This is a genomic window from Streptomyces yunnanensis (assembly GCF_029011865.1).
GTDB classification, from domain to species: Bacteria; Actinomycetota; Actinomycetes; order Streptomycetales; family Streptomycetaceae; genus Streptomyces; species Streptomyces yunnanensis.
Genome location: NZ_CP095749.1, coordinates 1,535,895 through 1,592,305, shown reverse-complemented (window position 1 = coordinate 1,592,305; position 56,411 = coordinate 1,535,895). Strand labels below are relative to the sequence as shown.

The window sequence follows — 56,411 nt, the reverse complement described above, 5'->3', positions numbered from 1 at the left end:
TGGAGTTCGGTGACGGTCATGGGTGTGTCGTCGTCGTATTCGGTGCTCTCGTCTTCGATGGTGTAGAGGGAGACGACCTTGGAGTCCGGGGATGCGCCGACTCCGAACAATCCCTGGTCGGTCCGAGTGAAACCGGCGCGGATCGTGCCGAAGCCGGGCACGTTGAGATCGCCGTTGCCGACTACGGTCACCGTGTCGGGCAAGGTGACCTGGGCCAGTCGGTTGACCTCCGGGTAGGTGGTGCCGGGGAACGGGATACCGGCCCAGTCACGGACCCGGCTGCGGGCACCGTCGCACCCCACCAGGTAGCGGGCGGTGACCCGGTACGGTCCGTCCGGTCCGCGCACGTCCACGATCACCGCGGCATCATCCTGGCTGACACCGGTCACCTCGTGTCCGCGGCGAACGTCGACACCGAGTTCACCGGCACGTTCGTCGAGCAGCCGCTCAAGGCGCGGCTGTGGCAGGGGCAGGGCGTGCATCGGCGGATCTGCCAGCTGGGTGAAGTCCAGATGCACACCGCCGAACGGGAACCGAGGAGCCGGGACGGGGTCGGTGCAGGCCGCTTCGAAGCGGTCCAGCAAGCCCCGGTAGCCCAGCAGTTGGAGGATCTGCCCGCCAAGGCCACCGGCCTTCGGGGTGTCCCGGCGCTGCGGCTGCCGCTCCAGCACCAGCGGTCGCACACCGGCCAAACGCAGTTCACCGGCCAGCATCAGTCCGGTCGGGCCGGCACCCACAACGATCACATCGACGTCCATCAGTGGCCTACTTCTCTCGCGGTCTTCCGGTGACTGACCGATCTAACGGAACGGCACGGGCCGTGCCGTTCTGTGGGGTGAGTGTGATCAGTGAGATCACATCTGTCAATACGGCACGTGCCGTGCCGATAGGGTGGCGGCATGACCGATCGCCGCTCCAGCCGCGCCGACAACCGAACCGAAACGATCATGAGGGCCGCGCTCGACCTGGCCCTGGAGGTCGGCTATGCCAAGCTCAGCATCGAGGCGGTCGCGGCCAGGGCCGGCGTCGGCAAACACACCGTCTACCGCCGCTGGTCCTCCCGGGGCCTGCTCTTCCTCGACGCGGTCCTCAGCCTGAGCACCGAGCGCCTGAAGCATCCCGACACCGGCGACGTCGTGGCCGACCTGCGCGAGACGATGAACAAGGCCGTCGACCTGCTGGGCCGGCCTCCATGGGGCCCGCTGTACCAGGCCCTCATCGGTGAAGCGCAGCATGATCCCGAAGTCGCCGCCACGCTCAACCGGCGTTTCATCGAGCCGCAGACCGCCGACACCCTTGCTCGCCTCAAAGTGGCCAAGGACCAGGGCGAACTCGCGCCGGACTTCGACCTCGACCTGGCCTTCGACATCCTGTCCGGCCCGCTGTACTACCGACTCCTCATCACGCAGCAGCCGATCACGCCCGACTACATCGACCACGTCCTGCAAGCGGTCTTCGCCGGGATGAGCCCCAGGCCGCGAACGCCATAGAGGGTGTCCGCCGGTGACGAGCTGAACTGTCCGCCTAAGGGGAAGAGTTGCACTCTCCCGTCAGCGTCGCATGCATGACGCCCTACCTCTCTGCCGGGTCGGGGCGACACCGCACTTGCCGACAAGCGACTTGGCCAGTGAACACGGAAGCAGGTTGGTTCGCCGCCGACCACGATCACGTCCGCCACGCAATTCCCATTCCATGAAATCGCATCCTGTTGGCGAAGTGCGACGTGGCCGCGACGTCCGGTCCTGCACAACATCACGGCCCCTTCCCCTCGCTTCCCCTGGTCAGGGGGTTGGGGATCATCTTGCTGGGCGGAAGCCGGGTGCGGCAACGAGGAGTCCGACAACGCAGCGTTAAGCGATAGGTTCATGTTCGAGGGAGGGGTGATGGAGCTCAGGGACATCGAAATCTTCTTGGCGCTCGCCAAGGAACTGCACTTCGGCCGGACGGCCGAGCGGCTTCACATCACCACGGCCCGGGTCAGCCAGTCGATCCGCAAGGCCGAGCGCCGCGTCGGCGGGCGGCTGTTCGAGCGCAACAGCCGCAACGTGTGGCTCACGGCGCTGGGCGAGCAGCTCCGGCAGGACCTGTCAGTCGGCTATCGGCAGATCACGGAGGGCATCGCGAAGGCGCGCGCCGCTGCAGGCACCGTGTCAGGGGCGCTGACGCTGGGAACCATGGGTCCGATGGCACACACCATCAAGCCCATCCTCGGCCTCTTCGCGTCCAGTCACCCGAACGTGAAGCTACGTCACCGGGAAGTCCAACCACCCGCACCGCTGGAGCTGTTGCGCTCGGGCGACATCGACGTGGCACTGCTGTGGCTTCCCGTCCACGAGCCGGATCTGACCGTCGGCCCCGTCGTGCACGCCTCCGACGTCCTCCTGATGGTGTCGGCCGGCCATCCCTATGCCCAACGTGAGTCCATCTGCGTGGAGGACCTCGGCGACCACTGCGCGTTCCTGCCTGGACGGCTCCCGACTTCCATGCAAGCCGCGTTCCAACCGTTCCACACCCCCTCCGGCCGCCCGATCCCCCGCGGCCCGCAACCCTCCACCTGGCATGAGATTCTCGGTCTTGTCACCGCCGGACAAGGCGTTGTGGGCGTGGCACAGGACGCCGCTCTCTTCTATCCCTGGCCTGGCCTCGCCTTCATCCCCATCCGAGACATGCCACCGGTACGTTGGGCTCTCGTATGGCGGACCGCCGATGAGAGCCCGCTCATCCGTGCCCTCAGCTACGCGGCCACGACGGCGCATCGGAGTACCGGGTCATAGCGGGCGCGTGACGGCATCAGCGACGCGACCGCGCTCAGCGTCGGCCTCCTTGCCGGTAAATGCGGCGTTCGCAGCGCGGCTGATGCCTTCGCTGCCCGACACCGCGGTGTGTCCTAGAGTCGCCACATGCGACGAAGGACAGGAGTGGCGATAGCTGGGACTGCAGCCCTGGCCTGGGGCGAATGGTTGAACTGGCGCTGGTCTCGAGCTCTCGTAGGGAACAGTGGGGGCGCTGCCGAGGCTGTGGTCGTGCTGGGATACCGGAACCCCCAAGCGACGGCGAACTTCATCAACCGCTGGCGAGTCCGTGCTGGAATTCGCTCCGTCGCCGCTGACAGTGCGCGTGTCACTCGCGTGATCTTCAGCGGCGGTGCGACCAGCAGTGGCGCCGCGGAGGCCCAGTTGATGGCTGACTACGCGAAGTCGGTGCTCGCGTTCGACGGCACAGTGCTTCTCGAAGATCAAAGCGGGACGACATGGGAGAACATCACGAACGTGATCCCGCTGATCGAAGACGTCGACCGTATCAAGATCGTCTCCCAACCAGCTCACGCGCTCAAGGCCCGCGCGTACTTGCGGCGGCAGCGCCCTGATCTTGCCGAGAGGCTCGTGCGTGCGGATGACTACCGCCCTGGCGAGTGGATGATCGCCAAACCGCTGCTGGCTCTACACGGACTTTGGACACTCCGCGGTCTCAAAGGCGACGAACGGAAGACCTCGCTGTAGACAGCCGCTGTGACGTCGGGTGAGTACCGATGGTTCTTGAGCCGACGTCAGCAGATGATGCTGCAGCCGAGGGTGAGGATGAGGAAGGCTTGGTGGGTGTCGTCATGGATCTCCCAGCGGATCCGTGGGCGGCGGAAGCAGTGCAGATGGACCAACGCCCGCTCCACGAAGCAGCGTTGGGTTCCTTGGCCGGATCCGTGCTGGGTGCCGCGGTGGGCGATCATCGGTTGCACGCCGAGATACCAGATCAGACAGCGGTACTTGTCGTGGTCGTAGCCACGGTCGCCCAGCGACACGTCCGGGCGGTGCCTGCGGATCTGCTCGGAGATACGCGACGACATCCACGAAGCCTCATTCCTCACCCTCGGATGCGCACTCATCCGCTGGCGCCGCCTGAGCTCAGCTGTCTTCCGCTACAGAATGTGAACTCGTGATGTCGGTCAGATGCCCGTGATCAGGCCGTGGCTCGTGCGAGGGCAAGACGACCGTGATCGTTGCGCAGGTCAACGTGGATGGTGGTTCCAGCTTCTTCCTGCCCGTGGCGAGTCCGACGCGGGTGAAGGTGGCTTCCACCGGAAGGTCGGCCTGTTCCAGGAGTACCCGTGCCGTACGGTTCCGCCGGCGCGGATTACAGGGCGGGGCGTTGCCGTCTCGGGGAGATTTCGGGGTTGTCCCGGATAGCGCACCCCAGCCGATCACAGAATCCTGATCACCATGCGATCAAGCAAGCCGACCACCCCGTGTTCGTCTGTGTCACCTGCGTCTTTTGCGTCACCTGAAACGTCGAGTCGGCCGCTGTGGCCGTTCTTCGCCCTGGTGGCGGCCGTGTCTCTGCCGTTCTGGGCGTTAGGCGCGTTGGTCGACAGTACGGGTAGCACGCCGATGAGGCTGCCCGCCAGTGCGCTGATGTTCCTGTGCCCAGCAATCGCGGCTGTCGTTCTGGTACACCGGCGGGAGGGACGGGCCGGTGTCGTCCAACTCCTCAAGCGGGTGGGAGACTTCGCCCGGGTCCCGCGCAAGAGGTGGTATGCGATCGCGGTCGCCACCCCTGCCGCCGTCGCCCTCGCGACGTACGGGGGCATGCGGGCGGCGGGCGCCGACAGCACGTTGCCCATGCCTCTGATGACGGCACCCGTGCTCTTCGCGACATTCCTCGTGGCCGCAGCCTTCGAGGAGGTGGGCTGGACCGGCTATGCCACGGCGCCGATGCTGCGCCGCTGGGGTGCGCTCAGCGCGAGCCTGCTGCTCGGGGGGTTCTGGGGCGTGTGGCATCTGGTGCCGCTGCTCCAGGCGCACCACGGGGCACTATGGATAGCGGGCTGGTTCGTGGGCACGGTCGCCGCGCGGCTGGTGATGGTCTGGCTCTACCTGCACACCGGCGGCAGCGTGCCAGCCGCAATGTGCCTGCACGCGATGCTCAACGTCTATGCCGCGCTGATACCGCACTACGACCTCGACCGCACCCCGGTGATCACCGGTGGACTCACGGCGCTCCTTGCCGCTGGCGTGGTGGTGGCTGCGCGGCGAGGGCAGGGACGGAAGGTGTGGCGGGTGGGGCGGGGAAAACCGTCGACGCCTGGGGAGGTCCCGTGCTGACCATGGGCGATGGATCTACCCGCACGGCCCGCGCGAGGCGCCGGCTGCGAGACCACGGAAACACCAAGCAAGGCCCCACCAGGAGAACCTCCGTCCAACAGGTCGACCACGAACTACTGAACCTGAATTCGTGATGTCGGTAGGCCCTCCGCGGTGAGGCCGGTCCCAGCGGGGCAGCCGTCAACCAGGTCCGGGCGGTGCTGGATCTGCTGGAACCTGCGCTTCACAGCCCTGGTGATCTCGCTGCGGTCAGCTGCAGCGAGGTGCCGATGGCGCGCTTGACCAGGGACCAGATGCCCTCCTGCGGATTCAGGTCCGGTGCGTAGGCGGATAGCTGGAAGACGGTGAGCCAGTCGGCGTTCGCGGCGATGAACTCCCGCAGCCCGGCTGTCAGGTGAAGGCGTACGTTGTCCCAGATCAGGACGATCGGGCCGCCGAGCTGGATGCGAGCGCGGATGAGCAGGTCGCGGAAGTGAGGGTGTTCAAGTCTCTTGTCGCGAAAGGATCTTGACCACCCTCACCTCATGCCCGCAGGCATGTGGAAAGACTCGTCCAGGCCCGGCTCACCGCCGGGTTCGAGGTCGAGGTCACCACCCGCCTACCGGTACATCGGCGAGGTCATCGACCTTCTCGCGGCCCTGGCACCGACCTCAAGTACCCTCGTACGCCGTTCATTTACGAGGGCCGGGTCAGTCAGTCGTTTCGGTAGTTCGGCTCCTTGACCAGCAGATGTTGACGTCCGGCGATCTCAGGTCTGTATACGGTCTCGTGCCAGTCGTGCGCGGCCACCGGCTCCAGAGCGATCGAGACCGCGCCGTCGTAGGTGCGGAAGTGCTCCGTGACGGCCTCGGTGATCGCCTGGGCCAGCTGCTGCTTCTGCTCGTCGGTGAAGTCTTTGGGGAAATGCTTGATGTTGACGTGTGGCACGGGGCTCCTTTGGTGCGCGAGAGGTTGCCGCGAGGGGTTGTGCAGAGGGGCACAGGGGTTCAGCTTCCGAGACGGGCGTGGATTGCCGAGACGAGTTCGGCGATGCCCTGCTCCTTGAGCACGCTGTAGTGGTCGCCGCCCAGGTCGACCACCGTGGGGGGAGTGGCGGAGTAGCCGGAGCTGCCCTCGATGAACGAGTAGTCGTCCCCGGCGGCTTTGAAGAGGGTCACGGGTGCGTTCACGCGTCGCTCGGCCAGTTCGCGGAAGCTGTACTCGAACTCATACGTTTCCCCGACGATCCGCGTGATCCTCCGGATCAGCTGCTCGTCCAGGGTGGGGAGCATGCCGTGGACGAACGACACGAAGCTGCCCTCGTCCCGCGCTGCCTTGAGGCACTGATCCAGGCCGGGCCCGCTGATCGAGCCGGTGAAGACGGAGAAGAGGATGGTCACATACGCCGGATTGCGGTACGAGGCAGCACGCCCGTATCGCTCTCCGTCGGCCTGGCGGACCTTCGGATTGCCGGGGCAGATCAGCAGCAGGTTTTCCACCTGCTGGCCGGACCGTTCCAGCTGCCAGGCCGCTTCGAAGGCGACTCGGGCGCCGAAGGAGTAGCCCCAGAGGGTGTACGGCCCCTCGGGCTGTACGCGCCGAATCTCCGCGACGTCGGCGGCGGCCATCTCCCGGATGGTCGGGTAGGGGCGCTCTCCGTCGTTGATCCCGCATGCCTGTACCCCGTAGAACGGCCGGCCGAGCCCGGTCCGCCGCCCCAGGAGGCGGAGGTTCATCGGATAGCCGCCCAGTCCCGGCCAGCAGAACACCGGGCTGCCCGCGTCCTTGTGCAGCGGCACCAGCCGTGAGGCCGGATGGGCCGTGTCGCTTTCGATCCGGGCCGCCAGTTCGGCCAGTTTCGGGCATGCGAAGACGACCTGGAGCGGGAGCTGCGTGCCGAACTCTCGGTTGATCTTGTTGACGAGCGCGACAGCGGTCAGCGAGTTCCCTCCGGCGGCGAAGAAGTCGTCCTCCACCGAGACGTTCTCGTATTTCAGTGCCTTCCCCCAGGCTTCTGCCAGCCACTGCTCGTGCCGCGTGGCAGGTGCCACGTACGGGGTCGCGCTGTCCGCGGACCGCACGTCCTGGGAGGCGGCGAGGGCCTTTGCGTCGACCTTTCCGTTCGCGGTCAGCGGCATCCGGTCCAGCACCAGGACCCGATGGGGGATCATGTAGTCGGGCAGGACCTGGACCAGCTCGTCCTTGACGATCTCCGCCGGGCCCTTCATGTGGACGGTGTCCTCGTACATGCCCTCGCTGCGGATCTGCTCCTGACTCACCTTGCCGCCGAGGAAGAAGTACGAGGCGCCTGACCGGATGCCGCAGGCGGCGAGGATGTCGTCGATGCGGCGGGCGGCCGGAAGCGGGTGACCGGTCTTGGAGCTGTAGCCCGACGACATGAAACCCAGTCCGAGGCCGTTGCGCTGCAGGTGGTGCAGCTTCCTGCCCAGGCTGATGTACTCCAGCCACCCCTGGTCGGCCCGGCTGACGGCGGTGATGCCGAAGCTCGCGCGCTCGTACACCTGCTGGTTGATGGCGATCACGTGCTTGGGCAGCAGCAGGTCGTCCGAGACGCGCTCCAACTGCCCGGCGGTGTAGCGGTACTGGCCGGCCGGCAGGCCGGCCACCCGCCCGGGACGAGTCTGCACATAGACCTCGGTCGGGTCCTGTCGTGGCGTGCCGTCATGGGAACGGATCTCGAACGTGCCCAGGTAGTGGTCCTCGGAGGCGACGTCCAGGATGTCCTTCGCGGACGGCCGGTGGCCCAGGGGCCGGATGCCGAGTCCGTACGCCGGCAGCACTTCGTCGAACACACCCACCATGTGCCCGGTCTCGAACTCCAGCACTTCCTGGATGTTGTTCTTGTACACCGGCTCGATCGCGCGCGTCTTGCCGGCGAAGTGCACCGAGAGATACGGGCCGGATCGCTTCTCGGACTCGCCGGTCCGTACCAGCGTGTGGTCGACGGGGTGGTAGTAGTACACGCCCGCGTCCAGGCCGGACACGCCGCCGGTCTCCAGGTACAGCTGTGTCGCGTACAGCGCCCCGGGGGAGGCGTAGGCGTACTTCGGCAGCAGCCGCTCCGCACTGCGGAACGCGCCGAACCAGCGCAGCATCTCGCCGAGTTCGGCGAACGTCAGCTCATCGAGGCCACGGGACAGGCCGTCGGCCTCGACCGTCGGCTCGGCGAGGAGTTCCAGCAGATCCGCCCGGGTGACCTCGCCGCCGTCGTAGAAGCGGTAGGTCTTGCGGGCGAAGACCTCCCGGCGCTGGCGCTGCGTCTCCTGCCTGCCGGGCAGCTCCACGACCGTGCGGCCGGCACATTCCTCGTGGTCTCGCACACCGGGGTCGGACAGCTGCGCCTTCACCTGGAGCCTGCTGGCCTTGGACTGGTGGTGCGCGCCGTGGTTCCCCTGGTCCATCAGAGCCGCTTCCTTGGGGTTCAGCTCGATGCAGGCCACCAGGTTCTGGAAGCCGGTCCGCTCGTCGTCGGTGACGAGCGCGGCCGCGTGCCGCACCCAGGGGTGCTCCTCGATCGCCAGGGCGATCTCGTCCAGCTCGACGCGGTAGCCGCGGAGCTTGACCTGGTTGTCGGCCCGGCCGGTGAACTGGATGGTGCCGTCGGGGTTCCAGTACGCCAGGTCGCCGGTTCGGTAGAGCCGCTGGGTCGGGACGAACGGCGAGGGGATGAACCGCTCCCGCGTCTGCTCGGGTCGGTGCAGGTAGCCGCGGGCCAGTTGGATGCCGCCGATGTACAGCTCGCCGGTCTCCCCGATGTCCACCGGCGCCAGGTTGTGATCGAGGATGAAGCACTGGGTGTTGTCGACCGGCACCCCGATGGGGACCGAGCCCGGGCCGTCGCCGGCCGCGTGCGGGTCGACCAGGCACGCGGTGGCGTTGATGGTGCACTCGGTCGGCCCGTACAGGTTGACCAGTGACGCCCACGGGAGAGCGGCGGCGAAGGACCGCGCGAGCCGCCAGGAGAGGGCCTCACCACCGGAGAACACCCGTCGCAGCGTGCTGCACCGGTGGAACTCCTCGGTGTCCAGGAGCGCTTGCAGCAGGGTGGGCACGCACTGCAGCGCGGTCACCTCGTGCTTGACGACGGCCTCGATCACGGCCGCGGGGTCCCGATAGATGCCCGGAGCGCCCATGACGACCCGGCCGCCCACCGCGGGGGCGAGGATCTCCCACTGCGCCGCGTCGAAGCTCATCGGCGTCTTCTGCAGCACCGTGGTGCCCTTGCCCAGGTGACCGTAGGCGTGCATCCAGCGCATCTGGGACAGGATGCTGCGGTGCTCGATCATCACGCCCTTCGGTCGGCCGGTACTGCCGGAGGTGTAGATGACGTAGGCCAGGGCGTCCGGCCGCACCGTCGCCGGGCTCATCTCGGCGCAGTCCGCCGCGTCGGCCAGGGTGACGACCCGCGTTCCCGGCGGGGCAAGCTCCGCGACGCGCGCGGCCAGGTGGCCCTGGGCGACGATCACTCGGGTGCGGCTGTCCTCGATCATGTAGCGCAGCCGGTCCTCCGGGTACTCCGGGGAAAGCGGCAGGTAGGCGGCCCCGGCGAACAGGATGCCCCACGCGCCGGTCATCAGCTCCAGGGATGGCTCGACGTACAGGCCCACACAGTCATCCGCGCTCACACCCAGGTCCCGCAGACAGGCGGCCAGCCGACTGCCTGTCTGCTCCAGCTCCCGGTAGGTCAGGGGCTGGTCGCCGCACACCACCGCGACGGCCTCGGGCTGTGCCGCGGCCTGTTCCCTGAGCAGGCCGGTCAGGCAACCGCCCAGATGAGTGTCGGATATGGGTGCGTTGAACGGTGCGGTCTCCATCACAGCTTTCCTCCGCCGGCCGGTATGTGGTTGTCGGACTCCGGGACAGGCCCGTCAGCCTGCGCCTGGGCACTGCGCCGCTGCCTGGGCTGCGCCAAGGCCACAGCGGCGACGACAGCCGCGGTGCCAGTCATCTGCAGGGGCGTCAATGCCTGGCCCAGGACGACGTATCCCAGGCCCGTCGCGGCCAGCGGGCTGGCGAACCCCAGGATCGAGACCGCCAGTGCGGGCAACCGCCCAATGCCCCGGAACCAGATCGCGTAGGCGAACAGCGCCCCGATCACGCTCAGGTACGCGAACCCGGCGATGTTCGTGCCGGTGATACGACTGGGCAGACCTTCGACGACCAGCGTGACCGGCGCCAGAGCCAGACCTCCGACGGTCAACTGCCAACCGGTGAACGTCAGAACGCCCACACCGTCCGGGCGGCCCCACCGCTTGGTGAGCACGATGCCGGACGCCATGCAGACCGCGCCCCCCAGCCCGGCCAGAACGCCGACGGCATCCACACCCGCCTGCGGCTGCAGGACCAGCAACGCCACGCCCAACACACCGAGCACGCACGCTGCCAGCTGCATCGGCCGGATCCTGTCCTTCAACAGGAACGCCGCCAGCAGCAGCACCAACATCGGCTGAAGCGCAACGACCAGCGCGGCCACACCGCCGGGCAGGTGGTAGGCGGCAACGAACAGCAGGTAGAAGAAGGCCCCGATGTTCAGCACGCCCAGCACCAGAGCACGCCACCACCACACCCCGCGCGGCAGTACGCGACCGACCGTGAGCAGCACCAGCCCCGCAGGCAGCGCCCGCACCGTGGAAGCCAGCAGTGGCCTGCCAGGCGGCAGCAGCTCCGTCGTCACCAGGTAGGTGCTGCCCCATACCGCCGGAGCCAGCGCCGTCAGGACCGCGTCGAGCGCCAGCCGGTTGCCCTTCACCTGGCCCCCGCAACCATGGCCAAACCGGCAGCAGCCACGACGGATTGCACGAATATGGACACGATGATTCCTCCGATTCGGGCGGTGCTTACGTAGCGCCCTGCGTCTTCCGGTCCACGTGACGTGAGCCAGCACGGGAGAATAGGTGAGGCAAGGCTTACCTAACAAGCCTGTGGGTCGGTTTTCCTCTCGGTGGCCTGAAAGTTGGTCGACTTGTGCCTTTTTGCCTGGCCTGCCTGCCGAACGGCGCCGCAGCCTCGGCTGAAGCTCACTCCTGCCGGAAAGGCAAGTCTTCGCCCGTGCCTGGCCCGTGGAGGTGATCAACGTGCCGCCCGGCCGGCGGCGTCTATGGTGGGCTGCGGTCCTGGCGTCTCGCATGGACTGCTCGCGCATGCGCCGGGCCAGGTCTTGCAGCTTCTGTCGCTCCTGTGGATCGCCTGTGCGCTCGGCGTGCTCGTCTAGTTCCCGGACCTTGTCCCGCATGTGCTGCGCGCGGCTACCCGTCTCATCTGCACACGAGTGGCCGGCCGGGATGCCCGACAAGTCCTGCTGCCCGCCGAGGCACCCGAGGTCGACCTCGCCGACATCGCCCCACCAAGTCCAACTACGTGCCCATGCGCGGTGCTTGCGTGCATGAGGTGGCCGTCGCGGAGGGGTTTTAAGGGCACCCGGACCGACTGGCTCGCTTCCCTCGCCGGCCTCAGCGGTCCAGAGGGCCGACGGGGGCCGGCCGGGCCCCAGGGCGAGCCGGGCCCCAGGATGAGCGCGGCGTGCAGGGCGCTCCGGGGGCTGCGGCCGGGTGCAATCCGGTATCGGCTATTCGGTCGCCAGGGTCACGCTCACGGTGCGGACGTTGGAGCGGTCCCCATGGCCGTGGCCGGCGCCACCGGCCGCGTATCCCGTACTACGAGCTGACACCGCCGTTGCCTGCAGCCTCAGCCGTCAGCCGCGCTCTGACAACTCCACGACGACCGTGCCGAATTGCTGTCCCTCGATCAAGTCGTGAAACGCCTGCGGGGCGCGATCGATGCCCGCGATCCGGGTGAGGGGAAAGTGGATCGTGCCTGAGCGAAGCCAGTCGGCGAACCGTCCGGTCCACTCCGCTTCCACGCCGGGATGGGCAGTGCCGATGTAGCCACCCAGCGAGACGGCCTTGATGATGAGCCGGAAGGCGTCGACTTCCACCGGTGCGGTGGCCCCGGCGCTTTCCGCCGCCAGTTGGCCAGAGAGCGCCCCGACCAGTGCGAATCGTGCGTCCTGCCGGGCTGCGTTCACCACTGCGGTCAGTTGGATGCCGCCCACGGTGTCCAGCAGAACGTCGACTCCCTCGGGCGCGGCCTCGGAGAGCTGCCTGGTGAACGCCTGCTATGCGGCTTGGGAGTCGCGGGTGTTCCGTACCTCGCGCCACGACCCTGCAGTCAGTGCCGCGTCAGATCCCAACTCGGATACGAGACGCTCGGCTTTCCGCGGTGAACCGGTGGTTCCGATCACTCGCGCGGCGCCCAGCAGCCGGGCGACCTGCCCGGCCAGAGATCCCACTCCGCCAGCGGCACCAGTGATCAGGACTACGTCGCCCTTGCGGACTGCGGCAACCCGGGTCGGCGCCCCGTACGCGGCGGAGCCGGAGGAAAGCTGGGCAACTGGGTCGGGCAGAGCCGGATCGATGACGGTGCACTCCGCCACGGGCACGAGGGCATACTCCCGCCAGCCGAATAGGTGTGTCGCCAGATCGCCGGGGCGCAGCGGACTGTCGTGCGGCGCGACAACCACCTCGCCGACTGCCGGCCCGTACAACGTGTCCCCGGGACGCATCCCTGGCACTGGAGTACCCTTCGCGGCCCCACCGATAAGGGTGCGCAGACCACCGAAGACCAGGAACTGCCGGTTGCGGACGAGAACGTGGTGCTGTGTGGGGGCTGGCACGGAAGCCTCGACAATGGCGAAGGCTGCGCCGACCTCAACATGGCCGCCCACGTGCCGCAGCCACCCGCGCGCGGCCGGCACCAGCCACGCCTTCTCCGGCAGCTTGCCGATCGCGGCCTCGTCGTTCTCGGTGATCGTCCAGCCGACCAGGTAGCGCACGGTGCGACGGGCGGTGTTCAACGCTTCCAGGTGTGCGAGCAGGTCATGAGTGGTTCCCGCGCCGTCGACACGGACCAGGATCTTCGCCCCACTGGAACCGGGGATCTGCCGCAGCGCGTCGCTCAGCACGGCGATGCGGTCGGCGACCGTGTTGGACCCGGCGTTCCCAGGCCGAAGAAGCATCGATAGCGACTCCTGCGTGTTCGCGCACCAGCACGCCAGCGGGTCGAAGCCCCACGTCTTCTTGAACGAGACCGCCGTCCCCGCCTTGTTCGAGGCGGAGGTGGTGATCGTCGTGTGAAGCAGCCCGGCCGCAGGGTGAATCAGCTGCCACACATGGCGGCCGCGAACGTGCACAGCGCGCCGTACGCCAGGGTGGCCGCTCGGGCCGCGGCCCGAGCGGCCATGCCGGACCGGTCAGGCTCCTGTGACACGACGCCGACGGTGGTAGTCGATGGTGACCGCAGCGAGGAGTGGTCCCCAGGCGACGAGGGGCAAGTAGAGGAATCCGGCGATGGTGTTGCCGAGAGGGGTCATGTTCGGGTGGGGGAAGGCCCACCAGAGGGCGAATTGGGTGAGGCCCAGGGTCAGCGCCCCGGCGCCGAGGCCCGCCGCCACGGTGACCGCGCGTGGGTTCGGCCGGCGCCCGCCGACGAGGGGGATCCACCGCGGCAGCACCTCGCCCCACGGCCGGACCAGCCCGAGCGTGAGCAGCGCCAGCAACTCCCCGGCCATACTGAGCCCGACCACGTACAGCGCACCCCGGCCGGTGAAGCCCATCGCCTCGTACCCGGCCTCGGTGTACCCGGCGGTGAAACCGGTTGCCAGCAGGAGACGCCAAATCCCGGATGGCAGGGTGACCAGCGCGGCGGCGTGGGCGGCCCGAACGGCCCAGCGGGGCGGGGACGGAAGGGCGGGGACGAGTCGGGTGGCAGTCATGTGCACGGCTCCTGGTAGGCGAGTGCCGGGTCGTCATCGCGCAACCGCATCCGGCACAGCTCCCGGTAACCGGCGAACTTCGATGCGGGGCGGGAATGTCAGTACGGCCGGTAGTAGACGTCGATGGGGGCGCGCGCCTCATCGAACAGGGCGGGGCCGTCCTGCGCCACCGTCGGCCATTCACCCGACTGCGGGTTGAGTTCGACGAGTTGCTCGGTGGAGAGCGCGTATACGACCCGCCCGAGCCCGGAGCGGACGATGCCGCCGGCGCACATGGTGCAGGGCTCGCAGCTGGTGTACAGGGTCGTGCGTGTGGCCGCCTCCGGGTCGAGTTCGCGGGCCGCCCAGCGGGCGAGTTTCAGTTCCGGGTGGGCGGTGATGTCGTTGTCGCGCCGCACCGTGTTGTGGGCTTCGGCGAGAATCGCGCCGTCCGGGCCGGCCAGTAGGGAGCCGTACGGTGCGTCGCCCAGGGTGACCGCGCGGGCTGCGATGCCGATGGCGTGCCGCAGGAGGGTCTCGTCGGCGGTGGTGATCACGATGGGGTCCTCCGGTGTGTGGCGACGGCGGTGAGCGCCCGCCAGGCCGCTTCGGGCCGACGGGTCTCCTCCGGATCTCCGTGGTAGGGGTCGAGTACGACAGTGTCCGCGCCGAGCAGCCGGAGCTGGCCGAGATCGTCGAGGATCTGCTCGACGCTGCCGACACCGGCGGGCCGCTCGGGGGCGTCGACCGGAGTATCGGTCATCCGCAGCGCGATCCGGGGCGCGAACGCCGGCAGTGAGTGGTTCGTCAGGACCGAGCGCATCTGAGGGAGGGAGAGCCGCAGCGGGTGCCAGGCGTCGCCGAACCTGACCGTGCGTCGGATCGCCGCCTCGCTGTGGCCGCCGACCCAGACGGGTATCGGGCAGGCACCGTCCCCGATCTCCGTGTGCCAGGCCTCCCGCAGGGCACCCAGGTACTCGTCGGTCAGTCTGCCGCGCGCGGTGAACGGCACGCCGAGCGCGTCGAACTCCTCACGCGCCCAGCCGACGCCCACCCCGAGGACGAACCGGCCGCCGCTGAGTTGGTTGAGGTTGGCAGCCATCCGGGCCACCAGCAGCGGATGCCGGTAGGGCAGTACGAGCACCGTCGTGCCCAGCCGCAGCCTCGTGGTGAGGCCGGCCAGCCAGGACAGCGTGGTGAACGGCTCGTAGAACGTCTCCGGGTACCGCTTGGCCACGTCCGGGGTGACGGCCACGTGGTCCGACACCATGAGGAGGTCGAAGCCGAGCCCCTCCGTGATCCGCGCCCACTCGCGCAGGATGCCGGGATCGGTTCCGGGCCCGAAGTTCGGTACGTTGACGCCAAGTTGCATGAGTCGAGGCTATCCCGGTGATCACGGCGGGCGGAACCGAATCCTCCCGGCAACAGCGGCATCCTGCCGTGGATCTGCCGGTAGAGTCGCGACATGGCCGTGAATCTTGACGACGTTGACTGGGCGATCATCGGGCAGCTGCAACGGGAGGCTCGCCTCTCCCTCAGCGAGTTGGGGCGGCGTGTGAAGCTCAGCTCGTCGGCCACCACGGAACGGGTGCGGAATCTGGAGTCGCTGGGTGTCATCACCGGCTACCACGCTGTGGTGGACCTGGCCAAGGTTGGCTACCCCGTGCTGGCCGTCGTCCGGTTGAAGTACCCGGGCAACCGGCACCAGCCGTTGCGCCGGCTGCTCGCCGACCGGCGGGAGATCCTGGAGTGCCTGCGCACCACCGGCGACGACTGCTACACCCTGAAGGTGGCCGCGACCTCCATGGAGCATCTGGAGACACTCGTGGACGAGCTGGCTGGCTTCGGCAGCACGACCACCAACGTCGTGTACAGCCAGACGCTGCCCTATCGCGGACCCGACCGCCCCTGACACAACAGCTGCCCGACCGCCGCGTTCCCGCCCCGACCGCCTCGGCGGCCAACGCCCAGGTGCCGGCGGAACCCGGCGTGCTGGAGGCCCGGATCGACCCGTTGCAGGTCGCGCCGCGCACCCGGCTTCCGTGCGCTGGTGACGTCCCGTCGTCCGATCCCGCATCTCGCGGGGATACAGGTTGCATGCATGGTGGCGCGGGGCGGCCGGGCTGTTGCACTCAGGCACCGCCGAATCCCACGAAGACTCCCGGCGCGACGCGAGTCCTTCGAGCAAATCACCGAAGTGTGCGCGAGATCCTGGAGAGGCCAAGACGGGAGCAGGCCGCACGGGCCCAGGCAAGCGTCACAACTTGCCCAGCCTGCACGGCCGCTATCACGGAACGGGCAGGACATGGTCGGCGTCGCCCTCTGCTCCATCCGCCGCCACGACCGCACCGTGGGCGAGGTGGAAGAGCTGAGTGTCCGGACGGACCAGCGGCGCCTCGGAATCGGCCGGGTCCTGCTGCTGGACGGGCTTCGGAGCCTTCGCGACCAGGGTGCAACGACCGCCCGGCTGTTCACGGGCACGGCAAATCCGCACCGGTCCTACGACCTTTACGAGAGTGTGGGGTTCCGGCGGCAGAACGAGTACGTCCGCTACCGCAAGCCGCTTGCTTGATCGACCGGCCATTGGGCTGTCTGGCCAGTCCACAGGATTTGACAATGCCTCGGCTGAGCATCAGCGCGACCAGAACCCCTCACGGCCTGGCTGGCTATGAGGGCCCGGCGGTTGGGGTAGCGGTCGGCGAGCACGCCCCACAGGCCGAAGACCAGCAGCGGTGGAAGCTGCAGCGCGGTCGTGGCAACACGTAGAGCCCGCCTCGGTGCTCGCGTCACCGTCACGCTTGCGAGCAACATCGCGGGATCTCGGAGAAAATTCGTTCCCGGCAGCCCGGGGGCGCTAGCTCAGCGTGGTGTGATGGCGACGCCTTCGGGCTCGTGTCCGGTCGGCAGGGTGGCACGGACCCGCCGGGCGTGGGGGTCGATGACCGACGCGGTGTCGGACTGTTCGTTGGTGACCCACACCCGTCGGCCGTCCGGGGTCACGGCGACCCCCTGCGGCTGGACGCCGACGTGGATGTGGTCGATGACGCGGTGGGCGGAGATGTCGATGATCAGTAAGCAGTCCTGGGCGGAGTCGGCGACGTAGAGGAGTCTGCCGTCGGGGCTGACCGCGTTGCCGAGTGGTGCCCGTCCGCCGGGTAGCCGGCTCACCACGGTGTCGGTGCGGGTGTCGATGACGGAGATCGTGCCGGAACCGGTGTTGGAGACGTAGACGAGGCGGCCGGAGGGCGGTGAGCTGATGCCGCTGGGGAAGTCCCCGACCGGGATCCGCCGGACGGGGTGGGAGCTGGGGTCGAGGACGGTCACCGCGCCGCCCCCGTTGTCGGTCACGTAGGCGCGTCCGTCCGGGATCGTGGTGATGCTGTGCGGCAGCGGCCCCACCGGCACGGTGGCGATCACGCGACGGTCCGGGACGCTGATGACCGAGACCGTGTCCGACCCGAAGTTGGCCACCAGCACCTTGCGGCCGTCCCGGGTCGGCATCGCCGCGAAGGGCCGGTGCCCCACCCGTACGGTGGCCGTGACCAGCCGGGGGCCGGTGTTGATGAAGGAGACGGTGTCGGACCGGCCGTTGGCGACGTAGACCGCCTCGCCGTCCGGAGCCGCCCCCACCCCGGTCGGGCCGTAGCCGACCCGGACGGCACCGAACTTGCGTTCCAGTCGGGTGTCATAGGCCGAGACGTTCTCCGACCCGCTGTTGGCCACGTAGGCGCTGACGCGGACCGGATATCCGGCCGCCCGGCCGGTGTCGGTGCGCGGTGGCACGCCGGCCCCGACCAGTACGCCGCACAGGGCCATGGCGCAGGTCGTGCCCAGGCGGAGACGGAGGCGCCGGGACGTTGGCGGGGTACTCGGACGATGCCGGGCGGGTCCCTTGCCGGGCAGCGCGCCCGGGGTACGACGGTGCATGGTTCTCCTGGGGCAGTAGTGATCACTGCGCACCACGACACCAGCCATCGCACGATCCCGCGCAGTCCCACTGAGCCGGTCAGACTTATCCGTGCCCCCTGGGGAGTGAGCCCCGGGCGAAATCCAGCGGCATATGCTCTCCCGTCCGCGAACGGACTCGGTAGCCTAAAGGCTTGTCCCGCAATGATCTTCTGGCGGGCGCGAACGCCAACCGGTCGCGTGGCCGTTCGCCTGTCCGTCGAGGGCCAGGTTGTGCAGTCGGGCGATGCCGTTCATGGCGTGGTGCACGCCGTTGCCCTTCAAGCGGCAACCGCGGAGGATTCTCCAGCTCTTCATGCGGGCAAACGCGTGTTCGGCACGGGCGCGGACCTTGCGGTGGGAGCATGGTGCTCCTTTTCCAGGCCGGGAGTTCGACTTGGCCTTTCTCGCGGCGGTGCGGGATGACCAGGCCGGTGCCCCGGTAGCCACTGTCGGCAATCACCGTGGTGTTCCCGACGGCATCCTTCGCGCCAGACAGTGCCCATGCCTCGCGGTCATTGCGGTTGCCGGGGAGAGGCCGGCCGACCACCACGACGAGACGGGTATCGGCGTCGATGACGACCTGCTGGTCGGTGGAGTAGCGGTGTGCTTCGGCTGCTCGGCCACCGCGTGGTCGCGGGTGGGCACCAGGGCTACATCCATGATGAGCACCGCGTCCTTGCGGAACCGCTTGTGCGGTTGGAGCGCGAGCAGCGGGCCGAGGTGGTTGATGATGCGATCGGCTGCGGACTTCGAGGTGCCGAATGGCGGAGCGAGCTGGCGCAGCGTCAAGTTGGTGCGCCAGTACGCTGTGACCAGCAGCCCCCGGTCTTCCAGCAGCAGGCTCCACGGCCGGCCCCGGCGGACCGCATCCGCACCGTCACGCCGCGGCATCGTCACCAACCTGCCGAAGGAGTGGGGGCTCAGCCCGGTGAACGGGGCTGTCCGCACACCTCTGACGCCGTGATCACACCAGTCACGCCAAGACCATCCCATCCGTGACTGCGCGTTGAGTTGTGCGGTCGGCGTGCGACCGACTGCGCGGGGTCACCAACCATGTCACGCCAATGCTTTTCAGCGGAGCGGATGAGGTCATCGCCGAGGCGTTCGAGGAATCGGCCTGCCAGGGCGAGCCGGGCTCCGGCAGCGGTCTCGGCTCCGAAGAGCTCGGCGCCGCGCAGCGCGGTGGCGGCGAACCGCTGGTTGGCGGCGACGCTGGCCGCAACGGTCCGCAGGCCCGCCTTGCCGTCGAGGAAATACCGGTAGCGGCGGCCGCCGTCATCGCGGCCGCGGCGGATCAGATCCTGCTGTTCCAGCAGGCGGACCGCCTGCGAGATGGTCGCCGCGCTGACTTGCAGGTGTTGCGCCATCTCGATGGCGGTGCGACTGCCGGTCTCGGAGGCGAACAGGCAGGCCATCACGCGGGCGGCGGTGCGGGGGAGGCCGGTTTCGACAAGTGCTGTGGTGAGGTCGGTGACGAACGCGGCCGTTGCGTCGGGGTCGGGGCCGAGATGCTCGATGGTTCGCTGCACCGGGGCGAGGGGCTGCGGCCGACGCTGGGCTCGGTGGGTGGTCGCGAGCTGTGCCAGTTCCGCGCGGTACCGGGCAGGTCCGCCGTTGCGCGCGACCTCGCGGCTCACCGTCGAGGCGGGGCGGTTCAGGCGTCTGGCGATGTCGGCGTAGCTCAGGCGCTGTGCCAACCCCACGGCGATCTGTTGCCGGTCGGCTTTGGTCAGCCTGCGTCCTGGCATCGGGTCGGTTCCTCTGATTCGGTCGTCTCGGCACCCAGTGTGCACTGACCGCCGATCGTTGCAACACCCTCTCCTGCGCCGTGCATTGACCATCACTGTCATTGCAATCGACAGTCGCGTAGCTGACCAGCGCAAATAGCGGGGTCCCGAGGAGATGGCCGTTGACTGGCATTTCGACGCGTGCCTAACGTTCGGCTCCGATCGCCGAATACGGGTGTCAGGTGGTCTCCCAGGGAGAAGTGGGGTGGCAGCGCGGCCAAGGTCGCCGTCGAGCTGATCTCCAGAAGCACCCCGAGTCGTCCCTGCGATCCGTCCGCCGAACCGATTCCCATCGACGCCCGGTGAGACGCAGCAACAGATATCGATCGATTGTCAGGAGCATCCCATGCGAGCCAAAGGCATCACCTACGACACCGGCTTCACTCCGGGCGGAAAGAGTTCGCGGCCGGTCTTCGACGCCGATGCGGTGCGACGCGAGATCCGCGTCATCGCAGACGACCTGCACTGCGATGCCGTGCGGATCACCGGCGGCGACCCTGAGCGACTGGCCCTTGCGGCCCGGCACGCCGCCGATGCCGGGCTTGAGGTCTGGTTCTCCCCCTTCCCTTGCGAACTGTCCGCCGAAGAGCTGCTGCCCTACTTCGCCACCTGTGCCGACCGCGCCCAGGAGGTGGGAGCGGACGTCTTCGTCACCGGCTGCGAACTGAGCCTGTTTGCCGCCGACATTCTCCCCGGAGACGACAGCCTCGCCAGAATCGAAGCCCTGGCCAGCGGCGCGCCCGAGGCATTGGCCGGGCTCGCGGAGGTTCCTGCCCGGCTGAACTCCTTGCTGGCCAACATCGCAGAGACGGTGCGTTCACGGTTCCGCGGAAAGATCACCTACGCCTCCGGAACGTGGGAACAGGTCGATTGGGCGCCTTTCGACATCGTCAGTGCGGACGCCTACGGCGATTCCGGTGACGCCTTCCGTCAGGGCTTGCGCGAGTATTTCCGGCATGGCAAGCCGCTCGCGGCGACCGAATTCGGCTGCTGCACCTACCGGGGCGCTGCCGAGCGCGGCGGCATGGGCTGGGTAGATGTCGTCGATCACGACGCCGATCCGCCCCGCATCAACGGCGATTACGTCCGCGACGAGGAAGAACAGGCTCACTACCTGCGCGAGATGCTCGCCGTCTTCGACGAGGAAGGCGTGGACACCGCCTTCTGGTTCACCTTCGCCGGCTACGAGTACCCGCACCACGCCGACCCGCGCTTCGACCTCGACATGGCCTCCTACGGGGTATGCAAGCTGATGCCCGACGGCAGCCTCGCCCCCAAGCGCTCCTTCCGCGCCATGGCCAAGGCATACCAATCAGCAACGTCAGCGTTGCCTGTCCAGGGTGAGGACGGCCCTACTGATGTTTCCGAGGGCGGTTCGTGAGCCTTTGAGTGGTTCTTTCGTCGCCTGATGATGTGGGTGCGGGCGGAGTCCACTGGTCCACGTGCAGTGGTCTGCTGTGGTGGCGCGGTGAGTGAACGCAAGCCGTACCCCGGCGACTTGACGGGCGAGCAGTGGCCGTTGATCGAGCCGGCGATTACGGCGTGGAAGGACCGGCACCGCTCGGTCAGCGGCCATCAGGGCGCCTACGCGATGCGGGAGATCGTGAACGCGATCCTCTACCAGGGCCGGCCCGGCTGCCAGTGGGCCTACCTTCCCAACGACCTGCCGCCGAAGAGCGCGACGTACTACTACTTCGCCGCGTGGCGAGACGATGGGACTGACCAGGTCATTCATGAACTCCTGCGCTGCCAGGCCCGTGAGAAGGCCCACCGGTGAGAGGACCCGACCCTGGTGGTGCCGGACACCCAGAGTGTCCACGCGGCGGCCGGGGTCCCCGCCTCCACGACTGGCCGGGACCCGGCGAAACGGCTGCCGGGCCGCAAGCGAGGACTGGCCGTGGACGTGCTGGGCCTGGTCATCGCCGTAACGAGGCCACCGGCCCCCTCCGGGCCCGTGACGTCTGCGATGCCCTCGACCACGAACTGCTGCCGAAGAACATCGAGGGCACCCGTGCAAAGCTGAAACGCCTCGTCAAGCTCGACGTCCTCAGCGAAGTCGACGCCGGCAGCGTCACCGGGAAGCAGTAGCCACCCCGCGACCAGCAGCCCTGCCACAGCAGTGACGAAGACCGATAGGCGGCCCCGCGGCGTTCGGTAGCCGGTGGTCAGCAGCTTGCGAGGACTTGTTGTTGGCCCCGGCGAGGATTGATAGCTGGCCCCGACGGGCATCGGGTCCGTTCACCCTCGCAGCCCGACGCCACCGGCAGGCTGAGCGTCGATCCGCTCGGGAGCAGGCCACTGGCGTTTGCGCCGTCGCCGTCCAACGGTTGCCCGCACAGCCGCGGCCGTACTCGTCCTCCTTACGCGTCACCGGGTGCGGTGGAATTCGATGATCTGGGCTGTGGCGGCGCCCTTGGTGATGAAGGGGTCGGACGCGACTGCGGCCTCGATGTCGGCACGGTCGCCCTCGGCGACGATCAGGCCGCCGGTGCGGGGTTCCAGGCGCCCGGCCATGCGCACCATGTCACGGGCGAACACCCCCTGCGGGTTGTTGTAGTGGGCGTCCTTGAGGTCGTCGATGACGGACAGGGGGGCCTGGTAGGTCAGCATGATCAGGTACATGTGCCCAGCGAAGCGCACACCCGTGCCCGCGCGCCAAGACTCCTTTGCTCGGAGCGCATAGGCTGAAACCTATAGCAGGAGATCGGAGGCGTGGATGGATGAGCTGACCGGGATCGGTATCCGGCAGCTGAGCTACTTCGCGGAGGTGGCCGAGGCGGGTACGGTCACCGCGGCAGCCGAGCAACTGCACATCGCCCAGCCCAGCCTGAGCCAGCAGATCCGTGCGCTGGAGCGGCGGGTCGGCACCCCGCTGTTCCACCGCAGGCCGCAGGGGATGGAGCTGACCGACAGCGGCCGCGTTCTGCTCGAGGGCGTTCAGCGGGCCTTCGCTGAGTTGACGTCGGCCGTCGCGGCCGCGCGGGGCCTGCCCCGCCAGGCCCTTGTGGGTGTCTGCTCGGGTGTGCCGGAGACGGTGCTGCGCTCGGCGGAAGCCGCGCTCCATGAGCACGGCCCACTGCACCTCTCCCTTGAGCGGGTCAGCTCGCAGGACCAGGTGGGGCTGCTGAGACGAGGCGATCTCGCCTTCGGCCTGTTGCGGCTACCCGTCGACCGCACCGCATTGACGGTACGCGTCATCAGCGACGAACCGCTCGGCGTGGTCGTGGGCAGTGCCCACCGGCTCGCTGCACGCACCGCGCTGACCTGGGACGACCTGGCCGACCAGCAGTTGTTGTGGTTCCCTGCGGGCCGGGCGCCGGGATACGCCTCACAGGTGCTTGCCCAACTGGCCGAGCACGGCTGGAGTCCCGTACTGGTCAGCGTCGACCACAGTAGCCACACCCTGTTCCGGCACACGCTCAGCGGCCGGAGCGACCTGGTAGCACTCCGGCCGCGGCACGCTGTCGCCGACGATCCCGGCCTGGCCTGGCGCCCCGTCGGCCCCCGCGCGCCACGCGAGAGGCTCGCCCTCACAGCCCTTCGCGACGGCCCCTGGGCGAAGCTGATCGGCTAGCGTCCTCCGCGAGGAGGCCAGGGAAGCGGCGCCGCCGCGGCGGACGGGCCGGAAGCAGCGGGACTATCCGCTCCCACAGATCATCAGGAACAAGATATTCAGGCACCCCGCAGACCCTGCCCGATACTCCTCGCGCTCAGCCCGCCGAAGTCCAGGCTGAGAACAGCGCCCGTGCGGACTTCGCTGGAACGGTGAGGAGTCCTCCCGCCCCGGCGTCTTCCGGGATGGTGCGGGGGAGTTGAGCCCCTGCCCCGCAGTTCAGGGGGAGAGCGCCTGATCGTCGATCGGGAGGGCGTCGGTTCGATTCCGGCCGGGGTCGCTTGCACTCATCCGTTCAGGGTCTCCACGTGGACACCTAGGTTCGCCAGGGACGTCCGGATGAACCGAGCTGTCTCGGTGCTACGAGTGAGGCGTCCCCAGTTCACGATCCGCACTGTGTCGTTGCGTTGGACCCTGTCCACCAGCTCTAACCATCCAGAGCCTGGCGGCTCTGTGGAGACATGAGCGTCAGAGAAGACGTGGGTGCAACCTGATGCGATCAACTCGGCAGCCTGATCGTCACTCTCGACGGAGGCAGCCATCGCGTATCCGTAGACGGTCATATGCCCAGCGTACTTGCCGCCATCAGGGGAGTTGCCTGATTGATTCGAGGAGGTTGCGTGGTCTGGCATGGCAGTAACCGATGCTCCCGCTTCCCGGCGGACTGGTCGGTCCGTCGCCTGTCCGTGTCGAAGCGGGATGGCTTCCAGTGCGTTGCTGTCGGAGCTCGCCTGGGGCGCGGGCGAACTGCTGGTCTCTTCGCTGCGCGGCTTGTCTTCGCCGAAGTTGTCCCCGTTGTACTCGGTTTCTGGGGCGGCATGTCCTGGGCGGTAGTGGATTTGGCACCGATGCAGGTGTCTGCCGGTGTGGCCGAGGACGTGCTTCGACGTGACTATGGCCGTGACCGCGAGATTCTCGAATGGGGTGCGGCGCATTCCGGAGCCGCAACTCGATACGTCGCCCGCGGGGTTGGCGTGTCTGAGCGCGTCGCGGCCCGCGACCTGGACCGTCCGGCCGACGACGGGCTACTGGCGCTCGTTGCGGGAGGTACGACACTCGCCCTTCGGTCCTGGCGTCTGGCCACCTGGCCGAGACGGAATCCGGGGAGTGAAGCGGAAGAGCTCGTCGTGCGGGCGCAACATAGCCGACGACCACCGGTCAGCGAAACCGGGGATCGCCCGGAGCATTGACGGTGTTCGCACTCGGCCGGCTTGGCAGTGGAGCCGTGGCGGACGCAGTGCGCTTTGCGTGCCTGCCGACATGAACGCGACGAACTGGAAGAGGGGCCTCCGCGGAAGCGATCCTTATGGACGTACGAGAGACTACTGAGATGCCGAACGTGTCATTGGCATGGGTCTATCGAGATGCGCCGAAGCTGGGCCTCAAGGGATACAAGCCGGGTCGGGGGCGCAACGCGAAGATCCAGTTTAAGAAGACGGAAGTGCTCAACTGGTTGGAGCAGCAGAAACTGCTCTAACTGCCAGGAATCTCGGCGATCTTACAAGTTGACCACGATCAGTCTCTGTTGAGGCATCGAAGCCAGAGTCCCGTACGAATCCTGGAGCGCTACCGGTTTGTGTCGGTGGACCTCACCCCTTCAGGCGCGCCGGTGGGCATGGGCTCCCTCTCGCTCGCAGGGAACGGCGCATCGCGCCGATCGTTGCGGAGTTGGCGGCGCTCGCGACGGCCGGTAGGGCGCCCAGCCGTCGAGGCGTTACGGCAGTGCCGCATTGGGCAACGTTCGCCCTCTCGCGAGGCGGTCGGTTTGCGGCGCGAGGCTGCACTGGACAGCCAGAGTGATCATGCGGCTGAACGCGTGCGGGTCCGGAGAAGCGCGACCGTCGGCCTCTGTGTGCCCTCGTCGCCGTCAGGGTTTGCTGTCAACTTCGCCGTATCCGGTTCTTCAGGGGTGGACCGTGAAAGTCCTGAGCCTGGCCACTCGCCTCGAACTTGTATCGAGTGGTTGACACAATATCGCGATCGCGGCATCTTGTACTCGCCACTTGATACAAGCCTGGTTTGCGCCAAGTGCTGCCCGCTGCCGGGCGCGTGCCGCGCAACTCACACCGCTCGCTGAGGTCCCCACATGCTCGATACCGCTCCGCCTGCGTCCCGCCGCCGCGTCGATCGCTACGCTCGCTGGTCCGGTCTGGCTGCGGGAGTCGTGGCCGCGCCGCTGCTGGCCACCATGCCAACCAGCTATTTCGGCGACGATTACGGCATGCCCATCGTGCTCGCTATCACAGGCTTCGGCCTGTGCGCGGTCGGTGGTGTCCTGCTCGGTGACGCCCTCACGCCCCGCCCTCAAGAAGCGGTGCGCACCGCCGGCCTCGCCCCGCGCCGGGTCAGAGACCACGTCCCGCCCCGGATGACCCCCGTGCTTCTCCTTCTGGCGGTATCCCTGGTCGTGCTGCTGGTGATCGGGCTCGCCACTGCCTCCCCCGATGCCATAGGCCGGGTGGGCCGGGCGCTCACCGTCACCTGCAACGGCGTGACCAAACCCATCGGCCCCTGGCCCGGCATCTTCTACGGCACGCCGATCCTCGCCTCACTCACCCTCGGAACTGCCGCCTGCTCCTGGGCCCTGCGCCGTATCGCCTACCGCCCGTGCAGCGATCAGCAACGCCGCGCCCGCTCGCGGGCGATCACCGCGGCCTGGGGGCTGCTGGTCGTGCCACAGCTGCTCCTCGTCGTTTTGATGATCGCCACCGTGCTGACCCACACGTCCTGTGCTGGCGCGCTCGGTACCATTGCCGCCGTGGTGATCTACCCCCTGGGCCTGCTGAGCCTGGCCGCTCTGGCAGGGTGCCTGTTCACGATGGTGGCACCCCGTGCGGCCCAGCGATGACTGACCCCGCCATCCGCGTCGATACCACCAGCCCGGTACCGCCGTACGAACAGATCCGCGCCCAACTCGCCGCCCTGATCATCACGGGTCGGCTGGCTGAGGACGAACGTCTGCCGACCGTGCGTCAGCTGGCCGCCGACCTGGGACTGGCATCGGGCACGGTGGCCCGCGCCTACCGCGAACTGGAGGCCGCCGAGTTGATCCGCACCCGCCGCGGCGCAGGTACCCGGGTCGCGGCGCCACCCTCCGAACCCAAACACCCCGACGCTGACCAACTCGCCACGCTGGCACTGAACTTCATCTCTACCGCCCGCGTTCTCGGCGCCGACACCGAAACCATCCTGACCGTCATCCGCAAGGCCCTGGGCTGATCTTGGCGTTTAAGGTCGCAGGTCACTCGACCTGCTGAGATCCCCGGGAACCGGGGTACGTGACGCGGCCGTTCTTCACGCTTCGAGATGTCGAGTAACGAAGCACGAAAGAACGGCCGCTGCCTATGAGTCTCCCCGTCGACGCGCCCGCAGGCGAGGCATTGAGCGCGCTGTCCCGCTTTCGGGTCGAGTTCTACGACTGTCTGTACGGCCGTGCTGATGCGCTCTTCGACCTCACCGACGCGATTTTGTGCGCGGACGGGCCGGTGAAGACCCTGGTCGAGCTCTGCCTGGCGGTCGAGCACCGACGGGGGCACAGGGCCCTGTATGCCGCGTCGGACCGGGGCTGGCTGGAACCGACGCGGTGGCGCCGCACGCTGGTCGGCCTACCGCTGCCGAGGGCGACCGACGGCCGGATCGTGCTGGCCGCCGATGTCAGCAATTGGCTCCGCCCGGATGCCCCGACCAGCGACGACAGGCTGTTCTGCCACGTCTACGGGCGCGGCGACCGCAAGACGGATCAGCTCGTGCCGGGCTGGCCGTACTCCTTCGCCGCCGCCCTGGAGACCGGCCGGACCTCCTGGGTTGCGTTGCTGGACGCCGTGCGCCTGGGGCCACGACGTCGGCAAGGCAGTCACACGCGCCGAGTCGATCAGGGAACACCAAGCCCGCCCGCGTTAAACGCCAAAGAAGTCGTTTCTTTTGGTGGTGGATCTCCCTGATCGCATTCCGTCAGCTTCGGTCACCCGCTCCACTCCGCCCGTGCACGTTCGATAGCCACCGCGGAGGGCGGGGGCGGTGATCCAGGGCCGTTCCCAGGCGCTCGGTGCGTGGGCGGGGCGGTCTGTGGATGGGGCGGTGACACCGAGCGAAAAGGGGGGCGTGGCCTTCCATGGGCGCCAGGCAATCCCTTGGCCGTTGCGGACCGTACGTAAGGGTGTGCAGAGGTTGCAGCCTATGGCGCATTCCAGGAGGCCACCAATGAACGCGCCAGTACTTCGGCGCGGTGCCGCCACCCTGATGGCCACCGCCATCGCCAGCACCGCCGGCGTCGCCCTTGCCGGTCCTGCCGGCGCGACCACGTCTTACGGTCACCCGCACCAGAAGGTCGTCGTGATCATCGTGAAGGAATCGCGCCACTGCAGGGACTTCAACGTCGTCAAGGTCGTCGTCGTCAAGAAGGATCGCAAGGTCATCATCATCAAGGAGTTCCTGCGTTGCGACTTCCGGAGGCACAACGATTACATCTTCTTCGCCAAAAAAGTCTTCTTCAAGCGCGCATTCCGCACAACGCACAAGGTGTTCGCGATCAACGCACCGGCCCGCGGGACAGTCCCGCTCACCCCTGCGAAGGTCCCGTTCAGCACCGACCCGACCCGCATCTCGATCAACGAGCCGCGGACCCCGATGAACCTCACCTCCCCGTCCTCGCTCGGCAGCATCACCCCCGGGTACGTCAGCGGGTCGCCCAGCGGCAGCACCGCCGGCTCCGGTGCGGCCGGTGCCAGCCTGGGCGCCGGCGGCGTCAGCGCCGGTTCCGGTGCGGCCGGTGTGAGCATGGGTACCGGCGGCATGGCAGGGATGCGGTGAGTCGGCAGGCACCCGAGTCCCTGGAAGCACGCACCGAAGGCATGGCTCACCAACTCCGCGGCGAGAACATCCGCTTCGCCATCTGCGCCCACACCTCCGGCGAATCCGTACCCGTCGGCGTCGCCGCCCTCCTACCCGTCCACGTCGTCCGCACAGCCGAATACGTCATCATGCTCGCCCGAGGCCCGCGGACGCGGTCTGGGCGCCCAGGCAACCCACGTCACGCTCGACTACGCCTTCCACGTCACCAACCTGCGCATGGTCTGGCTCAAGGTCCTCGCCACGAACAAGGCAGGAATCCGTACTACGAGAAGGCCGGTTTCCGCGCGGCCGGGACCCTCCGGGAAGCCGGCTACTGGCTCGGGCAGGTCTGCGACGAACCCGTCATGGACGCCCTCGCCAAAGAGTTCACGAGCACTTCCCTCGTCACGAGTCTGCCGGCAAGTCAGACCAAAACCCGATGGGCGCCCCGTGACTGTCGTGCCGCCTTCTGCTCACGCCCGCCCGCTCGGCGTGCGGTAACGGCTGGCAGTGCGTCGACAGCGAGCCCAGCCGCGGTGAGAAGCCGTAGCAACCACATCTCACACTGCCGGCAACATCGTCACCGGCAGCCAACTCACTCCGTTCGCCGGAGGCCGGCTGCGACGTCTCACGTCACGTCACTTCACTACGATCGTGCCGTGCATGAACGGGTGGATGTCGCAGCCATAGCTGAACGTGCCGGCGGAGTGGAACGTAAAGCTGTAGGAATCGCCGCCCCTGAGCACCGGAGAATTCAGTCCGCCTGCGCCGGTCACCGTGTGCGGAGCCCTATCCTCATTGATCCAGGTCACCTCGGTACCCTTGCTGACGGTCAAGGTGGACGGCGAGAACGCGAAGCCGGCGATCGCCACATCGTTGGCCGCCACCGGTGCGCCCGGAGTGGCGGGCGCCATCGCGACAGTGGCCGCCCCTCTGAAATACCCGTGCTCAGCGAAATGCCGGCCGTGTCCGCCACCGGCCCACGCGCCCGCCGTGGAGAGGCTTGTGGCTGTGGCGGCAGCCACCAAAACGATCGCGACGCGACGGCGGCGAGTCCACTTCGAGGAATCCGCAACTGATCTAGGTGTCATGATGTCGACCCAATCCAACTCTGGTGCGGGTCTATGCGCGTCCCGCGAGGATGCAGGTCGCACATCCGGACATAATCGACGATACTCTGCACATTCCCGGGGCGTACAGCGGCTGTTGGGGCCTCAACGCCGCGACCGGGCGTGACAACACGGTCCACAAACGCCTCATCAAAAAGGCGCACCCGCGCAGCCCTCCGGCGGTACCGCAATCACGCTGTCCGACCTGGCCACTTGCGTCCGCGTCGCCTCGGGCGCCACGACTATCTGTGTGGGCATTGATCTTCGGGTAGACGCGAGCGAACAGCGGATGCGAAATCGGCTTCCGCATTCCGTGCGCCTGTACTCCTCGCCCGGCCCCGGCTCCTGGCCCCGGAAAGTCTCCGCAGTGGGTACAGCGCAGCAGCCCTGACCGCCGGCGCCGGTCCGCCGCACCGGCCCGGCTGCTGGGCGTAGCGGTCAGCAGCGGCATGATTCTCGGCTTCGCGCTGTCCTGCGCCGTTGGACTGTCGGCCTACCAAGAGGAAGGCTGGGGCCCGCCGTACGGAATTCTGTCCATGGTCGCCGAAGTGGTATTCATCGGCGCCTTCTTCACCTGGTACGGCGCCGGGAAGGTACATACACCGGCCGCTTCGGTCACCCGCCCCACTCCGCCCGTGCACGTTCGGTAACCGCCGTGGTGGGGGTAGCAATCCAAGGCCGCCCCGTTCGCGTATACCCTACATATAGGCGTATGCGCAAATATGGGAGGTGTGGCATTTGGTACTGCCGGAACCTCTTTGCTGAACCCGCGACATGGGAGTGCTCAGACAGGCGAGAGGAGTGCATCATGATCGCCAAGCTGCTCGGCAAGCTGTCCTTCACCCGCAACTACGGTGCGTACGGTTGCCACGACTGGGGCACGCACACCGGCGACGACAGGGTGTGACCACACGGTCGGCGGGCGCCCCCGGGCTCCCGCCGGCTCCCAGCCGCGCTGCCGACGATATCGGCCTGGACAGGTGCGAGAGCCGGGACGATCTCATGGGCCGGACGAATGAGCCGCCGCGGTTGCCGGGGGGGGCGGTTTTGCGGCCTGGAGCCGCGACCGGCTGGCACTGGCGCGCCATGGCGCTGAGGAGTGCGGGGGAGCTCTGGCAGTTGGAGCCGGGTGTCTACGTAGCGGCTGCGGCCGGGCCGTGTGAAGCGGCGCACCCGACCTGGCCACCTCAGCGGCGATAAGGCGTACTCATCCCGTCGCAACTGCCGGTACCTGCGCTGCCGCCAGATCAAGCACACCCTTCCCGAACCGAGGAACCAGCGGGCCGACAGGCAGCACCGTGGCAGCCAAGGCGGTCGGCCCACCGGCTTCGACAAGTCGCTCTACAAGCGCAGGAACGAAGTCGAACGGACCGTGAATGCAATGCCTTCAAGGCGTCACGGGCCGTGGCGACCAGGTACGACAAGGGAGCGGATGTCTTCCATGACACCGTCATCCTCGCCGCGATCCGGCTATGGCTCCGGTGAGGACCGACCCGACGGTCCTTAGCCCGTGAGACGGGCAAGCTCCCACGGGTCGTGTGCGCTGAAGACGGTGACCTCGCCCGCGTGGTCGCGGCGGAGGGCGCGCAGTCGGTCGCGGGTGGCGATGCGAGCCGCAGCCTCGGTCTGTGCTCCCTGCTGGACCGGGTCGAGGACGGGGTGGGAGAGGGGCGGGGTGTGCTCGATCTCGCCGTGGTACATGTACGCGTCGCCCGCGTGCAGCAGCCACCGTCCGTCGCCGTCTGGTACGGCGACGCCTGCGTGCCCCGCCGAGTGGCCAGGCAGCGGCACCAGCAGCAGCTCGCACGCGAGCCCCTGCGGGCGCGCCACGCCGGGGAAGCCGAACCACTCCGTGGGCTCGTCCACGGAGGCGGGGGTGAGCAACGGGTCATGTGCCCGGTGGGCCGGCATGAAACGGTCGAGGCTGTGCCGGTGGTGTGCTGCCGCGGAATCGGTGACGGCCTGGTACTCGTCGGGGTGCACATGCACCCGTGCGTGAGGGAAGTCCGGCAGCCCTCCGGTGTGGTCGCGATGCAGGTGGGTGAGCACGATGTGCCGTACGTCCTGTGGCGCGTACCCGAGGCGGACGACCTGGCGCAGCGCGCTCTCCTCGGGGGCCAGCGCGGGCTGGGCGTAGGCCACCCAGTCGACTCCCAGCGACCGGTCGGGGTGCTGTACGTCGGCGGTGCCGAGGCCGGTGTCGACCAGGATCAGCCCGTCCGTGTCCGTCTCGATGAGCAGGCAATGGCAGACGGCGGCCAGTTCGCGGTTCACGACGCCTGCCGCAGGCTCTTCGCCGAGCGGCGGAATCTTCCGGAGGGAACCGCAGTTGAGGTGGTGGATACGCACAAGGCCCCCTGGAGGCGAGTGGGTGGGCTGTTCCCGACGGACGTTAGGAGGGGCCTTCGTGGCTCACCAAACGGTTGGACACGCACAGACGAGTGATCGGGACGGCCCGCTGGCGGACTGCCCGGAAAGCGCCCTCGTTCCGCCGGGCGACGAACCGCGATGCCCCATCGACATCACCCTCGCCGCGCTGGGCGGCCGTTGGACGCCGCTGGTGATCCGCGAGTTTCTGCGCCGCGGTCAGGCCACGTACTCCGAGCTGTCCGCCGCCCTGCCCGCCCTCTCGGACAAGGTCCTCTCAGACCGGTTGACCCAGTTGACCAGTGCGGGCGTCATCGAGCGCCACCGCACCCCCAGTTGGCCTCCCCGGGTCCGCTACGTACTCACTGGCCAGGGCCGGGCGCTGGAGCCGGTGGTGCGCAGCATGTGGGAGTGGGGCACGGCGCGACGGGACACTCCTAGCTGATCACCAGACCCGTCGGACACGGCCGAGTACTCCAGCCGTAGTTGTGATCTTGCGTGACCGGCAAGTTAGTTTGCGAGCGCCTTCTGTGATCACTCCGAGTGAGAGTCGTGCGGCGTGATCCGGGGGTCGAGGTGCGCGGTAGCGGGCCTGCGCCCGCGGTACGACGCGGAGGTGGCTGGGCTGGCCGAGTGGGAGAGGGCACACGATGGTGTGGGAGCCCGCCCGGGGCCGGTTCACGGCCAGGGCTGGCTCTACGGGTACCACCGCACTCGCCCGTGGCGGATGCCGCTGGACTACACCATGAAGGCGCCGATGCCCTGATCAGGTTCGGATCACGTCGCGGGCGTGCGCGTCAGGGTAGAAAGACCCAGCTCGACAACGGGCACCGATACAGCTACCTGCGCGACCTGGCCCAGGTGCCGGAGATCCTTACAGCGCAGGGCCTGGACGTCCGCGATATCGATCGGTTTGTCGTAGACGGCTGGTGGGAGGACGGCGACGCCGAGTACACCCTGATCCACACCCTCCGAGGTGGCCGGCCGGCGACGATCACGGTTGCGCCCTACCAGGCTCGCTCAGGTGCCCGGGGACCGCTACGCCGCTGCGCCTTCACCGACCACGACTTCAGCCCCAGGTCGCCTGGGTACGCGAGCTACCACCGTCCGAGCAACCATCTCTTCGGCGACTGTTGCTCCAGCCCGTTCGCGGCAGGCGGTCAGGCCGCGGTCGCCGTTGTGTGGGACGGCGCTACGGCTCCCCGGCTCTACCACGTCGACGCGGTCGGGCGGAAGGCGACGCTGGTGGCCCGAACTGATGCCTTTCACCGGCAACAGCTTCGCCGACTTCAGCGTGCAGTTCGACCCGTTCCGGCCGGAATCCAAGGCGAAGTCGGAGGAGGAAAGTACCCGGCGGCACCTGTCGGTCGCGGGCAAGGCGATGGCCTACGCCGCGCTCGGCCAGGTCGAGGAGTCCGCCTTCCCGGTCTTCGACGAGATCATCGCCGGCTTCCCGACGGTGTCGCCGGACAACGCGGCGTACTTCGGGAAGAAGGCCGCAGCCAACCGCGACGAGTTGTTGCCCGGGCTTTCGAACGCAGACCTCATCGCCACGTTCCAGGCATACCTGGGGGACCTTCTGCTGCGCCGGCTTTCCGCCGCGCTACGGAGCGGGTTGCCTGGCCCGAGCCGCTCCACCCGATCGAGCCGCCACAACTCACCCCGGCGGCCCAATTTGGTGATCGGGGGAGGTTGCGCGCCGAACATCAAGTGGAACAGCATGCTGCGGGCCAGCGACCTGTTCGAGGACATCTGGATCGCGCCGTTCCCCAACGATTCGGGTGCGGCGATCGGAACCGCCACCTGCGAGATGATCCGCACGAGCGGCCGCATGGCGCTGGAGTGGGACGTCTACAGCGGGCCTGGGATCACAGCGGGCGAGCTGCCTGAGGGATGGCATCAACGGCCACGTGACGAAAGGGAGTTGGCGGTGCTGCTGCACACCGAAGGCGAATCGGTCGTCGTACTGTCCGGCCGGGCCGAGCTCGGGACCCGCGCTTCGGGCAACCGCAGCATCCTGGCCCCGGCTACCGATCCGGCCATGAAGAGCCGGCTCAACGTCCTGAAAAACAGGGCCGACTACCGTCCGGTGGCGCCGATCTGCCTCACCTCACATGCCCAGGAGGTCTTCACCCCCGGCACCCGCGACCCGTACATGCTCTTCGAGCACCGCCTGAGGCCCGGGTGGGCCGACCGTGTCCCGGCAATCGTCCACCTGGACGGTACCGCGAGGCTCCAGACCATCGAACCCCGCCAGAACACGGCCACCGCGCGGATTCTGGCTGCCTACGCCCAGCTCGGCGGTGTTCCCGTGTTGTGCAACACCAGCGCCAACCTTAGGCGTCCCACCACTCCCGGTGCGTGCGGTACCACTCCACGGTTTCCGCCAGGCCCTCGTCGAAGGTGTGGCGGGGGCGGTAGCCGAGTTCGGCGGTCGCCTTGCCGTGGTCGAGGGAGTAGCGCAGGTCATGGCCCTTGCGGTCGGCGACGTGGTCGACGCTGTCCCAGGTGGCGTCGCACTCCTTGAGGAGCCGGTCGGTCAGTTCCCGGTTGGTCAGCTCGGTGCCGCCGCCGATGTTGTAGACCTCGCCCGGCCGCCCGTGGCGCAGCGCGAGGCGGAGGGCGTGGCAGTGGTCGTCGACGTGCAGCCAGTCCCGGGAGTTCCGGCCGTCGCCGTAGAGCGGCACCCGGCCGCCCCGGAGGAGCCGGGTGGTGAAGAGCGGGATCACCTTCTCGGGGTGCTGGTACGGGCCGTAGTTGTTGGTGCAGCGGGTGATCCGGACGTCCAGGCCGTGGGTGCGGTGGTAGGCGAGGGCGAGCAGGTCGGACGCGGCCTTGGAGGCGCTGTAGGGGGAGGTGGGGGCCAGTGGGGAGTCCTCGGTCCACGAGCCCTCGGCGATCGAGCCGTAGACCTCGTCCGTGGAGACATGAAGGAAGGTTCCCGTGCCGTGGCGGACGGCCGCCTCCAGCAGCACCTGGGTGCCCACCACGTTCGTCGAGGTGAACGCGGCGCCGGAGGCTATCGAGCGGTCGACGTGCGACTCCGCGGCGCAGTGCACCACCGCGTCGTGGCCGGGCAGCAGCCGGTCGACGAGGTCGTGGTCGCGGATGTCGCCGAGAACGAAGTGCAGCCGCGGGTCGTCGCTCACGGGGGCGAGGTTGGCGCGGTTGCCGGCGTAGGTGAGGGCGTCCAGCACGGTGACGCGGTCGGTCTCCCGGAGCCCCGTGGGACCCAGCAACGTGCGGACGAGGTGGGAGCCGATGAAGCCGGCGCCACCGGTGACGAGGATGTGCATGAGGCGGGTTCTCCCCGGGGTCGGGTGGTCAGGAGGTGAGCTGCACCTTGCTGTGGTCGGCGAGCACCAGGCGGTGTGCGCGGGGTGCCCGGCGCGCGCCGCTGACCTCCACGCCCCGCCCGATCAGCGAGCCTTCGAGGCGGCCGGCGTGGTCGATGCGCGAGCCGTCGAGGACGATGGAGAACTCCACCTCGCTGCCGGTGATCACGCAGTCCCGGCCGACGGCCGTGGACGCGCCTATGTGGGAGTCGGTGATGACGCTGTCCCCGCCGATCACCGCCGGTCCGACGATCCGCGACCGGACGATCTTGGCGCCGGGTTCCACCCGGACCCGGCCGACCAGTTCGCTCGCGGCGTCGACGCTGCCGAGCCGGGCGGGCACGACGCTCTCCAGCACACAGCGGTTGGCCTCCAGCATGTCGGCGGCGTTCCCGGTGTCCTTCCAGTATCCCGTGATCACGGTGGGGCGCACGACGTAGTCGTGGGCGACGAGCCACTGGAGGGCGTCGGTGATCTCCAACTCGCCGCGGGCCGACGGGCTGATGGCCCGGATCGCCCGGTGCACGACCGGGGTGAAGAGGTACACGCCGACCAGCGCCAGATCGCTGCGCGGCGCGCGCGGCTTCTCCTCCAGCCGCACCACTCGGCCCTCCGGGTCCAGCTCGGCGACCCCGAACGCGCACGGATCGGCGACCTTGGCGAGCAGCACGCGGGCGTCGGGGCGGGGCGCGTGGAAGTCCGCGACGAGTTCGTCGATGCCGTCGACGATGATGTTGTCCCCGAGGTACATCACGAAGTCGTCCTCGCCCAGCCAGTCGCGGGCGATCAGCACCGCGTGCGCCAGCCCGAGCGGTTCGCCCTGCGGGAGGTAGGTCACCCGGGCACCGAAGCGGGAGCCGTCGCCGACGGTCGCCTCGATCTCGGCCGCGGTGCCGCCGGTGACGATGCCGATGTCGGTGATGCCCGCGGCGACCAGCGACTCGATGCCGTAGAAGAGCACGGGCTTGTTGGCGATGGGGACGAGTTGCTTGGCGGAGGTGTGGGTCAGCGGCCGTAGTCGGCTGCCGGTGCCGCCGGCCAGGACGAGTGCCTTCACGGTGAGTTCACTTCCATGGTGCGTAGCGCATGCAGGCGAGCAGGGTGCGGGCCTGGACGTTGACGTAGTTGCCGTGCCGGGTCAGGTCGGCCAGCTGGCCCGGCGTGGTCCACAGGAAGCCCGGCGGGGCCTCGTCGGGGGCCTCCTCGGCGGTCGCCTCGACGAGCAGGTAGCGGCTCTCGGCCCGTAGGAACCGGCCGCCCTCCTCGGAGTGCACCGCCGCGTAGCGGATCCGCGCCGGCGGGGCGCCGCGCACGAGATCCAGGAACGGCGGTCGCCCGTCCGCCAGTCCGGCGTAGTTGCCGGGCGTGCACTGCACCGTGGGGCCGATCTCGACCGACTGGAGCAGACCGCCCTCGACCTTGGCCCGCGCCAGCAGGTGCCGCACCCCGCCGATCCGCCGGGTCACGAAGGCCGTGACGCCCTCGCCCACCGGCGCGAACAGCGGCTGGGTCCAGCTTCCCACCTCGCGGTTCCCGGCCCGCACGGCCACCGCCACCACCCGGAAGAACCGCCCCTCGTCATGGCTGACCGCGGTGTCGGTGCGGGTCCAGCCGCGGACCTCGGCGAGCGGGATCCGATCGACCCGCAGCAGGTGGGCGGCGCGCTGTGCGGTGAGCCACGAACGCACCGCGGTGTCGGAGTGCAGCGCTTCCGCGCCGTCGTCGGTCGGGGGCACGCAGGACAGCACCGAGCGCGCGTCCATGTTGACGAGGTTGTCGTGCCCCAGCAGTTCGCCGATCTGGCCGAGGGTGAGCCAGCGGAAGTCCTCGTGCTCGGGGACGTCGTCGCGGGTCTCCACGATCATGTTGCGGTTGGCCTTGTGGAGGAACCACGCGCCGTGCTCGGACTGCAGCACGTCGACGAGGACCGAGCCGGGCGCGGGCCGCGCGAAGTACTCCACGTACCGGACCGGCGCGCCCCGGTGTGCGCCGGTGAAGTTGCTGCGGGTCGCCTGCACGGTGGGGGAGAGCTGGACCAGGCCGGGGTTGCCGGGCTCCATCTTGGCCTGCACGAGCACGTGCGGAACCCCGTCGAACTCCTTCACCAGGAGACCGAGGATGCCGACCTCCGGCTGTCGGATGACCGGCTGGTCCCACGCCGGGAACGGCTCCGGACCGCCGGTGACCCGCACGCCCTGCACGGTGAAGAACCGCCCGGTGCGGTGGCCGAGATCGCCGCTGTCGGGGTCGAAGGACCAGCCGTCCAGGGCGTCGAACGGGATCGGTGCGACGTGGTGGCGCTCGGTGGCCCGCCGCTGCGCGATCCACTCCGCGACCTCGCCGGTCGGGGTCCGGGCGCCGGCGAGGTCCTCGGCGGACCGGGCCAGGCGCCGTGCGGCATCGGCGTCCGCGCGCCGGGTGAGGCTCATGCGCCCGCTCCCGCCGCGATCCGCGCCAGCTCCGGGACCAGGGCGGCCGGTGGCGGCATGGCCTCCATGGTGTGCCGCAGCCGCTCGGCCGCGTGTCCGTAGGACGGCTCCCCGAGCAGCGTCTGAAGCGCCTTGCGCAGGAACTGCGGGTCGTTCTGCTGCTCGACGGTGTCGACGGCCACCCCGGCGCCGACGGCCGCCAGCCGCTCGGCGAACGCGAAGGTGTCGGCGAACTGCGGGAGCACCAGCTGCGGTACGCCGAGACCGGCCACGGTCATGCCGGTGCCGGCCCCGCCGTGGTGCACCACCGCCGCACAGTCGCCGGCGATCAGGTGCAGCGGCAGCGGGTCGATCAGCCGCACCGTGTCCGGCACCGGGCCGAGCTCCGCGCGGTACGCCTCCGGCACGGTCGCCAGGACCTCGACGCCCGACGACCCGTCGCCGGCCGCCGCCAGGATGCCGCGCAGCAGCGGGACGCCGTTGAGAGCCAGGGTGTGCGAACCGAGCGAGACCAGTACGCGGCGCGGTGGTGCCCCGGCCCGCCGCTCGGCCCGCAACCAGTCCGGCAGCTCCCCGTTGCCGTTGTAGGGCACGTACCGCATGGGCAGGCCCGGGGCGACGCCCGGGAGCTGCAGGTCCGCCGGGCAGGGGTCGATCACCGCGGTGGGTTCCGGCAGTTCCGCCAGTCCCAGGTCCTCGTGCAGCGACCGCAGGGCGGCCCGTGCGGCCGGGCCGACGCCGCCCAGCAGCGGATCGACGCCGTACCGGTGCCGCACCACCGGGATGCCCACATGGGCGCCGACCACCGGGGCGTTGAACTCCATCACGTCGCAGACGATCAGGTCGGGGCGGTGCGCCCGGACCAGGTCCAGATAGCGCGGCAGCACGTCCGCGCTGTGCCGCTGCCACACGGGCGGGAAGGCGGCCAGCATCTCCGGGGTCCAGCGGCCGACGCATTCGAAGGGCCGCAGTCCGGGCCGGAACAGCAGCTCGCGCATCGCGTCGTCGATACCCGCGCGCCGCCCGGTCGGCACGGCGTTCAGGCCGGCCCCGGCCACCGCGTCCAGGACGTCGGGCTGACCCGCCACCAGCACGTCGTGGCCGGCCGCCCGCAGCGCCCAGGCGAGCGGCACCATCGGCAGGAAGTGGGTGGCTGACGGACTGGTGATCAGCAGGACGCGCATACGGGCCTCCGGAGCGGCGGCGGGTCCCCGCCGGGCGGGCGTCATGCCCGGCCACCCGTGGCGAGCGCGGAGTACTGCGCCAGGCAGTCGGCATAACCGGGCAGCAGCCCGGCGGCGGCGGCCTCCCGCGCGGTGGGGGCGGCCCGGTCCTTGTCGGACATCACCGGCTCCCCGGCCAGATCCCACGGGATGCCGATCTCGGGATCCAGGGCCTGCACATCGATCATGGTGCCGGGCACGTACTCGGCCGAGCAGAGGTAGTTCATGCACACGTCGTCGCTGAGCGCGAGGAAGGCGTGGCCGATGCCGTCGGCCATCAGGACCCCGATGCCGGAGCCCTCGTCCTGCCGGGTGATCTCGTAGCGCCCGAAGGTCGGCGAGCCCACCCGCAGGTCGACGGCCACGTCCAGGGCGCTGCCCCGGACACAGGTGACGAGCTTCTCCTGGCCGGGCGGCACGGACGTGGTGTGGATGCCGCGCAGCGTGCCGCGCCGGGAGACCGAGTAGTTGACCTGGCGGATCGGGAACGGGCGGCCCAGGGCCTCGCCGAGCACCTCGGCGCGGAACGCCTCGTAGAAGTGGCCTCTGCGGTCCGGTATGTGGTGCGGCTCGATGCGGTAGGCGCCCGGTATCGACAGCTCGGTGACCGTGGCGCGCGGAGGGCGGCTCATGACACGTCCCCCGGGGCCTTCGTGCGGACCGCGCGGGCCGCGAGGGCGTCGATCGTCTCGGCCACCCGCCGCGACTCCGCCGCCGAAGCGGCCCGTTCGGCGGGCGCCTCGCCGCGGACCTCGCGGACGAACGCCGCCACGATCCTCGCGAACTGGTCGTCCGGCGGCAGGGTGATCTGCTCCCGGTGGTCCTGCCGGGTCACGTCGACGACGGGCTGGTGGCCGGGCGGCGGGGTGAAGGCCCGGTCCAGGCGCAGCCGGCCGGTGGACCCGGTGAGGGCGTACTCGGTCCGGTACGCGTGCTCCATGCCGAAGGTCAGCTGGGCCGGCACGCCTTCGGGGGTGACCAGCAGCGCGCTGCCCGACCGGACCACCCCGTCCGCCTCCCGGAGCGTCGCGCCCACCACCTCCAGGCGCGGCCCGAGGAACCGCAGGGCCGCGCGCACGGTGTAGACCGCCACGTCCAGCAGCGCCCCGGCGCCGAGGTCGGCGTGGTTGCGGATGTTGCCCTCCGGCAGCGGGGGGATGGTGAACGCGGCGCTGAATCCGCGCAGTTGGCCGATGGCCCCGTCCGCGAGGAGCCGGTCCACCGCGGTGTGCTGGGAGTGGTGCAGGAACATGGCGTTCTCCTTGAGCACCACCCCCCGCTCCTCGGCCAGCGCGAACAGCCGCGCGGTGTCGGCGGCCCGGGTCGACAGCGGCTTCTCGGCGAAGACGTGCTTGCCCGCGGTGAGCGCCCGCTCGATCCACTCCGCCTGGAGCATGGCGGGCAGCGGGATGTAGACGGCGTCCACGTCGGGACGCCGCAGCAGTGCGTCGTAGTCGGTCACCGCGGCATCGCCGAACCGCTCGGCGAACCGCCGGCCCTTCTCCGGGGAGCGACTGGCGAAAGCGGTCAACCGGACGCCGGGATCGGCCGCGAGAGCCGGGGCCGTTCGGCGCCAGGCGATATCCGCGCAGCCGAGCACCCCGAATCCGAGCGGCGGGCATGAGGACAGCCTGGTCACGTCGGTGAACACCCCCTGCGACGCGGCGTGCCGCCGCCTGGGCAGACGGCCACCGCAACGGGAAAAGAAAACGGAAGACGGAAAACTTTGAGAAACGATCTGTGCAGACCCGAAACCGAAGGGTCGCTGCAGTGATTACAAAGGATCCGCTGCTAGGTGATTCCCTAGAGCCGTCGGATTGCGCCCATCTGACGGTGTTCTTGACGAAATGTCAGTGTCTTTGTGGGTGCGGGCGTTCCCTCCCTCCTTCCCCGGGGGAGGGTCTCCGCTGTCCGTCGTCTGTGGCCCGTCGTCCGTCGTCCGTTTCCGCGTCATGCGGGGCGGTGTCGGGTCACGCGCGACGGTCCCGTGTCCCGTACGGGCTGTGCATGGTGAGATACCGGATCTCCAGGTCCCGTTCCAGGTAGTCCATGCGGCGCTCCCAGAAGTCCTGGAGGTGCGGCAGGGCCAGGTGGGCGTCCAGGTCCTCCTTGCTCCGCCACGCTTCGTAGAAGACGAAGACGTCCGGCTCGTCGCGGTCCTCGTGGAAGTGGTACTCCAGGCAGCCCGGCTCCTGCCGCGTCGGTTCGACGAACGACAGCAGGAGCTCCCGCAGTTCCGTTGCGCGCTCGGGCTTGGGGTGGGCGGTGCCGACGAGGGTGAACGGCTGGTCCATGACTGATCTCCCATCCGTAGGTACGGTTTTCGTCGTACCTCACGGACGGTAAGGGAGGCGCAAGGTACGATGCAAGTCATACCTTGGAGGTGATGGTGATGCCCGATCGCGAAGGGCACCCCGAGCTGACGGAGATCGAGCTGGGAAAGGTGCTGTCCGCACTGGCCGATCCGCTGCGGCGGCGGGTCGTGCGGGAGCTGGCGGGCGGGCCCGACGGCGAGGCGCGGACGTGCAGTTCCTTTGCTCTTCCCGTCGGCAAGGCGACCGTCACGCATCACTTCCGCACGCTGCGCGAGGCGGGGCTGATCCGTCAGGTCGATCGGGGCAACAGTCGGATGGCCACCCTCCGCCGGGCCGATATCGAGGACCGCTTCCCCGGGCTGTTGTCGCTGCTGGTGGCGGAGGGGGGCGAGGGGGCCGGCGGGGCTGGTGGAGTCGGGGACGCCGGGGGTGCCGGGGGCGTCGGCCCGGCGGTGTGAGGTTTTGCCTTACGGTCGACCGGCGGAGCGCCGTCGTGTCGTAGCGTCACTGCATCCCTTATCCCTTGCTCACGATTGCGGGCGTCTCCGGCGGCTGATGCGGCCCTCCGGTGCGGCGGCCCGCCAGGAGGTATGCCATGGACGTCGTCGACCTACAGGACAAGGCCGCGGAACTGCCCGATGCCTGGAGCTCGTTGCTGCTCGGCCGGGTCGGGGGCGCGGGGGTGAAGGTGCTGCGGATGGACGGGCGTCCCATGGTGCCGGAATCCCATGACACGGCGGAGGCGCTGCTGGTGATGGACGGCGTGCTGCGGCTGACGGTGCACGGCGGCGAGGTCGAGGTGCGCGCGGGGGAGATGTACCTCGTCGAGGCGGGGGTGGAGCATGCCGTGCGCCCCGGCAGTCGGGGCACGCTCGTCATCGTCGAACACGGCTCGGCCGCGGGCTAGTTCGTGTTCGCACATCCCCGCCTGGTGTTCGGCGCTCCCTCAGCTCACGATGGGAGGTACCCCCTGGCGCGACGCGACCGGGGCGCGTGCGCAACCAGCTGCACCACTGCCCGGCTTACGGTCCTCGCCCGGCGGCCCGGCCGGGCGAGGCGCGAGCCCCCAGAACCCCTTTCCACCTGCCGGCCTCGCCCGGTACGGTCTCGGTCACGTGCCGCGGCGGGGAGCTCAAAGGCTTCGTGCGCGGCCGTCCCGGCAGTTCCCGCGCTGAGAGCAGGTTTCGTCCATGGCATGTCGTATCAGTGAACTCGTGCTCGGTTGCCGCGATCCCGAGGTGCTGGCGCGGTTCTGGTGCGAGGTCCTGGACTTCGTCGTGCTCGATCGCGAAGAGGACGGCACCCTGGAGATCGGGCCGCGCGAAGGGTTCGGCGGCGCGCAGCCGACCATCATCCTCAGCCGCAGCGACGAGCCGGAGCAGGGCAAGTCCCGGCTGCACATCGACGTCAACGCCACCGACCGCGATCAGGACGCCGAGCTCGAACGCCTCCTGAAGCTCGGGGCGCGCCCGGCCGACATCGGCCAGACCGGCGACGAGCAGTGGCACGTCCTTGCCGACCCCGAGGGCAATGAGTTCTGCCTGCTCAAGGCCCGCCTCAACCCGCTCTGACGGCTCGGTGCCCCCGGCGCGGCGAGAGTGCGTGCCTGGGGGTACCTCCCAGCGTGAGCTGGGGGAGCGCCGAACGCCGGGCGGGACTGTGCGGACACGACCTGGGTCGTGTCACCGGCCTTGCCGTCGAACTCCCCGCTGTCGTGTCGGTCGTGTCTGTCGTGCGGGGGTTGAGGGTGCCGGTCGCGCCGCTCCGCTGCCGTCGGTGAGGGCGGCGCTGCTCGTGGCGTCAGTGGTGCTCGTGGTGCCCATGGCGTTGGGGCTGTCCGCGGGGGTGGTGGCGTCGGTGACATGGGTGAGGACGGTGCGGAGGCGTTCGACGAGTGGGTTGGTGTCGTCGGAGCGCCAGACCAGGTGGAGCGTGGTCGAGGTGCCGGCCAGTGGCCGGGGGGTCACGCCGATGCGGCGCAGCGCACGGTGCGAGTCGGCGAGCACCGCTGCGCCGAACTTGGCCGCGACCAGGGCCAGGAGGGTCTGCACGCTGCGGCCCTCGGCGCTGATCTGCGGCACGATCCCGGCGCCGTGGCACAGCGCGATGATCTCGTCGTAGGACCGGGGCGAGACGTCCCGGGGCCAGATGACCAGCGGGATCTGGCCCAGTGCCGCGAGCGGGGCGGGCTCGGAGGGGTAGGCCAGCGGGTGGCCGGCGGGCAGGAACAGCGTCAGCGGCTCGCGCCACCAGACCTGGGTGGACAGCCGGGCGTCGCGCATCGGGAGACGCTGGACGGCGAGGTCGAAACGGCCTTCCAGAACGCCGGTGGACATCTCGGCGTCGTTGAAGCTCTCCTCCAACTGGAGGTGGACGCGGGGGAGTTCGCGCCGCACGCGGCCCAGCGCGGCGCCCAGCGGCCCGTTGATGCCCGACCCGGCGAAGGTCACGACCAGTCGCCCGGTGATGCCCTGGGCGGCCAACCGTACGTCCTGCAAGGCGGCCTCCGCCTCGGCGAGCACGGTGGTCGCGCGGTGGACGAGTACCTGTCCGGCCGGTGTCGGGGTCAGCCCGCGCCCCTCCCTGACGAACAGCACAGTGCCCAATTGCCGTTCCATTTCGCGGAGTTGGCGACTGAGCGTGGGCTGCGTCAGATGCAGTCGGCGGGCCGCGCCGCTGATGCTGCCCGCTTCCGCGATGGCGACCACATAGCCAAGTAGCCTTAGCTCCATCCATACCTCCCAGGCATGGCAAGTATAGAGGGCAATGCCTGGGAGGCAGATGTGGAGGGGTTCTCGGGCCAGAGTGGAGGCGACGCACCGGCCGGACCGGAGCGCGCATCCGACCCCGAGGAGAACCATGAACCGCGAAGACCGCTACGCGTACGGCATGAAGGTGCTGGAGCAGGTGGACGGCGAGGCGGGAGCGCGGATCGTCGACTCCCTCGCCGACACCTCGCCGGAGCTGGGCCACCAGGTGGTGGCATGGGCCTTCGGCGACATGTACGCACGTCCCGAACTGGCGCCGCGAGAACGCCAGTTGGTGACCCTGGGGGTGCTCACCGCGCTCGGCGGCTGCGAGATCGAACTGGAGGTGCACCTCAACGCCGCGCTCAACGTCGGCCTGACCACCACCGAGATCACCGAGGCGCTGCTGCACTCGGCCGTGTACTGCGGCATGCCGCGGTCGATCAACGCCACGCTCGTCGCCAAGAAGGTCTTCGCCGAGCGTGGCCTGCTCCCCGTCACCAACCTCGGCTGAACGGTCCGACGCGGCGCGTGGGCGGCTGCCCGGCAGGGCGGAACCGGCGGACGGTGAAGGGGCCAAGGCGGTCGCCGCCCCTTCCGCGCCGGTCCGCACGCGGCGTTCGGAACGGGGCATCCGCACCTCGCGCGAGGTACACGTCGTGCCGGCGACCGCTACCGGGCGGGCCGGTGCGCGTCGTCGTGTCAGGCCAGTGCCCGCTGTTCCGGGGCGACTTCGGACTCGTCGAGGTGCCAGTGCAGGTCGCGGACGTCCGGCTCCAGGGAGAGCCGGGCGATGACCTGCTCCAGGGCCTGGGCGAGGTCGCCGGAGACGGTGACCGAGGCGCGGATGCCGGTGGTGTCCTCGGCGTCACGGCGGGCCCGGAGGCTGAGGGGGGTCAGGTCGGAGGCGGTGAGCGCCTGGAGGAGCAGGGCGCGGATGTGCGTCTCCGCCCGGCGCTCGCAGACCACGTGGACGGTGGCGTGCACGGCCGCGTCGGGGTCGGAACCGGACGCCGGGGCCCGGTCCAACAGCCGCCCCGCGGGGCGCAGCACGAGGTGCACCGCGAGCACGGCGAGGGTGCCGAGGACGGCGAATTCGAGGCGCCCGGAGGCGGCCAGGACGCCGACCGCGGCCGAGCACCACAGGGTGGCCGCGGTGTTCAGCCCGCGCACCCCGGCGCCGTCGCGCAGGATCACCCCGCCGCCGAGGAAGCCGATGCCGGAGACGACGTAGGAGGCGACCCGGGTGGGGCTGCCGGAGTCCCCGACGGCGGTGCTGTAGAGGACGAAGAGGGTGGCGCCGGCGGCGACCAGGGCGTTGGTGCGCAGCCCCGCCATCCGGGCGCGCCACTGGCGCTCGACCCCGATGAGTGCTCCGCAGGCCACACCGGTGGCGAGCCGGACCAGGAAGTCGACGATGGTCAGGGTGTGCACGGAGCACCTCCTCGGGGACGGGGAACGAGGGGACGGGGCCGGCGGTGGGCCGGCGCGGGGCCCGCCACGGGCCGGTGTCGGGCCCGTGGCGGGCCGGGGACCTCAGTGGCCGAGGGCGACCTGGACGATCTTGACGACGACTAGGACCATCGCGAGCAGCAGGTACGTCCGCAGGGCGGCCAGGCCGACCTTGTGCCCGGTGGAGAGGACCGGGCGGGTCAGCGTCTCCAGGGGCGGCATCCGCCAGTCGTCCCGGCCGGTGCGGTCCACCGGCCGGCCGCCGCGCGCCCAGCCCTTGCGGCGGCGCCGCACCTCCGCGTACCCGAGCGCCAGGACGCCCGCCCCGCCGCAGCCGGCCATGATGCCGAGGATGGTGCCCGGGCCGAGGTCCGGGAAGAGGACGGCGGCGGTGAGGATCACCGACAGGGTGACCAGGACGCCGACGACGGCGGCCGTGAAGGCGTTGGTCCGGCGGCCGTTGACCCAGGGGCCGAGCACCGCCCGGTCGTTGCACAGGAGCAGCAGGAAGACCGAGGCGGAGGGCAGCAGCACCCCGGCCAGGGTCTGCACGCCCTCGGTGAGCAGGCCCAGCGGCGAGCCGGGAATCAGCACGATCGCGGCGGCCGCGGCGACCAGGCCCGCGTAGACGCCGTAGAACCCCTTGGCGCCGCCGACGCCGCGGTGCAGGGAGTGCCGGATGCCGAAGACGTCGCCGATGGCGTAGGCGGTGGACAGGGACACCGCGAACGCGCCGATGATCGAGGCGTCCAGCAGGGCGATGGCGAACAGCACCCCGGCGAGCTTGCCGGCGTGGGCGGCCAGGCCGTGCGCGATGCCGGCGGTGTCGGTGAAGGCGCCGGCGCCCGAGGTGCCGGCGAATGCGGCGGCTGCGCAGCCCATCAGGGCGGCGGCGCCGAGCACCACGATGGCGATGCCGATCCACAGGTCGGCCTTCTCGTAGCCCATGTAGCGCGGGGTGATGCGCTTGTCGATGACGTAGGACTGCTGGAAGAACAGCTGCCAGGGGGCGACGGTGGTGCCGACGATGCCGATGATCAGCAGCATCACGGCCGACAACTGGCCCGGCCCGCCGGGGAGGTGCGGGACGACGAAGTCGTGGGCCATCTGGCCGGTGGACGGGTGGACCATGAAGTAGAGCGGGACGAGCAGCAGCGACGCCGCGCACAGCGCGATGGCGATCCGCTCGAACCGGCGGAACGACCCGGTGAAGGCGGAGGCGATGATCACGGCGGCGGCCAGCAGCACCGCGCCGACCTTGGGCAGTCCCAGGTAGCCGGCGGCGAGGGTGATGCCGATGAACTCCGTCACCAGCGTCAGCGCGTTGAGCAGGAACAGGTCGATGACCGAGAACGCGCCCCAGAACTTCCCGAACCGCTCCAGGATGAGCCGGGCGTGCCCCACGCCGGTGACGGCGCCCAGACGCAGCACCATCTCCTGGTTGACGTAGAGGACCGGGACGAGCAGGAGCAGGGTCCACAGCAGGTGGGTGCCGTAGTTCTGGCCGGCCTGGCCGTAGGTGGTGAAGGCGCCGGCGTCGTTGTCGCCGACCATCACGATCAGGCCGGGGCCGACGATGGCCAGCAGCGTCTTGAGCTTGGCGGACAGGCCCCGGCGCGGGGCGGTGTCGTCGTGCCGGATGGTGCCGAGCGCGCCGCGGATGTCACCGGTGTGCGCGTCGTCGAGCACCGCGGTGGCGTGCGGGGCCGGGGTCGTGGCCGCGGCCGTGGAACGGATCGTGGTGTCGGTCATGGCAACCTCCCAAGTCCCCCGAGCGGGGGAGGTGTTGGGGGCGCGGGGCAGTCATCTCCCCTGCGCGGGCGCGCAGCACGGCGACCCGTGACGGCGGTGGGCCGTACGGGGGCGTGGGGCGGCGGGGAGGCCGCGCAGGGGAGGTGACTACCGCGTGCCGGAAGTGAGCGAGGGCAGACGGAAGGGGGGCCGATGATGGCCCGGACTACTGCATTCCATGTCTCTCGCCTCCTTCCGGTCGGGGCGCGTCGGGCGCGCCGTCGTCGATCCGGCAAGGAGCGGACCGGTCGCCGTCGACCGGTTCACCCCTACTCGTCAGAGCTTTGGCACGTCACGGCGTAGCCCTGTGTGCGGGCAGCCACTTGGGGTCACCCCTTGGGCCGGGGAGACCTGTCCTGATCCGGAGCGTCTCTCGACGGGTGGGATCAGTGGCCTGTGTCCGTGACGACGCCTCACCGAACGAGGTGCTCGCTTCGTCAAACCTCTAGGAGTCTAGACCCTGCCCACGGGGTACTTGCACAGGGACGCAAGTTCTTGACCGAGTCTTAACCCCGCGGCGGATCCGTCCCGGCGTCCGGGACGGGCTGCTGGACACCGCTGCGACCTCGGGTGAGCATGAGGCGCATGTCCGAGAACCCCGAGCCCGGCAAGGCGGGCGAAGCCGGTACCGAAGCCGAGCGGCTGGACCGCATCGAGGCGCTGCTGGCGCCTGCCGTGGCGGGGGTGGAGGAGGCCGGACGGCGGCTGCGGCCGGCCTGGCGGCGGGTCACCCGCGGTGAGCCCCGCTGGCCCTCGACGCTCGCGATGCTGGTGGCGGTGGCGCTCCAGTGGCGGCTGCCGGAGCGGCTGGCGATCCATCCGGAGTGGCTGCTGCCGGGGCTGGAGACCGCGCTGGTGCTGGTGCTGGTGGCGGCCGACCCGTACCGCATCGAGCGGGTCTCCCGGCTCTACCGGTGGGCGGGGCTGGTGCTGATCGCGATGATCAGCGCGGCCAACGGGTGGTCCGCGGTCCATCTGGTGATCGGCCTGGTGCGCGGCACCGAGGGCCAGGACGCCGGGGAGCTGCTGGCGACCGGCGGCGCCATCTGGGCCACCAACGTCATCGTCTTCGCGCTCTGGTACTGGGAGTGGGACCGCGGCGGCCCGGTCGCCCGGGTCCATGCCGTGCGCCGCTACCCCGACTTCCTCTTCCCGCAGATGGCGACGCCGGAGATGGCCCCGGAGCACTGGGAGCCGCAGTTCGCCGACTACCTGTACCTGTCCTTCACCAACGCCACCGCCTTCAGTCCGACCGACGTGATGCCGCTGACCCGCTGGGCGAAGCTGCTGATGCTGCTCCAGTCGGCGGTCTCGCTGCTGACGGTGGTGCTGGTGGTGGCCCGTGCGGTCAACATCCTCAAGTAGTCGGCCGCCGGGCCCGGTTGGGATGTCATCCGATGGGCGCCCCGAGGTGTAGAGGGGGCCTTTCGAGGGTATGGCGGCATCGTGACGGGACGGTGAGACGGGTCTGAGAACTTCATGAATACTTGTTCAATTGCGCAATCATTTGGCCAAGGCTTGACCGGTTGACCCGTAACCAATCGCTCACAAGGCTCTGACCTGCACTTTTGTCGCTTCGGGGCGGCGGTGCCGAAAACAATCTCCGGTCGGAGTCAATTCTTTCTCACGCCGTGGTCAGGCGCCGGGGCCGCTTTCCCGCTGCCGCCTGGCCAAGCGCGCATCGGCCGCATTCACAACACGTTCGAATGGTGGATCTGTGGGTCCCCAGCGAGAACCCATGCCTGGTCAGCGGCATCTCTAGTGGCGAATGTCCGAGGGTCTCCACCCACCGGCACCGACACAACAGAGGCATAACGATGTCGTCGCCCCTTCTCGAATCGTCCTTCGAGTCGTCAGAGCCACTGCCCGCACGGGCCGTTTACCGCACCGCCGGCACCCCGGCCCCGCGGACCCTGCTCGACGTGCTCGACGCCACCGCGGCCGCACACCCCCAGGCGATCGCCCTGGACACGGGCGCCGAGGTGATCACCTACCGCGACCTGTGCAGCGAGACCGAACGTCGTGCACGGCAGCTCAGGGACCTCGGAATCGGTCCCGGTGACCGGGTCGGAGTCCGCGTGCCCTCCGGAACCGCCGAGCTGTACCTGTCGATCCTCGCCGTCCTGCGCAGCGGAGCGGCGTACGTCCCGGTCGATGCCGACGACCCCGACGAGCGGGCCGCCACCGTCTTCCGGGAGGCCGCCGTCTGCGCCGTCCTCGGCCCGGCCGCCCCGCCGCCCGCCCTGGCCCGGCCCGCCGGGGCGCCACGTCCCCCGGGCCTCCAGGACGACGCCTGGATCATCTTCACATCGGGTTCGACCGGCGCGCCCAAGGGCGTCGCGGTCAGCCACCGCGCCGCCGCCGCCTTCGTCGACGCCGAGGCCGTCCTGTTCTGCCAGGACCGGCCGCTGGGCCCCGGCGACCGGGTACTGGCCGGACTGTCCGTCGCCTTCGACGCCTCCTGCGAGGAGATGTGGCTCGCCTGGCGGCACGGCGCCTGCCTGGTGCCCGCCCCCCGCTCGCTGGTCCGCGCCGGCCACGAACTCGGCCCGTGGCTGGTCGAGCGGGGCATCACCGTGGTCTCCACCGTGCCCACCCTCGCCGCGCTCTGGCCCGACGAGGCGATGCGCCGGGTCCGGCTGCTGATCGTCGGCGGCGAGGCGTGCCCCGCCGCGCTCGTCGACCGCTTCGCCGGATCCGGCCGCGAGATGTGGAACACCTACGGCCCGACCGAGACCACCGTCGTCGCCTGTGCCGCCCGCCTCCGGCCGGGCCAGCCGGTCCGCATCGGCCTGCCCCTGGAGGGCTGGCAGTTGGCCGTCGTGGACCGGGCCGGCCGGCCGGTGCCCTACGGCGCCGAGGGCGAGTTGCTCATCGGCGGCGTCGGCACCGCCCGCTACCTCGACCCGGTCAAGGACGCCGAGCGCTTCCGGCCCGACGACGTCCTGGACACCGCCCGCGCCTACCGCACCGGCGACCTGGTCCGCGCCGAACCCGAGGGCCTGCTCTTCGTCGGCCGCGCCGACGACCAGATCAAACTCGGCGGCCGACGCATCGAGTTGGGCGAGATCGACGCCGCGCTGGCCGCCCTGCCCGGCGTCCTCGGCGCCGCCGCGGCGGTCCAGACCACCCCGGCCGGCACCCAGGTCCTGGTCGGCTACGTCGTCCCCGAGCAGCGCACCCCCGACGGCTCCAGCTTCCAGCAGGACAAGGCCCGCGCGCTGCTCCAGGAACGGCTGCCGGCGCAGCTCGTACCGGTCCTCGCGGAGGTCGAGAGCCTGCCCACCCGGACGTCCGGCAAGGTCGACCGCAAGGCGCTGCCCTGGCCGCTGCCGACCGCCCCGGTCGACGGTGCGGTCGGCGCCCCGGCCCCGGCGCTGCACGGCACCGCCGCCCGCCTCGCCGGCATCTGGGAGGAACTCCTGGGCGTCCGGCCCGGCCCGGACAGCGACTTCGTCTCCCTCGGCGGCACCAGCCTGGTCGCCGCCCGGATGGCCTCCCAGCTCCGCGCCCACCACCCCGGCGTCTCGGTCGCCGACCTCTACCGCCACCCGGTGCTGCGCGACATGGCCGAGCACCTCGACTCGCTCGGCGGCCCGGTGGACGAGGTCCGCCCGGTCCGCCCCGTCCCGCGCCGCGCCGGCGTCGTCCAACTCCTCGTCCAGACCGCCCTGTACGGCGTCGCCGGTCTGCGCGGACTGGTCGGGCTCGCGCTCGGCGACAACATCCTCGGCTGGCTCGCCCCGCAGGTCTGGGCCCCGCACACCGCCTGGTGGCTGATCATCGTCGGCTGGGTGGTGCTCTACAGCGCCCCGATGCGCTGCGCCCTGGGCGCCCTCGCCGCCCGGACGCTCGCCGGCTCGATCCGGCCCGGCGCCTATCCGCGCGGCGGCGCCACCCATCTGCGCCTGTGGACCGCCGAACGCGTGGTCGCCGCCTTCGGCATCCCGTCCCTGCTCGGTACGCCCTGGGCGCGGCTGTACGCCCGGACCCTGGGCTGCACCACCGGGCGGAACGTGGCGCTGCACACCATGCCGCCGGTCACCGGCCTCGCCGAACTCGGCGACGGCTGCAGCGTCGAACCCGAGGCCGACATCTCCGGCTGGTGGCTCGACGGCGACACCCTGCACATCGGCGCGGTCCGGATCGGCGCCGGCGCCCGGGTCGCCCACCGCAGCATGCTGATGCCCGGCGCCGTCGTCGGACAGGGCGCCGAACTCACCGCCGGTGCCTGCCTGGACGGCGAGATCCCCGACGGCGCCTGCTGGTCCGGCTCCCCGGCCCGCCCGGCCGGCGCCGCCGAGCGGATGGCCGGCGCCGCGTGGCCCGCCCCGCGCTGGCGGCGTTCGCTCGGCTGGAGCGCCGCCTACGGGCTCTCCCTGCTGGGCCTGCCGCTGCTGGCACTGCTGTCCACCGCCCCCGCACTGGTCGGCGCGTACTTCCTGCTCCGCGACAGCGGCACCCTCGCCACCGCGGCGGTCCGCCTGTTGCTGGCCGTCCCGGTCTTCACGCTCGTCACCACCGGCTCCTCGATCCTGGTGACCGCCGCCGTGGTGCGGCTCCTCGGCCGCGGCATCACGCCGGGGCTGCACCCGGCGAGCGGCGGCGTCGCCTGGCGCGCCTGGCTGGTGACCCGCCTCCTGGACGGCGCCCGCGGCAGCCTCTTCCCGCTCTACGCCAGCCTCGGCACCCCGCACTGGCTGCGGCTGCTCGGCGCCAAGGTCGGCAAGCACGCGGAGATCTCCACCGTGCTGCCGCTGCCCTCCCTGCTGCACGTCGAGGACGGCGCCTTCCTGGCCGACGACACCCTGGTCGCCCCCTTCGAACTCCGCGGCGGATGGCTGCGGTTGGGGACCGTCCGGATCGGCCGCCGGGCCTTCGTCGGCAACTCCGGCATCGTCGACCCCGGCCACGACGTCCCCGACCACAGCCTGGTCGGCGTGCTCTCCAACGCACCCGCCGACGGCGAGCCCGGGATGTCCTGGCTGGGCCGGCCCGCGATGCCGCTGCCCCGGGTGGCGGCCCAGGCCGACCCGGCGCGCACCTTCGCGCCGCCGCGCAAGCTGGTCCTGGCCCGCGCCGCCGTCGAGCTGTGCCGGGTGCTGCCCCTGATGTGCGGAGTGGCCCTCGCCGAGGGCGTGTTCCTCACCGAGCAGGACGCCTTCACCAGCGGCGGCCTCGGCCTCGCGGCGCTGGTCGGCGCCCCGCTGCTGCTGCTCTCGGGCCTGGTGGCGCTGCTCATCACGACTCTGGCGAAGTGGACGCTGGTCGGCCGGTTCACCGTCGGCGAGCACCCGCTGTGGTCGCCGTTCGTCTGGCGCAACGAGCTCTACGACACCTTCGTCGAGTCGCTCGCCGTGCCGTCGATGGCCGGCGCCTTCACCGGCACCCCGGTCCTCAACTGGTGGCTGCGCACCCTCGGCGCCAAGATCGGCCGCGGCGTCTGGCTGGAGAGCTACTGGCTGCCGGAGACCGACCTGATCACCCTCGCCGACGGCGTCAGCGTCAACCGCGGCTGCGTGCTGCAGACCCACCTGTTCCACGACCGGATCATGCGCCTGGACACCGTCCGGCTCGCCGAGGGCTCCTCGCTCGGCCCGCACGGCATCGTGCTCCCCGGCACCGACGTCGGCGCACGCGCCTCGATCGCACCGTCCTCCCTGGTCATGCGCGGCGAGAGCGTGCCCGCGCACACCCGCTGGGCCGGCAACCCGATCGCCGGCGAACGCCCGACCCGTCGCGCCGCGGCGCGCGCGGAGGGTGGTGCTGCCGCGTGACCCGATGCAGTCGGCGCGCCCTCATCAGGGGCGCCGCCCTGCTCCCGCTCGTCGCGACGGTCGCCGACGGCCTGGGCGGATCGCGCCCCGACCGCTACTTCCCGCGGCACGGCACCTACGCGCACGACACGGTCTCCTACGACCTGGACCTGTCCTACCGCCCGGCCGACGGCAGCCTCGACGGCCGGGCTCGCATCGAGGCGGTGGCCAACGAGCCCCTGAACCGGGTGGAGTTGGACCTCTCCCGGCTCAGCGCGCACACCGCCCGGATCGACGGGACCCGGGTCCGGGCCCGTCAGCAGAACGGCAAGCTGTACCTGGACACCCCGCACCCGCTCGCCACCGGCACGCGCTTCACCGTGGACGTCGGCTACCGCGGCCGGCCCCGACCGGTCCGCTCGCCGTTCGGCCCGATCGGCTGGGACCGCACCGGCGACCCGCACGACGGCACGATGGTCGCCTCCCAGCCGCTCGGCGCCCCGTCGTGGTTCCCGTGCAACGACCGGCCCGACGACAAGGCGGCCTTCACCTTCCGGATCACCGTCCCGCACGGTCAGCACGCCCTCGCCAACGGCACCCTGCTCGAACGCCGCCGCAACGGGCACCGCGAATGCTGGACCTACCACCACCCCGGCCCCATGGCCCCGTACCTCGCCGCGCTCTACACCGGCCGCTTCCGGCACGACAGCGGCACCGCCCAGCTCGGCCCGGAGCACCCGTCGATCGGGCTGCACAACTCCTACCCGTCGTGGATGGCCGAGGACGCCGCGCACGACCTGGCCCGCCAGCCGGAGATGCTCCGGGCGTTCAGCGGCCACTTCGGCCGCTACCCGTTCGAGGCGTACGGCGCGGTGGTCGTCGACGCCGAACTCGCCGCCCCGGTCGAGAACCAGACCCGGTCGGTGTTCGGCAGCAACCACATCGACGGGGAGCGCGGCGCGGAGACCCTGGTCGCGCACGAGATCGCCCACCAGTGGTACGGCAACAGCGTCAGCCTGCGCGACTGGCGCGACATCTGGCTCAACGAGGGCTTCGCCACCTACGCGGAGTGGCTGTGGTCCGAGCACATCGGCGAGGACAGCGCCGACGAGATCGCCCGCCGGGAATGGCGCTCGCTGCGCGACCGCCCCCAGGACCTGCGGGTCGCCGACCCCGGTCAGCGGCGGATCTTCGACGACCGGGTCTACGTCCGCGGCGCGTGCGCCCTGCACGCGCTCCGCCGGTCCGTCGGCGACAGCCGGTTCTTCGCCGTGCTGCGCGGCTGGCACGGCGAGCACCGCGGCGGCAGCGCCAACACCGCGGCGTTCCTGGCCCATGCCGAACGCTGTGCCGGCCCGGTCCGCCCGCTGCTGCACAACTGGCTGTACGAGAAGCCGCTGCCCGCGCTGGCGGCCTGAGAACCCGGTACCCCGGTGGCGGACGGCCGACCCGCCCGCCACCGAGGACGGTCCCGGTCAGCCCCGGCGCCGCACCTTCAGCGCCGCGTCCGTCCGCCGGGCCGGCTGTCCGTCGGGGCCGTGCTGCACCCGCGCGAACTCCTCGCTGAGCTGCACCTCCCACTCCTGTGCGGGGAGCGCGAGGGCCGCCAGCACCTCCTCGGTCGTCGGGAAGCGCTCCATCGGGTGCGCGTCCTGGTGCTCCCACGGCGGCGCCCCGGCGTGCCCGACGACCAGCAGCACCCCGCCGGGCGCCACCGCCGACGCCGCGGTCCGCAGGATCCGCTCCCGGAAGATCTCGCCCGGATTGTGCAGGAACTGCGCCGAGACCAGGTCGAACCCGCCCTCGGGGAACGACACCGTCAGGTCGCGCCGCTGCCAGTCGATGCGGTCGGCGACCCCGGCCGCCGCGGCCTGTTTCGCAGCCCGGCCCAGTGCCACCCCGGACACGTCGACCGCGGTGACCCGCCAGCCCTGCGTGGCCAGCCAGATCGCGTCCGCGCCCTCGCCGCACCCCAGGTCCAGCGCGGTGCCCGGGGCCCGGTCACGGACCTCGCGGACCAGTACGACGTTGGGGTTCCCGCTCCATATCCGGTCGTTCTCGGCGTACCGGGCGTCCCAGAACTCCTCGTCGGGGACCGTGTCCGTGCCGCTGCCGCTGCCATGGCCGTGGTTCATGGATGTGCTCTCCTCTTCGTCCGGTCACGGCACAGCGTCCGCCGTACGCCGACCGTCCGGCAAAGTCCGTTGCCGATCCTGCAACAGACCGGAGGGAGCCTCCGCTAAATCTCGCCCTCGACCGCCCCGCCCACGTCGTGGGCGATGTGCACCGCCGCCTCCTCGGCGGACGCCGCACCCCCATCGATCCCGACGTCCCGGGCGATGATGTCGTTGCTTCCGCCACCGCGCCAGAAGCCCTCGTCGTAGCTGACGATCCGGCCGGCGCGCTCCTCGCCGACCTGGTCGTCATAGGGCTCGCCGGCGCCGTCCGGCAGATCCCCGATGCCGTCGCCGTCCGGCGCGCAGACGTCCGGCAGCTCGATGGCGAGCCGATGGGCCAGGGACTCGCGGTCGTGCTGCTCCTGCGCGGTGGTCCCCTCGTGGTTCACCACGAACGGGCGCTCCGGCGGCGAATAGCCGGTGTCCAGCGCCTCGTCGAGCCCCGGCTCGTCCAGGGCGTCCTCCATGTCGAGGTCGTTGGGATAGTCCTGCGGATCGGATCTGGGCGGCTGGTAGACCTCGTCGCCCATGGCGTCGTCGGACATCGCCGCCCTCCTCCTCGCCTCCGTGTCGGGTGGTGTCGCGCCCTCAGTGGCATTGTCCGCCAGCGAGCGCTCCTCGGCCTCAGGAGCGCCGGTCCTCGGTGCCCAGCCCGAGCGACTCGGCGATGCCCTGCACATTGCCGTACCGGTGGTGCGCGGGCAGCTGCTCGGCCATCGTGACCAGGCGGTCCGGGGCGTGGTTGCTGCGCAGGGTACGGATGATGTCGTTGCGCTCGGCCGGATAGAGGCTGCGGCCGAGGTACTGCGCCAGTTCGGAGCGCACACCGACGTCGCGTTCGGACATGCCGTGCGGGGTGCCGCCGCGGTAGATGCTCTCCGGCGACGGTGCCGCCACCGGCTGGTCCTCGCCGGCCGGCTCCAGTTCGCGGTTCTCGTCCGCGCGCAGCGAACGGTCCATGGTCAGCTGGCTCCGAAGCTGCTTCTTCATCATGTCGTCCCGGGCGGGACCGGTCTTGTCCATGCCGTGTTCCATGACCATCTGCCTCCGTTGCCTCCTGTTCCAGTCTCCCTTTTCCCCTCGTGCTGACAACACGACGGAGGTCGGGGCAGGGGACGGGCGGGCGGCCCGGCGCCGGCCGGCCCGCCCCGCGCGGGAGGAAACGCGACCGCCCGCCGCCCCGGGGGTCCGGGTGCGGCGGGCGGTCGGTGCGCGGCCCGCGCCGTCAGTCCTGGGCCTCGGCCGCCACCGGCTTCGGGATCAGGAACGACGTCGCGATGGCGAGCGCCAGGATGACCACACCGGCAATCATGCCGGCGGTGTAGCCGCTGGCCGAGGTCGGATCGGCCGGCGCCAGCGCGGTCTTCACCGCGTACAGCGCCGCGAAGCTCAGCCCCGCGCCGAGGTTGAAGGCGCCCGCGTTGAGCCCGGGCAGGAAGCCGGGGTTCTCACCGGGGGAGAGGACGATGCCGAGCCCGTTGAGCACGATGTTGGCCACGCCCGCGTAGGTGATGCCGACCAGCAGCGAGGTCACCAGCAGCAGCCCGTGCGTCTGGCTGTGCATCGTCAGCAGCATCAGCACCACCGACCCCACGGAGCCGAAGAGGCCCAGCCGCAGGATCCGGCCGTAGCCGAAGGTCGCGGCGAGCCGGCCGGCCACCGGGCCCATCGCCAGCCCGGCGAGCGC

General features: G+C 70.0%; 46 protein-coding genes, 1 tRNA gene, 10 pseudogenes and 1 riboswitch (2 of these 58 cut by a window edge). Of the genes and pseudogenes, 25 read left to right on the top strand and 32 right to left on the bottom strand.

Annotated features, from left to right (window positions below; all coding sequences use genetic code 11):
• On the bottom strand, positions 1-758 hold the 5' portion of the coding sequence (locus tag MOV08_RS06960; protein ID WP_275306720.1) for an FAD-dependent monooxygenase. 769 nt of this gene lie to the left of the window's left edge; only the first 758 of its 1,527 coding nucleotides appear in the window; its start codon is at positions 756-758; its stop codon lies off the left edge, out of view.
• Between the two features lie 141 nt (positions 759-899).
• Here MOV08_RS06960 and MOV08_RS06955 point away from each other — a divergent pair, with 141 nt between their 5' ends.
• The 3 genes from MOV08_RS06955 (at position 900) to MOV08_RS06945 (ending at position 3,500) form a co-directional block, all read left to right on the top strand.
• The gene (locus MOV08_RS06955) at positions 900-1,490 is read left to right on the top strand and encodes a TetR/AcrR family transcriptional regulator (RefSeq protein ID WP_275306719.1); all 591 of its coding nucleotides are present in this window, start codon (positions 900-902) and stop codon (positions 1,488-1,490) included.
• Between the two features lie 393 nt (positions 1,491-1,883).
• Positions 1,884-2,774, top strand: coding sequence for a LysR family transcriptional regulator (locus tag MOV08_RS06950; protein ID WP_275306718.1), 891 nt, complete (start codon positions 1,884-1,886; stop codon positions 2,772-2,774).
• Between the two features lie 126 nt (positions 2,775-2,900).
• A complete protein-coding gene (locus MOV08_RS06945) occupies positions 2,901-3,500 on the top strand; it encodes a YdcF family protein (protein WP_275306717.1) in 600 nt (199 codons plus the stop codon).
• A gap of 47 nt (positions 3,501-3,547) precedes the next feature.
• Here the strand turns inward: MOV08_RS06945 and MOV08_RS06940 are convergent, their stop codons facing one another.
• Positions 3,548-3,841, bottom strand: coding sequence for a hypothetical protein (locus MOV08_RS06940; protein ID WP_275306716.1), 294 nt, complete (start codon positions 3,839-3,841; stop codon positions 3,548-3,550).
• 541 nt (positions 3,842-4,382) lie between these two features.
• On the opposite strand from MOV08_RS06940, the gene MOV08_RS06935 reads away from it, so the two are divergent.
• A complete protein-coding gene (locus tag MOV08_RS06935) occupies positions 4,383-5,096 on the top strand; it encodes a CPBP family intramembrane glutamic endopeptidase (protein WP_275306715.1) in 714 nt (237 codons plus the stop codon).
• A 113-nt stretch (positions 5,097-5,209) separates the two neighbouring features.
• On the opposite strand, the pseudogene MOV08_RS44125 reads toward MOV08_RS06935, so the two are convergent.
• From MOV08_RS44125 to MOV08_RS06890, 10 genes and pseudogenes are all read right to left on the bottom strand, one after another.
• A pseudogene (locus MOV08_RS44125) lies at positions 5,210-5,568 on the bottom strand (transposase); the annotation flags it as partial.
• A 221-nt stretch (positions 5,569-5,789) separates the two neighbouring features.
• A complete protein-coding gene (gene pptA, locus MOV08_RS06925; RefSeq protein ID WP_275306714.1) occupies positions 5,790-6,023 on the bottom strand; it encodes a tautomerase PptA in 234 nt (77 codons plus the stop codon).
• A 59-nt stretch (positions 6,024-6,082) separates the two neighbouring features.
• Positions 6,083-9,910 carry an amino acid adenylation domain-containing protein gene (locus tag MOV08_RS06920; protein ID WP_275306713.1) on the bottom strand — a complete coding sequence of 1,276 codons (3,828 nt, stop codon included), beginning with the start codon at positions 9,908-9,910 and terminating at the stop codon, positions 6,083-6,085.
• Positions 9,910-10,845: an EamA family transporter gene (locus MOV08_RS06915; protein WP_275306712.1), complete on the bottom strand. Its 936-nt coding sequence runs from the start codon at positions 10,843-10,845 to the stop codon at positions 9,910-9,912. The genes MOV08_RS06920 and MOV08_RS06915 overlap by 1 nt, the downstream gene beginning before the upstream one ends.
• Before the next feature lie 366 nt (positions 10,846-11,211).
• Positions 11,212-11,388 (bottom strand): annotated as a pseudogene (locus MOV08_RS44120) (DUF6381 family protein); the annotation flags it as partial.
• Between the two features lie 399 nt (positions 11,389-11,787).
• Positions 11,788-12,828: pseudogene (locus tag MOV08_RS06910) on the bottom strand (MDR family NADP-dependent oxidoreductase).
• Positions 12,829-12,861: 33 nt separating this feature from the next.
• Positions 12,862-13,263 (bottom strand): annotated as a pseudogene (locus tag MOV08_RS06905) (transposase); the annotation flags it as partial.
• 81 nt (positions 13,264-13,344) lie between these two features.
• Positions 13,345-13,866, bottom strand: a complete 522-nt coding sequence (locus MOV08_RS06900; RefSeq protein ID WP_275306711.1) for a hypothetical protein — start codon at positions 13,864-13,866, stop codon at positions 13,345-13,347.
• A gap of 98 nt (positions 13,867-13,964) precedes the next feature.
• On the bottom strand, positions 13,965-14,402 hold the full coding sequence (locus MOV08_RS06895; protein ID WP_275306710.1) for a nucleoside deaminase: 438 nt from the start codon (positions 14,400-14,402) through the stop codon (positions 13,965-13,967).
• Positions 14,399-15,217 (bottom strand): LLM class flavin-dependent oxidoreductase, encoded by an 819-nt coding sequence (locus tag MOV08_RS06890; RefSeq protein ID WP_275306709.1) that lies wholly within the window; start codon positions 15,215-15,217, stop codon positions 14,399-14,401. The genes MOV08_RS06895 and MOV08_RS06890 overlap by 4 nt, the downstream gene beginning before the upstream one ends.
• A gap of 93 nt (positions 15,218-15,310) precedes the next feature.
• Between MOV08_RS06890 and MOV08_RS06885 the strand changes: the two genes are divergently transcribed.
• Both MOV08_RS06885 and MOV08_RS06880 read left to right on the top strand, forming a co-directional pair.
• Positions 15,311-15,757 (top strand): Lrp/AsnC family transcriptional regulator, encoded by a 447-nt coding sequence (locus MOV08_RS06885; protein ID WP_275306708.1) that lies wholly within the window; start codon positions 15,311-15,313, stop codon positions 15,755-15,757.
• Between the two features lie 390 nt (positions 15,758-16,147).
• Positions 16,148-16,417: pseudogene (locus MOV08_RS06880) on the top strand (GNAT family N-acetyltransferase); the annotation flags it as partial.
• Positions 16,418-16,704: 287 nt separating this feature from the next.
• Here the strand turns inward: MOV08_RS06880 and MOV08_RS06875 are convergent.
• From MOV08_RS06875 to MOV08_RS06865, 3 genes and pseudogenes are all read right to left on the bottom strand, one after another.
• Complete coding sequence (locus MOV08_RS06875) at positions 16,705-17,772, bottom strand: YncE family protein (RefSeq protein WP_275306707.1); 1,068 nt, start codon at positions 17,770-17,772, stop codon at positions 16,705-16,707.
• A 165-nt stretch (positions 17,773-17,937) separates the two neighbouring features.
• Positions 17,938-18,770: pseudogene (locus MOV08_RS06870) on the bottom strand (transposase).
• 297 nt (positions 18,771-19,067) lie between these two features.
• A pseudogene (locus tag MOV08_RS06865) lies at positions 19,068-19,541 on the bottom strand (helix-turn-helix domain-containing protein); the annotation flags it as partial.
• Between the two features lie 385 nt (positions 19,542-19,926).
• Between MOV08_RS06865 and MOV08_RS06860 the strand changes: the two are divergent.
• Together MOV08_RS06860 and MOV08_RS06855 are read left to right on the top strand one after the other, a co-directional pair.
• On the top strand, positions 19,927-20,961 hold the full coding sequence (locus MOV08_RS06860; RefSeq protein ID WP_275306706.1) for a hypothetical protein: 1,035 nt from the start codon (positions 19,927-19,929) through the stop codon (positions 20,959-20,961).
• An 87-nt stretch (positions 20,962-21,048) separates the two neighbouring features.
• A pseudogene (locus tag MOV08_RS06855) lies at positions 21,049-21,507 on the top strand (transposase); the annotation flags it as partial.
• Between the two features lie 440 nt (positions 21,508-21,947).
• Here the strand turns inward: MOV08_RS06855 and MOV08_RS06850 are convergent.
• Complete coding sequence (locus MOV08_RS06850; protein ID WP_039630363.1) at positions 21,948-22,202, bottom strand: YciI family protein; 255 nt, start codon at positions 22,200-22,202, stop codon at positions 21,948-21,950.
• A gap of 94 nt (positions 22,203-22,296) precedes the next feature.
• Here MOV08_RS06850 and MOV08_RS06845 point away from each other — a divergent pair, with 94 nt between their 5' ends.
• The 7 genes from MOV08_RS06845 (at position 22,297) to MOV08_RS06815 (ending at position 28,002) form a co-directional block, all read left to right on the top strand.
• Complete coding sequence (locus tag MOV08_RS06845; protein WP_275306705.1) at positions 22,297-23,154, top strand: LysR family transcriptional regulator; 858 nt, start codon at positions 22,297-22,299, stop codon at positions 23,152-23,154.
• A 248-nt stretch (positions 23,155-23,402) separates the two neighbouring features.
• Positions 23,403-23,473: transfer RNA gene (locus MOV08_RS06840), tRNA-Asp, on the top strand.
• Between the two features lie 1,050 nt (positions 23,474-24,523).
• Positions 24,524-24,670 carry a hypothetical protein gene (locus MOV08_RS06835; RefSeq protein ID WP_275306704.1) on the top strand — a complete coding sequence of 49 codons (147 nt, stop codon included), beginning with the start codon at positions 24,524-24,526 and terminating at the stop codon, positions 24,668-24,670.
• Positions 24,671-25,279: 609 nt separating this feature from the next.
• A complete protein-coding gene (locus MOV08_RS06830; protein WP_275306703.1) occupies positions 25,280-26,041 on the top strand; it encodes a hypothetical protein in 762 nt (253 codons plus the stop codon).
• A complete protein-coding gene (locus MOV08_RS06825) occupies positions 26,038-26,412 on the top strand; it encodes a GntR family transcriptional regulator (protein WP_275306702.1) in 375 nt (124 codons plus the stop codon). Before MOV08_RS06830 ends, MOV08_RS06825 begins: the two co-directional genes overlap by 4 nt.
• 125 nt (positions 26,413-26,537) lie before the next feature.
• Positions 26,538-27,134: a transposase gene (locus tag MOV08_RS06820; RefSeq protein ID WP_275306701.1), complete on the top strand. Its 597-nt coding sequence runs from the start codon at positions 26,538-26,540 to the stop codon at positions 27,132-27,134.
• A gap of 298 nt (positions 27,135-27,432) precedes the next feature.
• On the top strand, positions 27,433-28,002 hold the full coding sequence (locus MOV08_RS06815; protein ID WP_275306700.1) for a hypothetical protein: 570 nt from the start codon (positions 27,433-27,435) through the stop codon (positions 28,000-28,002).
• Positions 28,003-28,661: 659 nt separating this feature from the next.
• On the opposite strand, the gene MOV08_RS06805 is transcribed toward MOV08_RS06815, so the two are convergent.
• Positions 28,662-29,132: a plastocyanin/azurin family copper-binding protein gene (locus MOV08_RS06805; RefSeq protein ID WP_275306699.1), complete on the bottom strand. Its 471-nt coding sequence runs from the start codon at positions 29,130-29,132 to the stop codon at positions 28,662-28,664.
• Between the two features lie 1,165 nt (positions 29,133-30,297).
• Here MOV08_RS06805 and MOV08_RS06800 point away from each other — a divergent pair.
• Positions 30,298-30,617, top strand: a pseudogene (locus MOV08_RS06800) (transposase family protein); the annotation flags it as partial.
• A gap of 18 nt (positions 30,618-30,635) precedes the next feature.
• Here the strand turns inward: MOV08_RS06800 and MOV08_RS06795 are convergent.
• Complete coding sequence (locus MOV08_RS06795; RefSeq protein ID WP_275306698.1) at positions 30,636-31,406, bottom strand: MBL fold metallo-hydrolase; 771 nt, start codon at positions 31,404-31,406, stop codon at positions 30,636-30,638.
• A 133-nt stretch (positions 31,407-31,539) separates the two neighbouring features.
• Between MOV08_RS06795 and MOV08_RS06790 the strand changes: the two genes are divergently transcribed.
• Together MOV08_RS06790 and MOV08_RS44115 are read left to right on the top strand one after the other, a co-directional pair.
• Entirely contained in the window at positions 31,540-31,944 is a 405-nt protein-coding gene (locus tag MOV08_RS06790; protein WP_275306697.1) for a winged helix-turn-helix transcriptional regulator, read from the top strand.
• Between the two features lie 813 nt (positions 31,945-32,757).
• Positions 32,758-33,780 (top strand): annotated as a pseudogene (locus tag MOV08_RS44115) (carbamoyltransferase C-terminal domain-containing protein); the annotation flags it as partial.
• A 55-nt stretch (positions 33,781-33,835) separates the two neighbouring features.
• Here the strand turns inward: MOV08_RS44115 and rfbB are convergent.
• The 7 genes from rfbB to MOV08_RS06750 form a co-directional block, all read right to left on the bottom strand.
• The gene (rfbB, locus tag MOV08_RS06780) at positions 33,836-34,795 is read right to left on the bottom strand and encodes a dTDP-glucose 4,6-dehydratase (RefSeq protein ID WP_275306695.1); all 960 of its coding nucleotides are present in this window, start codon (positions 34,793-34,795) and stop codon (positions 33,836-33,838) included.
• A 28-nt stretch (positions 34,796-34,823) separates the two neighbouring features.
• The gene (locus MOV08_RS06775) at positions 34,824-35,891 is read right to left on the bottom strand and encodes a glucose-1-phosphate thymidylyltransferase (protein WP_275306694.1); all 1,068 of its coding nucleotides are present in this window, start codon (positions 35,889-35,891) and stop codon (positions 34,824-34,826) included.
• 7 nt (positions 35,892-35,898) lie between these two features.
• Entirely contained in the window at positions 35,899-37,263 is a 1,365-nt protein-coding gene (locus tag MOV08_RS06770) for an NDP-hexose 2,3-dehydratase family protein (RefSeq protein WP_275306693.1), read from the bottom strand.
• Complete coding sequence (locus MOV08_RS06765; protein WP_039630343.1) at positions 37,260-38,447, bottom strand: nucleotide disphospho-sugar-binding domain-containing protein; 1,188 nt, start codon at positions 38,445-38,447, stop codon at positions 37,260-37,262. The genes MOV08_RS06770 and MOV08_RS06765 overlap by 4 nt, the downstream gene beginning before the upstream one ends.
• Before the next feature lie 41 nt (positions 38,448-38,488).
• A complete protein-coding gene (locus tag MOV08_RS06760) occupies positions 38,489-39,118 on the bottom strand; it encodes a dTDP-4-dehydrorhamnose 3,5-epimerase family protein (protein WP_039630341.1) in 630 nt (209 codons plus the stop codon).
• Entirely contained in the window at positions 39,115-40,125 is a 1,011-nt protein-coding gene (locus MOV08_RS06755) for a Gfo/Idh/MocA family protein (protein WP_275306692.1), read from the bottom strand. The genes MOV08_RS06760 and MOV08_RS06755 overlap by 4 nt, the downstream gene beginning before the upstream one ends.
• 331 nt (positions 40,126-40,456) lie before the next feature.
• Positions 40,457-40,780, bottom strand: coding sequence for a putative quinol monooxygenase (locus tag MOV08_RS06750; RefSeq protein WP_039630338.1), 324 nt, complete (start codon positions 40,778-40,780; stop codon positions 40,457-40,459).
• A gap of 98 nt (positions 40,781-40,878) precedes the next feature.
• Here MOV08_RS06750 and MOV08_RS06745 point away from each other — a divergent pair, with 98 nt between their 5' ends.
• The 3 genes from MOV08_RS06745 to MOV08_RS06735 all read left to right on the top strand — a co-directional run bounded on the left by MOV08_RS06745 (position 40,879) and on the right by MOV08_RS06735 (position 42,372).
• Positions 40,879-41,259 (top strand): ArsR/SmtB family transcription factor, encoded by a 381-nt coding sequence (locus MOV08_RS06745; protein ID WP_078876184.1) that lies wholly within the window; start codon positions 40,879-40,881, stop codon positions 41,257-41,259.
• 137 nt (positions 41,260-41,396) lie between these two features.
• Complete coding sequence (locus MOV08_RS06740) at positions 41,397-41,708, top strand: cupin domain-containing protein (protein ID WP_275306691.1); 312 nt, start codon at positions 41,397-41,399, stop codon at positions 41,706-41,708.
• 283 nt (positions 41,709-41,991) lie between these two features.
• Positions 41,992-42,372 (top strand): VOC family protein, encoded by a 381-nt coding sequence (locus tag MOV08_RS06735; protein WP_039630335.1) that lies wholly within the window; start codon positions 41,992-41,994, stop codon positions 42,370-42,372.
• Between the two features lie 111 nt (positions 42,373-42,483).
• On the opposite strand, the gene MOV08_RS06730 is transcribed toward MOV08_RS06735, so the two are convergent.
• The gene (locus MOV08_RS06730) at positions 42,484-43,533 is read right to left on the bottom strand and encodes a LysR family transcriptional regulator (protein ID WP_275306690.1); all 1,050 of its coding nucleotides are present in this window, start codon (positions 43,531-43,533) and stop codon (positions 42,484-42,486) included.
• Positions 43,534-43,660: 127 nt separating this feature from the next.
• On the opposite strand from MOV08_RS06730, the gene MOV08_RS06725 reads away from it, so the two are divergent.
• Positions 43,661-44,062 carry a carboxymuconolactone decarboxylase family protein gene (locus MOV08_RS06725; protein ID WP_052286558.1) on the top strand — a complete coding sequence of 134 codons (402 nt, stop codon included), beginning with the start codon at positions 43,661-43,663 and terminating at the stop codon, positions 44,060-44,062.
• Positions 44,063-44,250: 188 nt separating this feature from the next.
• Here MOV08_RS06725 and MOV08_RS06720 read toward each other — a convergent pair whose 3' ends face one another.
• Positions 44,251-44,982 carry an MgtC/SapB family protein gene (locus tag MOV08_RS06720; protein ID WP_039630329.1) on the bottom strand — a complete coding sequence of 244 codons (732 nt, stop codon included), beginning with the start codon at positions 44,980-44,982 and terminating at the stop codon, positions 44,251-44,253.
• 102 nt (positions 44,983-45,084) lie between these two features.
• On the bottom strand, positions 45,085-46,752 hold the full coding sequence (locus MOV08_RS06715; protein WP_275306689.1) for an NRAMP family divalent metal transporter: 1,668 nt from the start codon (positions 46,750-46,752) through the stop codon (positions 45,085-45,087).
• Positions 46,753-47,051: 299 nt separating this feature from the next.
• Positions 47,052-47,223: riboswitch (M-box (ykoK) riboswitch) on the bottom strand.
• A gap of 153 nt (positions 47,224-47,376) precedes the next feature.
• Here MOV08_RS06715 and MOV08_RS06710 point away from each other — a divergent pair.
• The 3 genes from MOV08_RS06710 to MOV08_RS06700 all read left to right on the top strand — a co-directional run bounded on the left by MOV08_RS06710 (position 47,377) and on the right by MOV08_RS06700 (position 53,965).
• Positions 47,377-48,156 carry a DUF1345 domain-containing protein gene (locus MOV08_RS06710; protein WP_052286557.1) on the top strand — a complete coding sequence of 260 codons (780 nt, stop codon included), beginning with the start codon at positions 47,377-47,379 and terminating at the stop codon, positions 48,154-48,156.
• Positions 48,157-48,608: 452 nt separating this feature from the next.
• Positions 48,609-52,568: an epsilon-poly-L-lysine synthase Pls gene (pls, locus tag MOV08_RS06705; RefSeq protein ID WP_275306688.1), complete on the top strand. Its 3,960-nt coding sequence runs from the start codon at positions 48,609-48,611 to the stop codon at positions 52,566-52,568.
• The gene (locus MOV08_RS06700; protein ID WP_275306687.1) at positions 52,565-53,965 is read left to right on the top strand and encodes a M1 family metallopeptidase; all 1,401 of its coding nucleotides are present in this window, start codon (positions 52,565-52,567) and stop codon (positions 53,963-53,965) included. The genes pls and MOV08_RS06700 overlap by 4 nt, the downstream gene beginning before the upstream one ends.
• 57 nt (positions 53,966-54,022) lie before the next feature.
• Here the strand turns inward: MOV08_RS06700 and MOV08_RS06695 are convergent, their stop codons facing one another.
• The 4 genes from MOV08_RS06695 to uriT all read right to left on the bottom strand — a co-directional run.
• Positions 54,023-54,682: a class I SAM-dependent methyltransferase gene (locus MOV08_RS06695; RefSeq protein WP_275306686.1), complete on the bottom strand. Its 660-nt coding sequence runs from the start codon at positions 54,680-54,682 to the stop codon at positions 54,023-54,025.
• A 104-nt stretch (positions 54,683-54,786) separates the two neighbouring features.
• The gene (locus tag MOV08_RS06690) at positions 54,787-55,269 is read right to left on the bottom strand and encodes a DUF5709 domain-containing protein (protein ID WP_039630319.1); all 483 of its coding nucleotides are present in this window, start codon (positions 55,267-55,269) and stop codon (positions 54,787-54,789) included.
• A gap of 79 nt (positions 55,270-55,348) precedes the next feature.
• Positions 55,349-55,765, bottom strand: a complete 417-nt coding sequence (locus MOV08_RS06685; RefSeq protein WP_039630317.1) for a DUF2795 domain-containing protein — start codon at positions 55,763-55,765, stop codon at positions 55,349-55,351.
• 184 nt (positions 55,766-55,949) lie between these two features.
• Positions 55,950-56,411, bottom strand: partial view of a uridine transporter UriT gene (gene uriT, locus MOV08_RS06680; protein WP_275306685.1) — the final stretch only. 978 nt of this gene lie beyond the right edge of the window; only the last 462 of its 1,440 coding nucleotides appear in the window; its start codon lies beyond the right edge, outside the window; the stop codon is at positions 55,950-55,952.

What these genes read in the sequence shown, in the direction of transcription:
- MOV08_RS06745 (WP_078876184.1), top strand. Translation starts at nt 40,879, where the DNA reads ATGCCCGATCGCGAAGGGCACCCCGAGCTGACGGAGATCGAGCTGGGA.
- rfbB (WP_275306695.1), bottom strand. Translation starts at nt 34,795, where the DNA reads ATGCACATCCTCGTCACCGGTGGCGCCGGCTTCATCGGCTCCCACCTC.
- MOV08_RS06695 (WP_275306686.1), bottom strand. Translation starts at nt 54,682, where the DNA reads ATGAACCACGGCCATGGCAGCGGCAGCGGCACGGACACGGTCCCCGAC.
- MOV08_RS06690 (WP_039630319.1), bottom strand. Translation starts at nt 55,269, where the DNA reads ATGTCCGACGACGCCATGGGCGACGAGGTCTACCAGCCGCCCAGATCC.
- MOV08_RS06740 (WP_275306691.1), top strand. Translation starts at nt 41,397, where the DNA reads ATGGACGTCGTCGACCTACAGGACAAGGCCGCGGAACTGCCCGATGCC.
- MOV08_RS06730 (WP_275306690.1), bottom strand. Translation starts at nt 43,533, where the DNA reads ATGGAGCTAAGGCTACTTGGCTATGTGGTCGCCATCGCGGAAGCGGGC.
- pls (WP_275306688.1), top strand. Translation starts at nt 48,609, where the DNA reads ATGTCGTCGCCCCTTCTCGAATCGTCCTTCGAGTCGTCAGAGCCACTG.
- MOV08_RS06685 (WP_039630317.1), bottom strand. Translation starts at nt 55,765, where the DNA reads ATGGTCATGGAACACGGCATGGACAAGACCGGTCCCGCCCGGGACGAC.
- MOV08_RS06890 (WP_275306709.1), bottom strand. Translation starts at nt 15,217, where the DNA reads ATGCAACTTGGCGTCAACGTACCGAACTTCGGGCCCGGAACCGATCCC.
- MOV08_RS06950 (WP_275306718.1), top strand. Translation starts at nt 1,884, where the DNA reads ATGGAGCTCAGGGACATCGAAATCTTCTTGGCGCTCGCCAAGGAACTG.
- MOV08_RS06750 (WP_039630338.1), bottom strand. Translation starts at nt 40,780, where the DNA reads ATGGACCAGCCGTTCACCCTCGTCGGCACCGCCCACCCCAAGCCCGAG.
- MOV08_RS06815 (WP_275306700.1), top strand. Translation starts at nt 27,433, where the DNA reads ATGGCCACCGCCATCGCCAGCACCGCCGGCGTCGCCCTTGCCGGTCCT.
- MOV08_RS06945 (WP_275306717.1), top strand. Translation starts at nt 2,901, where the DNA reads ATGCGACGAAGGACAGGAGTGGCGATAGCTGGGACTGCAGCCCTGGCC.
- MOV08_RS06860 (WP_275306706.1), top strand. Translation starts at nt 19,927, where the DNA reads ATGCGAGCCAAAGGCATCACCTACGACACCGGCTTCACTCCGGGCGGA.
- MOV08_RS06770 (WP_275306693.1), bottom strand. Translation starts at nt 37,263, where the DNA reads ATGAGCCTCACCCGGCGCGCGGACGCCGATGCCGCACGGCGCCTGGCC.
- MOV08_RS06820 (WP_275306701.1), top strand. Translation starts at nt 26,538, where the DNA reads ATGAGTCTCCCCGTCGACGCGCCCGCAGGCGAGGCATTGAGCGCGCTG.
- MOV08_RS06920 (WP_275306713.1), bottom strand. Translation starts at nt 9,910, where the DNA reads ATGGAGACCGCACCGTTCAACGCACCCATATCCGACACTCATCTGGGC.
- MOV08_RS06935 (WP_275306715.1), top strand. Translation starts at nt 4,383, where the DNA reads ATGAGGCTGCCCGCCAGTGCGCTGATGTTCCTGTGCCCAGCAATCGCG.
- MOV08_RS06900 (WP_275306711.1), bottom strand. Translation starts at nt 13,866, where the DNA reads ATGACTGCCACCCGACTCGTCCCCGCCCTTCCGTCCCCGCCCCGCTGG.
- MOV08_RS06760 (WP_039630341.1), bottom strand. Translation starts at nt 39,118, where the DNA reads ATGAGCCGCCCTCCGCGCGCCACGGTCACCGAGCTGTCGATACCGGGC.
- MOV08_RS06885 (WP_275306708.1), top strand. Translation starts at nt 15,311, where the DNA reads ATGGCCGTGAATCTTGACGACGTTGACTGGGCGATCATCGGGCAGCTG.
- MOV08_RS06830 (WP_275306703.1), top strand. Translation starts at nt 25,280, where the DNA reads ATGCTCGATACCGCTCCGCCTGCGTCCCGCCGCCGCGTCGATCGCTAC.
- MOV08_RS06835 (WP_275306704.1), top strand. Translation starts at nt 24,524, where the DNA reads ATGCCGAACGTGTCATTGGCATGGGTCTATCGAGATGCGCCGAAGCTG.
- MOV08_RS06735 (WP_039630335.1), top strand. Translation starts at nt 41,992, where the DNA reads ATGGCATGTCGTATCAGTGAACTCGTGCTCGGTTGCCGCGATCCCGAG.
- MOV08_RS06710 (WP_052286557.1), top strand. Translation starts at nt 47,377, where the DNA reads ATGTCCGAGAACCCCGAGCCCGGCAAGGCGGGCGAAGCCGGTACCGAA.
- MOV08_RS06825 (WP_275306702.1), top strand. Translation starts at nt 26,038, where the DNA reads ATGACTGACCCCGCCATCCGCGTCGATACCACCAGCCCGGTACCGCCG.
- MOV08_RS06955 (WP_275306719.1), top strand. Translation starts at nt 900, where the DNA reads ATGACCGATCGCCGCTCCAGCCGCGCCGACAACCGAACCGAAACGATC.
- MOV08_RS06940 (WP_275306716.1), bottom strand. Translation starts at nt 3,841, where the DNA reads ATGTCGTCGCGTATCTCCGAGCAGATCCGCAGGCACCGCCCGGACGTG.
- MOV08_RS06850 (WP_039630363.1), bottom strand. Translation starts at nt 22,202, where the DNA reads ATGTACCTGATCATGCTGACCTACCAGGCCCCCCTGTCCGTCATCGAC.
- MOV08_RS06875 (WP_275306707.1), bottom strand. Translation starts at nt 17,772, where the DNA reads ATGCACCGTCGTACCCCGGGCGCGCTGCCCGGCAAGGGACCCGCCCGG.
- MOV08_RS06715 (WP_275306689.1), bottom strand. Translation starts at nt 46,752, where the DNA reads ATGACCGACACCACGATCCGTTCCACGGCCGCGGCCACGACCCCGGCC.
- MOV08_RS06765 (WP_039630343.1), bottom strand. Translation starts at nt 38,447, where the DNA reads ATGCGCGTCCTGCTGATCACCAGTCCGTCAGCCACCCACTTCCTGCCG.
- MOV08_RS06725 (WP_052286558.1), top strand. Translation starts at nt 43,661, where the DNA reads ATGAACCGCGAAGACCGCTACGCGTACGGCATGAAGGTGCTGGAGCAG.
- MOV08_RS06845 (WP_275306705.1), top strand. Translation starts at nt 22,297, where the DNA reads ATGGATGAGCTGACCGGGATCGGTATCCGGCAGCTGAGCTACTTCGCG.